Source organism: Spirillospora sp. NPDC046719 (assembly GCF_040645715.1).
Lineage (GTDB): Bacteria > Actinomycetota > Actinomycetes > Streptosporangiales > Streptosporangiaceae > Spirillospora.
Genome location: NZ_JBEYYT010000036.1, coordinates 1 through 41,841, shown reverse-complemented (window position 1 = coordinate 41,841; position 41,841 = coordinate 1). Strand labels below are relative to the sequence as shown.

The 41,841-nt window shown below is 74.1% G+C and carries 45 protein-coding genes and 1 riboswitch; of the genes, 24 read left to right on the top strand and 21 right to left on the bottom strand.

What is annotated here, in order from left to right; translation table 11 throughout:
- The coding region (locus tag ABZ914_RS09580; protein ID WP_500192591.1) for an MFS transporter at positions 1-511 on the bottom strand (511 nt) is incomplete at its 3' end.
- An 85-nt stretch (positions 512-596) separates the two neighbouring features.
- Here ABZ914_RS09580 and ABZ914_RS09575 point away from each other — a divergent pair.
- A complete protein-coding gene (locus tag ABZ914_RS09575; RefSeq protein ID WP_500192590.1) occupies positions 597-1,046 on the top strand; it encodes a MarR family winged helix-turn-helix transcriptional regulator in 450 nt (149 codons plus the stop codon).
- 4 nt (positions 1,047-1,050) lie between these two features.
- On the opposite strand, the gene ABZ914_RS09570 is transcribed toward ABZ914_RS09575, so the two are convergent.
- Positions 1,051-2,727: a multicopper oxidase family protein gene (locus ABZ914_RS09570; protein WP_500192589.1), complete on the bottom strand. Its 1,677-nt coding sequence runs from the start codon at positions 2,725-2,727 to the stop codon at positions 1,051-1,053.
- Complete coding sequence (locus ABZ914_RS09565; RefSeq protein ID WP_500192588.1) at positions 2,720-3,232, bottom strand: hypothetical protein; 513 nt, start codon at positions 3,230-3,232, stop codon at positions 2,720-2,722. The genes ABZ914_RS09570 and ABZ914_RS09565 overlap by 8 nt, the downstream gene beginning before the upstream one ends.
- A gap of 129 nt (positions 3,233-3,361) precedes the next feature.
- Here ABZ914_RS09565 and ABZ914_RS09560 point away from each other — a divergent pair, with 129 nt between their 5' ends.
- Positions 3,362-4,264 (top strand): LysR family transcriptional regulator, encoded by a 903-nt coding sequence (locus ABZ914_RS09560; protein ID WP_500192587.1) that lies wholly within the window; start codon positions 3,362-3,364, stop codon positions 4,262-4,264.
- 6 nt (positions 4,265-4,270) lie between these two features.
- Here ABZ914_RS09560 and ABZ914_RS09555 read toward each other — a convergent pair whose 3' ends face one another.
- On the bottom strand, positions 4,271-4,525 hold the full coding sequence (locus ABZ914_RS09555) for a hypothetical protein (protein ID WP_500192586.1): 255 nt from the start codon (positions 4,523-4,525) through the stop codon (positions 4,271-4,273).
- Positions 4,526-4,631: 106 nt separating this feature from the next.
- Between ABZ914_RS09555 and ABZ914_RS09550 the strand changes: the two genes are divergently transcribed.
- From ABZ914_RS09550 to ABZ914_RS09540, 3 genes are read left to right on the top strand one after another with little or no spacing between them, the layout of a single operon-like run.
- On the top strand, positions 4,632-5,225 hold the full coding sequence (locus ABZ914_RS09550) for a TetR/AcrR family transcriptional regulator (RefSeq protein WP_500192585.1): 594 nt from the start codon (positions 4,632-4,634) through the stop codon (positions 5,223-5,225).
- Positions 5,222-5,626, top strand: a complete 405-nt coding sequence (locus tag ABZ914_RS09545; RefSeq protein WP_500192584.1) for a GNAT family N-acetyltransferase — start codon at positions 5,222-5,224, stop codon at positions 5,624-5,626. The genes ABZ914_RS09550 and ABZ914_RS09545 overlap by 4 nt, the downstream gene beginning before the upstream one ends.
- Positions 5,627-5,677: 51 nt before the next feature.
- Positions 5,678-6,784, top strand: a complete 1,107-nt coding sequence (locus tag ABZ914_RS09540) for an epoxide hydrolase family protein (RefSeq protein ID WP_500192592.1) — start codon at positions 5,678-5,680, stop codon at positions 6,782-6,784.
- On the opposite strand, the gene ABZ914_RS09535 is transcribed toward ABZ914_RS09540, so the two are convergent.
- Positions 6,775-7,641, bottom strand: a complete 867-nt coding sequence (locus ABZ914_RS09535; protein ID WP_500192583.1) for a phosphotriesterase family protein — start codon at positions 7,639-7,641, stop codon at positions 6,775-6,777. The two genes, ABZ914_RS09540 and ABZ914_RS09535, sit on opposite strands and share 10 nt — an antisense overlap.
- Complete coding sequence (locus ABZ914_RS09530) at positions 7,638-8,027, bottom strand: carboxymuconolactone decarboxylase family protein (RefSeq protein ID WP_500192582.1); 390 nt, start codon at positions 8,025-8,027, stop codon at positions 7,638-7,640. Before ABZ914_RS09530 ends, ABZ914_RS09535 begins: the two co-directional genes overlap by 4 nt.
- A 66-nt stretch (positions 8,028-8,093) precedes the next feature.
- Here ABZ914_RS09530 and ABZ914_RS09525 point away from each other — a divergent pair, with 66 nt between their 5' ends.
- From ABZ914_RS09525 to ABZ914_RS09515, 3 genes are all read left to right on the top strand, one after another.
- On the top strand, positions 8,094-8,660 hold the full coding sequence (locus tag ABZ914_RS09525) for a CGNR zinc finger domain-containing protein (protein ID WP_500192581.1): 567 nt from the start codon (positions 8,094-8,096) through the stop codon (positions 8,658-8,660).
- Positions 8,661-8,747: 87 nt separating this feature from the next.
- The gene (locus ABZ914_RS09520) at positions 8,748-9,554 is read left to right on the top strand and encodes an SDR family NAD(P)-dependent oxidoreductase (protein ID WP_500192580.1); all 807 of its coding nucleotides are present in this window, start codon (positions 8,748-8,750) and stop codon (positions 9,552-9,554) included.
- Between the two features lie 108 nt (positions 9,555-9,662).
- Entirely contained in the window at positions 9,663-11,012 is a 1,350-nt protein-coding gene (locus tag ABZ914_RS09515; RefSeq protein ID WP_500192579.1) for an FAD-binding oxidoreductase, read from the top strand.
- Positions 11,013-11,102: 90 nt separating this feature from the next.
- On the opposite strand, the gene ABZ914_RS09510 is transcribed toward ABZ914_RS09515, so the two are convergent.
- From ABZ914_RS09510 to ABZ914_RS09495, 4 genes are all read right to left on the bottom strand, one after another.
- A complete protein-coding gene (locus ABZ914_RS09510; protein WP_500192578.1) occupies positions 11,103-12,584 on the bottom strand; it encodes a DHA2 family efflux MFS transporter permease subunit in 1,482 nt (493 codons plus the stop codon).
- 1 nt (position 12,585) lies between these two features.
- Positions 12,586-13,158, bottom strand: coding sequence for an NADPH-dependent FMN reductase (locus tag ABZ914_RS09505; protein WP_500192577.1), 573 nt, complete (start codon positions 13,156-13,158; stop codon positions 12,586-12,588).
- A 96-nt stretch (positions 13,159-13,254) separates the two neighbouring features.
- A complete protein-coding gene (locus tag ABZ914_RS09500) occupies positions 13,255-14,031 on the bottom strand; it encodes an ATP-grasp domain-containing protein (RefSeq protein WP_500192576.1) in 777 nt (258 codons plus the stop codon).
- A gap of 60 nt (positions 14,032-14,091) precedes the next feature.
- Positions 14,092-14,544: an ATP-binding protein gene (locus tag ABZ914_RS09495; protein WP_500192575.1), complete on the bottom strand. Its 453-nt coding sequence runs from the start codon at positions 14,542-14,544 to the stop codon at positions 14,092-14,094.
- 202 nt (positions 14,545-14,746) lie between these two features.
- Between ABZ914_RS09495 and ABZ914_RS09490 the strand changes: the two genes are divergently transcribed.
- On the top strand, positions 14,747-15,151 hold the full coding sequence (locus ABZ914_RS09490) for a phosphoribosyl-AMP cyclohydrolase (RefSeq protein ID WP_206700012.1): 405 nt from the start codon (positions 14,747-14,749) through the stop codon (positions 15,149-15,151).
- On the opposite strand, the gene ABZ914_RS09485 is transcribed toward ABZ914_RS09490, so the two are convergent.
- From ABZ914_RS09485 to ABZ914_RS09475, 3 genes are read right to left on the bottom strand one after another with little or no spacing between them, the layout of a single operon-like run.
- Positions 15,116-15,508, bottom strand: a complete 393-nt coding sequence (locus ABZ914_RS09485; protein ID WP_500192574.1) for an OsmC family protein — start codon at positions 15,506-15,508, stop codon at positions 15,116-15,118. The two genes, ABZ914_RS09490 and ABZ914_RS09485, sit on opposite strands and share 36 nt — an antisense overlap.
- 56 nt (positions 15,509-15,564) lie before the next feature.
- The gene (locus tag ABZ914_RS09480; RefSeq protein WP_500192573.1) at positions 15,565-16,302 is read right to left on the bottom strand and encodes a hypothetical protein; all 738 of its coding nucleotides are present in this window, start codon (positions 16,300-16,302) and stop codon (positions 15,565-15,567) included.
- Positions 16,299-16,967, bottom strand: coding sequence for an RNA polymerase sigma factor (locus ABZ914_RS09475; RefSeq protein ID WP_500192572.1), 669 nt, complete (start codon positions 16,965-16,967; stop codon positions 16,299-16,301). The genes ABZ914_RS09480 and ABZ914_RS09475 overlap by 4 nt, the downstream gene beginning before the upstream one ends.
- A 223-nt stretch (positions 16,968-17,190) precedes the next feature.
- Here ABZ914_RS09475 and ABZ914_RS09470 point away from each other — a divergent pair, with 223 nt between their 5' ends.
- The 3 genes from ABZ914_RS09470 (at position 17,191) to ABZ914_RS09460 (ending at position 20,767) form a co-directional block, all read left to right on the top strand.
- On the top strand, positions 17,191-17,727 hold the full coding sequence (locus ABZ914_RS09470) for a hypothetical protein (RefSeq protein WP_500192571.1): 537 nt from the start codon (positions 17,191-17,193) through the stop codon (positions 17,725-17,727).
- A gap of 2 nt (positions 17,728-17,729) precedes the next feature.
- The gene (locus ABZ914_RS09465) at positions 17,730-19,886 is read left to right on the top strand and encodes a bifunctional polysaccharide deacetylase/glycosyltransferase family 2 protein (RefSeq protein ID WP_500192570.1); all 2,157 of its coding nucleotides are present in this window, start codon (positions 17,730-17,732) and stop codon (positions 19,884-19,886) included.
- Positions 19,887-20,158: 272 nt separating this feature from the next.
- The gene (locus tag ABZ914_RS09460; protein ID WP_500192569.1) at positions 20,159-20,767 is read left to right on the top strand and encodes a TenA family protein; all 609 of its coding nucleotides are present in this window, start codon (positions 20,159-20,161) and stop codon (positions 20,765-20,767) included.
- A gap of 96 nt (positions 20,768-20,863) precedes the next feature.
- Here ABZ914_RS09460 and ABZ914_RS09455 read toward each other — a convergent pair whose 3' ends face one another.
- Genes ABZ914_RS09455 through ABZ914_RS09445 form a run of 3 tightly spaced genes read right to left on the bottom strand, consistent with a single transcriptional unit; the run spans position 20,864 to position 24,416 of the window.
- Complete coding sequence (locus tag ABZ914_RS09455) at positions 20,864-23,185, bottom strand: heavy metal translocating P-type ATPase (RefSeq protein ID WP_500192568.1); 2,322 nt, start codon at positions 23,183-23,185, stop codon at positions 20,864-20,866.
- Positions 23,186-23,216: 31 nt separating this feature from the next.
- Positions 23,217-24,161, bottom strand: a complete 945-nt coding sequence (locus ABZ914_RS09450) for a DUF8832 domain-containing protein (protein ID WP_500192567.1) — start codon at positions 24,159-24,161, stop codon at positions 23,217-23,219.
- Between the two features lie 48 nt (positions 24,162-24,209).
- Positions 24,210-24,416 (bottom strand): heavy-metal-associated domain-containing protein, encoded by a 207-nt coding sequence (locus ABZ914_RS09445; RefSeq protein WP_190851256.1) that lies wholly within the window; start codon positions 24,414-24,416, stop codon positions 24,210-24,212.
- Between the two features lie 428 nt (positions 24,417-24,844).
- Here ABZ914_RS09445 and ABZ914_RS09440 point away from each other — a divergent pair, with 428 nt between their 5' ends.
- Positions 24,845-25,708 (top strand): Fpg/Nei family DNA glycosylase, encoded by an 864-nt coding sequence (locus tag ABZ914_RS09440; protein WP_500192566.1) that lies wholly within the window; start codon positions 24,845-24,847, stop codon positions 25,706-25,708.
- A 79-nt stretch (positions 25,709-25,787) separates the two neighbouring features.
- On the opposite strand, the gene ABZ914_RS09435 is transcribed toward ABZ914_RS09440, so the two are convergent.
- Positions 25,788-26,249 carry an SSI family serine proteinase inhibitor gene (locus ABZ914_RS09435; RefSeq protein WP_500192565.1) on the bottom strand — a complete coding sequence of 154 codons (462 nt, stop codon included), beginning with the start codon at positions 26,247-26,249 and terminating at the stop codon, positions 25,788-25,790.
- A gap of 49 nt (positions 26,250-26,298) precedes the next feature.
- Here ABZ914_RS09435 and ABZ914_RS09430 point away from each other — a divergent pair, with 49 nt between their 5' ends.
- The 4 genes from ABZ914_RS09430 (at position 26,299) to ABZ914_RS09415 (ending at position 31,177) form a co-directional block, all read left to right on the top strand.
- Positions 26,299-26,631, top strand: a complete 333-nt coding sequence (locus tag ABZ914_RS09430) for a rhodanese-like domain-containing protein (RefSeq protein ID WP_387026173.1) — start codon at positions 26,299-26,301, stop codon at positions 26,629-26,631.
- Positions 26,632-26,692: 61 nt separating this feature from the next.
- Positions 26,693-26,810, top strand: a riboswitch (TPP riboswitch).
- Complete coding sequence (locus tag ABZ914_RS09425) at positions 26,803-28,173, top strand: purine-cytosine permease family protein (RefSeq protein WP_500192564.1); 1,371 nt, start codon at positions 26,803-26,805, stop codon at positions 28,171-28,173. It overlaps the preceding riboswitch by 8 nt.
- 176 nt (positions 28,174-28,349) lie before the next feature.
- Entirely contained in the window at positions 28,350-30,233 is a 1,884-nt protein-coding gene (locus tag ABZ914_RS09420) for a sensor histidine kinase (RefSeq protein ID WP_500192563.1), read from the top strand.
- Between the two features lie 398 nt (positions 30,234-30,631).
- Positions 30,632-31,177, top strand: a complete 546-nt coding sequence (locus ABZ914_RS09415) for an ATP-binding protein (RefSeq protein ID WP_500192562.1) — start codon at positions 30,632-30,634, stop codon at positions 31,175-31,177.
- A gap of 152 nt (positions 31,178-31,329) precedes the next feature.
- Here ABZ914_RS09415 and ABZ914_RS09410 read toward each other — a convergent pair whose 3' ends face one another.
- Positions 31,330-32,553: an arginine deiminase gene (locus ABZ914_RS09410; RefSeq protein ID WP_347256490.1), complete on the bottom strand. Its 1,224-nt coding sequence runs from the start codon at positions 32,551-32,553 to the stop codon at positions 31,330-31,332.
- 113 nt (positions 32,554-32,666) lie between these two features.
- Between ABZ914_RS09410 and ABZ914_RS09405 the strand changes: the two genes are divergently transcribed.
- Genes ABZ914_RS09405 through ABZ914_RS09395 form a run of 3 tightly spaced genes read left to right on the top strand, consistent with a single transcriptional unit; the run spans position 32,667 to position 34,927 of the window.
- Positions 32,667-34,001, top strand: a complete 1,335-nt coding sequence (locus tag ABZ914_RS09405) for an MFS transporter (RefSeq protein WP_500192561.1) — start codon at positions 32,667-32,669, stop codon at positions 33,999-34,001.
- Positions 34,002-34,034: 33 nt separating this feature from the next.
- Positions 34,035-34,415 (top strand): ArsR/SmtB family transcription factor, encoded by a 381-nt coding sequence (locus ABZ914_RS09400; RefSeq protein ID WP_190851232.1) that lies wholly within the window; start codon positions 34,035-34,037, stop codon positions 34,413-34,415.
- On the top strand, positions 34,412-34,927 hold the full coding sequence (locus tag ABZ914_RS09395) for an SRPBCC family protein (protein ID WP_500192560.1): 516 nt from the start codon (positions 34,412-34,414) through the stop codon (positions 34,925-34,927). The genes ABZ914_RS09400 and ABZ914_RS09395 overlap by 4 nt, the downstream gene beginning before the upstream one ends.
- A gap of 36 nt (positions 34,928-34,963) precedes the next feature.
- Here ABZ914_RS09395 and ABZ914_RS09390 read toward each other — a convergent pair whose 3' ends face one another.
- The gene (locus tag ABZ914_RS09390; RefSeq protein ID WP_500192559.1) at positions 34,964-35,548 is read right to left on the bottom strand and encodes a dihydrofolate reductase family protein; all 585 of its coding nucleotides are present in this window, start codon (positions 35,546-35,548) and stop codon (positions 34,964-34,966) included.
- Positions 35,549-35,715: 167 nt separating this feature from the next.
- On the opposite strand from ABZ914_RS09390, the gene ABZ914_RS09385 reads away from it, so the two are divergent.
- Positions 35,716-36,708, top strand: coding sequence for a sigma-70 family RNA polymerase sigma factor (locus ABZ914_RS09385; protein ID WP_500192558.1), 993 nt, complete (start codon positions 35,716-35,718; stop codon positions 36,706-36,708).
- An 84-nt stretch (positions 36,709-36,792) separates the two neighbouring features.
- Here the strand turns inward: ABZ914_RS09385 and ABZ914_RS09380 are convergent, their stop codons facing one another.
- On the bottom strand, positions 36,793-37,371 hold the full coding sequence (locus ABZ914_RS09380; protein ID WP_500192557.1) for a TetR/AcrR family transcriptional regulator: 579 nt from the start codon (positions 37,369-37,371) through the stop codon (positions 36,793-36,795).
- Between the two features lie 192 nt (positions 37,372-37,563).
- Between ABZ914_RS09380 and ABZ914_RS09375 the strand changes: the two genes are divergently transcribed.
- Complete coding sequence (locus ABZ914_RS09375; RefSeq protein WP_500192556.1) at positions 37,564-38,457, top strand: alpha/beta hydrolase family protein; 894 nt, start codon at positions 37,564-37,566, stop codon at positions 38,455-38,457.
- Positions 38,458-38,490: 33 nt separating this feature from the next.
- A complete protein-coding gene (locus tag ABZ914_RS09370) occupies positions 38,491-39,360 on the top strand; it encodes an LLM class flavin-dependent oxidoreductase (protein ID WP_500192555.1) in 870 nt (289 codons plus the stop codon).
- Positions 39,361-39,367: 7 nt separating this feature from the next.
- Here ABZ914_RS09370 and ABZ914_RS09365 read toward each other — a convergent pair whose 3' ends face one another.
- Entirely contained in the window at positions 39,368-40,270 is a 903-nt protein-coding gene (locus tag ABZ914_RS09365; protein ID WP_500192553.1) for a haloalkane dehalogenase, read from the bottom strand.
- A 350-nt stretch (positions 40,271-40,620) separates the two neighbouring features.
- Here ABZ914_RS09365 and tuf point away from each other — a divergent pair, with 350 nt between their 5' ends.
- The gene (gene tuf / locus ABZ914_RS09360; RefSeq protein WP_433243287.1) at positions 40,621-41,805 is read left to right on the top strand and encodes an elongation factor Tu; all 1,185 of its coding nucleotides are present in this window, start codon (positions 40,621-40,623) and stop codon (positions 41,803-41,805) included.
- The last annotated feature ends 36 nt before the right edge of the window (positions 41,806-41,841 follow it).

Here is a 41,841-nt window from a genome sequence, read left to right as displayed (position 1 = left end):
GCGGGACGGCCGGCGCCGTGGCGCCCACGCCGGCGGCGGCGGACCAGGGGCCGACCGCGCGGGCGCGCACGCGGCCCCCGGCGAAGCCGGTGTTGTTCACGGCCAGCGTCGCGGGGGCCAGCAGGGCGGCTCCCAAGCCCTGCGCGACGCGGGCCGCCACGAGGACTGCGGGGACCGTCGCCAGCCCGCCGGCCAGGCTCGACGCCGAGAACAGCAGCAGTCCGGCGGCGAGCGTGCGGCGGTGGCCGAACACGTCGGCGGCGCGCCCGCCGAGCAGCATGAACCCGGCGAAGGCGAGCAGGTAGCCGTTGACCACCCAGGCCAGTCCGGCGGGCGAGAAGCCGAGGTCGCGGTCGACCGACGGCAGGGCGACGTTCACGATGGACGAGTCCAGGATCACCATGAACTGGCAGGCGCACGCCAGCGCCAGGACGAGCCAGGCGGGTCTCGTGCCGCTGCCGGGCGGGGTCTCGCTCGTGCTGCCGCGGGTGACGGCGCTCTTCGCGGTCATGACGGCTCCTTGGCTAGAATTGGTTATGCGGATAACGTTATCTGCATAATAGTTATCCGCATAACCAACCTGTCAAGGAGCGCCCGTGGAGTTCGACCGAGCCGACGCCCTCAACCAGGCGATCCGCCTGCTGAGCCTGCGCCACCGGGCCAGGACCGCCGAGCTGCTGGCCCCGCTCGGCCTGCATCCCGGCCAGGAGGCGCTGCTGCTCGAACTCGCCCGGACCGGCCCGGTGATCCAGGCGAAGCTCAGCGAGGCGCTCGGCGTCGAGCGGCCCAGCGTCACGCTCATGGCCCGCAAGCTCGAAGCCGCCGGCCACATCCGCCGCGCCCCCGCGCCCGGCGACCAGCGCGCCACCGTCGTCGAGCTCACCGACGCCGGCCGCGCCGTGACCGAGCGGGTCAAGCGGCTCTGGTGCGACCTCGCGGAGGAGACCGTGGCCGGGCTGCCCGCCGCGACCGTGGCGGAGCTGCCCGCCCTCCTCGCCGCCCTGACCGGCAACGTCGACGCCAAGCGCCGCCGCCGCGACGGGTGAGGCGTCAGACGACGTCGAGGTTGGCCATCATCCCCATGTCCTCGTGCTCGGCGTTGTGGCAGTGGAAGAGGTAGCGGCCGCGGTAGCCGTCGAAACGCGCGATGATCTCGACGGCCTCGCCGGGCCTCAGCGCCACGGTGTCCTTGAGCCCGGCGTCGCGGGGCAGCGGCCGCCGGCCCCCGCGCGACAGCACCTGGAAGCCGGCCAGGTGCAGGTGGACGGGGTGGTGGACGTCGGCGACCAGCCGCCACACCTCGATGTCGCCGAGCCGGACGGTGACGTCGGTGCGCGCCGGGTCGAACGCCTTCCCGCCGATCAGCCAGCCGTGGCCGCCGTCCATGCGCCCGGCGCGGAACGAGAAGTCCCGGACCCGGACGGCGTCGGACCGGCGCCAGGACGGCAGGTCGGTGGACAGCACGCGCGGGACGCGGCCGCCGTCCCGGGCCTTGCGCGCGACCCGGAACGCCATGACGTCGCGCGTCCGGCCGGAGCCCAGCCGGTTGGCGATCCGGACGCGGGCGCCGACCGGGACGTCCGAGAAGTCGATGACCAGGTCGTAGCGCTCGGCGGGCGCGATCGGCAGCGTCCGGTGGGCGACCGGCGCCGCGAGCAGGCCCTGGTCGGCGCCGACCTGGACGAGGTCGAGGCGGCGCCCGTCGTCGGTGACCGCCTCCAGCTCGTAGTGCCGGGCGTTCGAGGCGTTCAGGACGCGCAGCCGGTACCGGGCGGCGTCGACCTCGTGCACGGGCCACGGTGCGCCGTTGACCAGGATCACGTCGCCGAGGACGCCCGCGAGGTAGGGCTCCTGGACGCCCGGCCGATCGCGCAGCGAGGGGTCGAGCGCGGGGTAGGCGAGGGCGCCGTCCGCGTCGAACGCCCGGTCGGCGATCATGAGCGGCAGCTCGCGGTGCCCTGAGGGGAGGCCGAGCGCCTCCTCGGCGTCGTCGCGGACGATGTGCAGCCCGGCGAGGCCCCGCCAGATCGCGGGGGCGGTGAAGTCCATGCGGTGGTCGTGGTACCAGAGCAGCGTCGGCCGCTGGTCCAGCGGGAACGTGTAGTCGCGCGTGAGCCGGGTCTCCACCGCCTGGGGGTCGCGCATCCCGCTCATACCGTGCATCCCGCTCATACCGTGCATCCCGCCCATGCCGTGGTGGCCGCCCCGCATGCCCTGCGCGGTGTTCGGCCAGCCGTCCGGCAGGACGAGGTCGGTCGGATAGCCGTCGGACGCCGCCGGTGTCCGCCCGCCGTGCAGGTGGACGACGGTCGGCACGGGCAGCTCATTGCGGTGCCGGACGGTGACGGGACGGCCGCGCCGCGACTCGATCGTCGGCCCGGGGAAGACGCCCTCGTACGTCCAGAGCGGCGTCCGCACCCCGGGCAGGATCTCCGCCTTCGCCTCCTGCTGGGTGATCTCGTACCGGTCGATGCCGCCCGCCGTGCCGACCGGCTTCAGGACGGGCGGGATCGGCAGCGGCGCCTGGAACGGCGGCGGCAGCGGCACCTCGCTGCGCAGTTCGGCGCCGGTGCGCGGCGGGCGGCGGGCCAGCGCGTGCGCGGTGGTCAGGCCGGTGAAGGCCACGAGCCCGAGCGCGCCGCCGATGCTCAGGACATGCCGCCTGGCCAGGCCGCGGGCGCGGTCGCCCCAGTCGGTGTCCGGTCGGTCGGTCTCGTGCTCACTCATCGCCGGTCTCCTGCCGCTCGGCCGCCGCCGTGATCCGCGGCCGCTCGCGCCGGTCCTCCGGCCGCCGTCCGAGCGGCCGCCGTTCGAGCGGCCGGCGCCACACGTCGACGAACTGCACGACGAGCGCGGCGATGGTCGCGACGCCCAGCGGGAGGTGCAGCCACAGCGCGCCGCCCATGCCGGCGAAGTACTGGACGGTCTCGGCCGCGACCAGGGCCAGCGTCGCGAGGAACGGCCCCGCCCGCCGCAGCCTGACCCACACGGCGACCGCCGCGATCAGCTGGACGTAGCCGAGGGACGTGGTGACGTTGGCGCCCGCCTCGTGCAGGCGCAGGCCGTCGTAGTCGCCGCTCAGGAACACCCCGGCGAACACCGGCTGCCCGAAGATCGCGACCACGTGCGCGCTGACGACGGCCCGGAAGGCCCATGCGGACGGTCTCGTCCGTTGTGCGGTCCCGGACCGGGCCGGGACGGCCGGGGGAAACTCGTCGGCCGCGGTGACCATGGCGCGCCTCCTCGCTCTCTCGATGCGCGATCAGCACGACGCTATGACCGACGAGTTATCCTGTCTAAGATCAATATCGCTATGACGCTATGATCCGTGAGGCATGACGGGAGGGCCGTGGATCTCCACATGCTCAGGCAGTTCCTCGTGGTGGCGCGCCTGGAGCACCTCAGCCGCGCGGCGGACGAGCTCCGCGTCGCGCAGCCGTCGCTGAGCCGCACCATCGCGCGGCTGGAGGGCGAACTCGGCACCCCGCTGTTCGACCGGGCCGGGCGGCTCCGGCTGAACGACGCCGGCAAGCTGTTCCGCGGTCACGTCGAACGGGCCCTAGGTGAGCTCGACGCGGGCCGGCGGGCCGTCGCCGAGGCCGCCGGCGCGGGCTTCGGCACCGTCCGGCTGGCGTCGGAGACGTTCCTCACCTTCACCGGGCCGCTCGCCGCGTACAAGCGCGCGCATCCCCACGTCGAGGTCGAGCTCCACCAGATGCCGGCGGCGGACATGGCGCGCGCCCTGCTGGCCCAGGACGTCGACCTCTGCGTGGCCTCGCAGCCGCTCCGCGCCGACGGCCTGGAATCGCTCAAGCTGCTCGACGAGGCGGTGTGGCTGGCCACGCCGCCGGACCACCCGCTCGCGGGCCGCGCCTCCGTGACCGTCGACGAGCTCGCCGGCCAGCCCTTCATCGCCGCCCACAAGGGGCACTGGCAGCGGCGGCTCCTGGACCGGCTGTTCGCGGCCCGCGACCTCACCCCGAAGATCGTGTGCGAGGGGGACGAGGCGAGCGCCATCGCCCAGCTGATCATCGCGGGGCTCGGCATCGGCCTCGTCCCGGACCTCGCCCGGCGCTCGGCCGCGACGGCGCCCGTCGCGTGGATCGCGGTCGAAGGTGCCGACTGCCGCCGCACGGTCACCCTGTACTGGGGCGCGGGCAGCCACCTGTCGGCCGCAGCCCGCCTGATGCGCACCACGCTCGGCGACTGGGACTGGACGTCCCGCGGGAGCGTGATGGCCGCCGACGCCCTGACCGGCGCGTAGCTCCCGTCACCGGGTGCGGCGGCGCAGCGCGGCGTACGCCCGCAGGATCGCCGGGACGAGCACGTACACGACGGTCGGCACGACCACGCCGGTCACCACGAGCGTGCGGACCGGCAGCGACAGCGCGCCCAGCAGTGGCCCTAGCAGGATCTGCGTGGCCATGATCATGAAGTAGACGGCCAGCCAGGTGAAGGCGGCGCGCACGTGGACCGAGGGGGCGGGGGCCGCGGGGCGGATCGGTGCGGTGCTGAGGGGGGACATGCCGTCTCCTTGCGTTCCGGGAAACTCCAACTCGTGAGTTGGAGTTTGCCACGGCCGCGTCCAAATTCCAACCCACGGGTTGGAATTTGGGCGTAGGCTCGTCGCCATGGCATGGGACACCGAGAAGACCAGGCGGCTCATCCTCGACGCCGCGGTCGGCGAGTTCGCCGCCCACGGGCCCGAGGCGGCGCGGATGGACCGGATCGCCGCCACCGCCGGGGTGAACAAGGAGCGGATCTACTCCCACTTCGGCAACAAGCGGGAGATGTTCGCGATCGTGCTGACCACGGAGCTGGAGCGCCTGGCCGAGGCCGTCCCGCTGGACGAGCGGGTCGCCGCCGACCTGGGCGAGTACGCCGGCCGGGTCTTCGACTACCACCGCGAGCACCCGCACTTCGTCCGGCTGCTGCACTGGGAGGGCCTCCACACCGCCGAGGGCGAGCCCGTCGCGGCCGAGGCCGAGCGGACCGCGCACTACGCCGAGAAGATCGCCGCCCTCGCCAAGGCGCAGGCCGCGGGGAACCTGGACACCCGGCTCGCCCCCCAGGAGCTGCTGTACGCGGTGATCGTCCTGGCCGGCTGGTGGTTCGCCACCCCGCAGCTGCGCCGCATGCTGATGCCCGGCCTCGACGACGACCCGGCCGGGCAGCGCGCCGCGCTCGTCCGCCTCGTCCGGATCCTGGGGGACACCGAGCGATGACCACCGCCGAGGAGATCACCTACGCCTGGCGCGCTCCGATCACCGATGACGAGATGGTCGGCCTCGTCCGGTCGCACGGCGGCCGCGCCGTCGCCGGCTGGTGGGACCGGATCCAGCGGTACAGCCTCGGCTGGGTGAGCGCGCGGGACGCCGCCGGGACCCTCGTCGGCTTCGTCAACGTGGCGTGGGACGGCGGCGACCACGCCTTCCTGATCGACACGAAGACGCGCGGCTCATACCAGCACCGCGGCATCGGCACGGCGGTCGTGCGGCTCGCGGTGGAGCACGCGCGAGCCGCGGGCTGCGAATGGCTCCATGTCGACTTCGATCCCGAGCTGCGACGCTTCTACTTCGACGCCTGCGGCTTCCGCCCGACCGACGCGGGCCTGATCCACCTGTGACATCGGCGCGCCGGCGGGACCGGCGCGAGGAGAGGGGTTCCCTTGAGCGGCGTGATCGAGATCTCCGACACCGACCTGGACGAGCTGCGCGCGCGGCTGGAGCGGACGCGGTGGCCGGCCGCCTGGCCCGCCGCCGCGTGGGAGGCCGGTACCGACGCCGGTGAGCTGCGGCGCCTCGTCGCCTACTGGGCGCGCGGCTACGACTGGCGGGCGCACGAGGCCGCCATCAACGCCCTGCCCTCGCACTTCGCGGACATCGACGGGACCCCCGTCCATTACCTGCGGTACGACGGCGAGCGTCCCGGCGCGCTGCCGATCGTGCTGACGAACGGATGGCCCAGCTCGTTCCTCGAAATGACCGGCCTCGCGGAGCGGCTCGCGGCGCCGTCGCGGTTCGGCGGGGACGCCGCCGACGCGTTCACGGTGATCGTCCCGTCGCTGCCGGGGTTCGGGTTCTCGCCGCAGCGGCCGACGCTGGACCGGGAGCAGACGCACGAGCTGTGGCACCGGCTGATGCGCGGCGAGCTAGGCTTCGAGCGGTACGCGGCGCACGGCGGCGACCTCGGCGCCGGCATCACCTCGCGGCTGGCGGAGGCGCACCCGGAGGCGCTGGCGGGCATCCACCTGATGGCGGTCGCGAGCCCCGCCGCCTACGGCGACGTCACGCCCGAGGAGCAGGCGTACCTGGACTCCGTCGCCGCGTGGAGCGCGCAGGAGGGCGGGTACCAGCACGAGCAGAGCACCCGCCCGCTGACGTTGAGCTACGGGCTCGCCGATTCGCCCGTGGGTCTGCTCGCCTGGATCGTGGAGAAGTACCGCGCGTGGAGCGACTCGGGCGGCGACCTGTCGTCGCGGTTCAGCGACGACTTCCTGCTGACCCAGGCGTCGCTCTACTGGTTCACCGGGACGATCTCGACGTCGTTCCGGCCCTACTACGAGTACGCCTCGGGCCTGACGCGGCGGGTGGAGCGCGTGGACGTCCCGACGGCCGTCGCCCTGTTCCCCGCCGACCTCACCCATCCGCCCCGCAGCTGGGCCGAGCGGATCTACAACGTGACCAGGTACACGGCCATGCCGCGCGGCGGGCATTTCGCCGCCCACGAGGAGCCGGAGCTGCTCGCGGACGACATCACCGCCTTCTTCCGCGCCTACCGCTGAACAGCGAACGCCCGGGCCGGGTTCGTCTCGAAAATGGCGGTGGCGGCGTCCTGGCCGAGCTGGGCCTCGACCCGGGGGCGGAGGACGCGGAGCAGGTGCGGCATGCCGGGGGCGTCGGGCGTCGTGGTGTCGCCGCCCATGAGCACGCGGTCGGTGTGACCGGCCTCGACGAGGGCCGCCAGGGAGTCGAACAGCCGCCAGTCGGTCGCGTGGTGCGCGCGGGACGGGCCCTCGAAGCACAGGTAGGCGCCCGCCTCGGCGGCCCGGCGGTGGATCCAGGGGTCGGGCGAGCGGTCGAGATGGCTGAGGATCACCCGGTCCGGCGGGACGCCGAGGGATCCGCAGAGCAGGTCGAGGACGTCGAGGGCCGCGGTCCCCTCCTCCAGGTGGACGCCGATGGGGGCGCCCGTGGCACCGGACGCCTCGGCGGCGGCGGTCATGGTGTGCCGGGCGTGCTCGTCGAGGCCGTGGAAGCCGCCCGCCACCTTGATCATCCCGGCGGGGCCGTCGGTGAGCTCGCGGTGGAAGAGCGCGGCGAGGCCAGGACGGATCCGGGCGAGGAGGTCCGGGTCGTAGTGGACGGCCTGGTGGAGGCCGGTCGCGGCGATGATGTGGACGCCGGTGGCGGCGGACAGATCGGCCAGGTCCCGCTCGCGGCGGCCGAGGCCGTAGGGGGTCCAATGGGCGATCGTCCGGCCGCCGAGGCCCGCGAAGGTCCGGAGACGGGCGGCGGCGCGGGCCGGGTCGTCGAGCTCCTGGCCGGGCAGCCGCGGCGTGCGGAGGAACAGGTGGTCATGGGAGTCGCAGACGCCCAGGTCGGCGGGGTCGACGTCGCCGAGGACGGTCCGGACCCTCATCGGGCGTCGGCCAGGGCCGCGGCGGCGACGCGCAGGCCGGCGAGCGCCTTCGGCACGCCGACGTAGGGCGCGAGGTGGACGAACGTCTCGATGATCTCCTCGCGGGTCATGCCGAGCCGCCGGCACGTCCGGACGTGCCCGGTGAGCTGCGGGTCGACGCCGCCGAGCGCGGTCAGCGCGGCGAGGTTGAGCAGCTGGCGGTCGCGCAGCGACAGGCCGGGGCGCTGGTAGGTGCCGCCGAACAGGCTGGTGACGACCCAGTCGGCGAAGCCCGGCGCGAGGTCCTCCAGCGCGGGGAACGTGGCCTGCCGGGTGGTCTCGTCCTGCAGGACGTCCAGCAGGCGGTGGCCTTCGGCGCGGTCGAGGGTGGCTTCGGTGAGGTCCACGGGCGCTCCTTGTAACGGGTTGGGCGTTACACGTTAGCGTAACGGTCAGGGCGTTACAATCGGGCCATGGCAACGAACGATCCGGCGGCGTTCCGGCTCGACTGCGGCGCGACCTGGCTGAACCTGCTGGCCACGAGGGGCAGGGCGTTCGGCGCGCGGCCGGTCGAGCGCATCCCCGACGTGCCGCGGTTCGCGCACTGGCTCGAAGCCTGCGAGCTGGCCCCGGTCCGTCCTGTAGGGGCGGCCGAGCTCGAACGGGCCCGCCGGCTGCGCGAGGTGCTGCGCCCGATCGCGCTGGCGGCCGTCGACGGCGAGGCCCCGGCGGACGGCGACGTCCAGGAGCTCGCCGGCTTCCTGGACACGGTCGCGGATCCCGTCGTGCTCGCCGTGGACGGGCGGCTCGTCCGGGCCGCGCCGGCCGACGGCGACGCCGCGCTCGCCCGGATCGCCCGCCAGGCCGTCGACCAGCTGACCGGACCGGAGCGGGCGTTCCTGAAGGTCTGCCCCGAGGACGACTGCCGCGGCGTGTTCGCCGATCCCGCGGACCGGCGCCGCTGGTGCCCGTCGCCGTCGTGCGCCAGCCGCGGACGTGTCCGTGCCCTGCGCGCGCGCCGCAGCGCCGAAGGCGGGTAGCCGCGGCTGCAACCGTGATCGGCGAGGCGGGGTTCATGGGGTGCCGCACGCCCGGACGGGGCGTGCGCACCGACGAAGGGAAACCTCATGGACCTGCGCCTCACCGGACGGGTCGCGGTCGTCACCGGCGCCTCGAAGGGCATCGGGCTGGCGATCGTGCGGACGCTGCTGGACGAGGGCGCCCGCGTGGTCGCCGTCTCCCGCAAGCCCGGCCCGGAGCTCGACGCGCTCGCCGGGCCGGACCTGGTGCACGTGGCCGCCGACCTGATGGACCCGGCCGCGCCCGGCCTCGCCGTCGAGCGGGCCGTGGAGGCGTTCGGCCGGCTGGACGTCCTGGTCAACAACGCGGGCGGCCCGCCGCCCGGCGCGGTCATGCCCCGGTTCGGGTTCGGCACGCTGACCGACGACGACTGGCGCGAGGTGTTCGAGTTCAACGTGCTCGCCGTGGTCCGGGCGGTCCGGGCGGCGCTGCCGCACCTGCTGGAGAGCGACGCGGCGGCGATCGTCAACGTGTCGTCGGTGAACGGGCGGCGCCCGGGGCCGATGAACTTCGACTACAACGCGGCGAAGGCGGCGCTGAACAACCTGGCGAAGGGCCTCTCGGAGGAGTTCGGGCCGCAGGGCGTCCGGGTCAACACCGTGTCCCCGGGCCCGGTCCGGACGGCCTGGTGGACCGAGGAGGGCGGCGCGGCCGACGTGATCGCGCAGGCCACCGGCTCGGACCGGGACGCGGTGCTGAACGGCGGCGCGGCGGAGATGATGAGCCTCACGACCGGCCGGATGGCCGAGCCGCAGGAGGTCGCGGACGCGGTGGCGCTGCTGGCCTCGCCGCGCTCGGCGAGCACGACGGGCGCGGACGTGGTGGTCGACTCGGGCTTCCTCAAGGAACTCTGAGTTATAAGCAATCCTGCTTGATGTCAGAAGATCCATCTCTTTGACGTATGGAAACCCGATGACCAGGATGGACGGTGAGCGGCGGGGAGCGACCTGAGAGGGGCCACGATGAGCGCGTACGGGACGGTGCGGGGCGCGGTGCTCGCGCCGGGCGACGACGGCTACGACGCGGAGCGGACCGGCTTCCAGACCGCCGACCCGCACCGTCCCGAGGCGATCGTGGTGGCCGAGGACGCCGGCGACGTGCGCGCCGCCGTCGAGCACGCCGCCGAACGGGGCATGCCGGTCGCCGTGCAGAACACCGGGCACGGCCTCCCGCTCCCCGCCGGCGGCGGCCTGCTGATCGCCACCCGGACGATGACCGGCGTGGAGATCGACCCGGCGGCCCGGACGGCGCGGATCGAGGCCGGCGTCCCGTGGGCTCAGGTCGTCGCGGCGGCCGCCCCGCACGGGCTGGCGCCGCTGAGCGGGTCGTCGCCCGGCGTCGGCGCCGTGTCCTACACGCTCGGCGGCGGGATCGGCCTGATGTCGCGGCGGTACGGCTTCGCGGCCGACCATGTCCGGTCGATCGACGCGGTCACCGCGGACGCGCGGCTCCGGCACGTCACGCCGGAGAGCGATCCGGACCTGTTCTGGGCGCTGCTCGGCGGCCGCGCCAACTTCGGCGTGGTCACGAGCCTGGAGATCGGGCTGCTGCCGGTCGCGCGGCTGTACGGCGGCGGCCTGTACTTCGACGACGGCCTGATCCCCGAGGTGATGGACACCTGGCGGCGGTGGACGGAGACCGTCCCGGACGAGATGACCTCGTCGGTCGCGCTGATGCCGGTGCCCGGCGTCCCGGCGTTCCCCGAACCGCTGCGCGGACGCCACGTCGCCCACGTCCGGATCGCGTACACGGGGGACGCGGCGGAGGGCGAGCGGCTCATCGCGCCGCTGCGGGCGATCGGGCCGCGGCTGGTCGACACGGCCGGCGAGATGCCGTACACCGACTCGGGTCTCATCCACAACGAGCCGCCCGTGCCCATGGCGTACAGGGCGACGAACGCCGCGGTCGGCGCGCTGGACGGCGATCTCGTCCGCGACCTGCTCGACCTGACCGGGCCGGGCGCGCCCGACCGGGCGATCGTGGAGGTCCGGCACCTCGGCGGGGCGATGGCGAAGCCGCCGGCCGTGCCGAACGCGGTCGGCAACCGGGACGCCGGGTACCTGGTCGGCCTGCTGTCCAGGCTCGGCCCGGACGCCAATGGTGTCGACGCCCTGCACGGCCGGTTCGGCGGGCTGCTCGCCGCACGGTCGCGCGGGCAGGTGCTGAACTTCCTGTTCGGCGCGAACGCGACGCCCGAGCAGGTGCGGGCCGCGTACGAGCCGGAGACGTACCGGCGGCTCGCCGAGCTGAAGGCGCACTACGACCCGGCGAACCTGTTCCGCCTGAACCACAACATCCCGCCCGCGAAATAGGGACGCGAGGCCCCGCAAGGCCCCCGCGCCCTCCGGGCCCTCACGCCCAGGACCCCCGTTCCGGACACCGGAGTGGGGGTCCTCGGCGCGTCACTTCCGCAGGGCGCGGCGCGGCAGGAGGAGCGCCGGGACCAGCGCCAGGGCCAGGAGGACGAGCGCGAACGCGTACGTGTGCCGGAACGCGTCCGCCAGCGGCCCGGCGACGGCCTCGTGCGCCCGTGGGCTCAGCCGGTGCACGGCCTGGAGCGCGCCGCCGCCGTCCGGGTCGTCCGGGACGAGGCCGCTCATCAGCGTGGACAGCACCACCGACGCCAGCGCCGTCCCGATCGCGCCGGACGCGGTGTTGACGAGGTTCACCGTGGTGCTCGCGGCGGGCGCCTGCTCGTGCGCCATCCCGCGGGTCGCCGCGGTCATCGCCGGCATCATCGTCGCGCCGCCGCCCGCGCCCATCATCAGCATCGCCGCGCACAGCCCCCAGTACGGGGCGTCCGCGCTCAGCTGGGCGGTGAACAGCCCGAACCCGGCCAGCGCGGTCGTGATCGACACGGGCACGAGCCGGCCCGGCGGGACCCGGTCCACGACCCGCCCGGCGACCTGCATCGCCGTCCCGGAGCCGAGCGCGAACGGGATGCCGAGCAGTCCCGCCACCGTCGCGCTCTCGCCGCGCACCACCTGGAGGTACAGGGGGAGCAGCAGCATCGTCCCGAAGTAGCCGGTCGCGAACAGCGCGAGGGTCCCGGTCGCGGCGGCGAACGTCCGGTCGCGGAACGGCCGCAGGTCGATCAGCGGATGCCGGACGGTCAGCGCCCGCAGCACGAACCCGGCGACCAGCAGCGCCCCGGCGGCCAGCGGGACCAGCACGCGGGCCGAGCCGAAGTCGCCGCGGTCGCCGCCGGTCGTCACCCCGTACAGCAGGGCGGCGAGGCCGGGCGACAGCATCAGCAGGCCGAGGACGTCCAGCGGGGTGCGCGCCCCGGCGGCGTCGCGGGGGAAGACCCGCGCGGCGAGCGCCACGACCGCCGCCGCGACCGGCAGGTTGACGAAGAACATCCACCGCCACGACACCGCGTCGATCAGCCAGCCGCCGAGGACGGGCCCGGCGAGCGGGCCGACCAGCACGGCCAGCCCGAGTGTGCTCATCAGCCGGCCGAGCCGGTCCGGTCCGGCGGCGCGCAGCAGGATCGTCATGCCGACCGGCATCACCAGGCCGCCGCTGAGCCCCTGCACCGCGCGGAACGCGATCAGCGACTCGATGTTCCAGGCCAGCCCGGCGAGCGCCGACCCGGCCGCGAACGCGGCGATCGCCGCCAGGTACAGCCGCCGCGCGCCGAACCGCCCGACCGCCCACGCGGCGGACGGGATCACCGCGGCCAGCGCCAGCGCGTACGCGGTCGCCACCCACTGGACGGTGCCGAGCGGCGCGCCGAAGTCCGCCGACAGCCGGTTCAGCGCGACGTTCACCACGGTCTGGTCCAGCGTGATCATGATCGAGCCGAGGACCAGCACCAGCGCGACCGCCATCGGCCGCGTACCGCGCCCCGCCACCGGCGGCGCCTGCGTCGTCGCCGCCACGTCAGCCGCCGTAGGGCCGGGCCGCGCGGGCGTCGCGCAGCGCGTGGCCCCACCAGGCGAGCTGGTCGAGCATGCCCTTCGCCGCCGCCTCGGCGCCCTCGGCGTCGACGGGGCGCCCGTCCTCGCCGAACCAGTTCCACGGCGCGTGGAAGCTGACCGTGTCGCGCATCGTGACGGCGTGCAGCTCGGCGAAGACGCCGCGCAGATGCTCGACGGACCGCAGCCCGCCGGACACCCCGCCGTACGACACGAACGCGACCGGCTTGGCGCGCCATTCGTAGTAGTGGGTGTCGATCAGGTTCTTCAGCGTCCCGGGGAAGCTGTGGTTGTACTCGCAGGTGATGACGGTGAAGGCGTCGGCCGCCTGCAGGGTGCGGGTGATCTCGTCGAAGCCGTCGGGGGCGGGCGTGCCGAGGCGGCTGGGGGGCGGCGCGTCCGCGACGTCCACCAGGTCCAGGACGAGGTCGTCCCGCTGGGCCGCCTGCTCGGCGAACCAGCGGGCGACGGTCGGGCCGAAGCGTCCCTCGCGGGTGCTGGCGGTGATGACGGCGACGCGTAGAGGTGTGCTTTCCATGGCCCCGACGCTAAGAACGGGCCTACGGGCCGGGCATCTGTCACCCGACTGGTCGACGAGCCGGCCGCATCCGCCTCGGATCCGCGCCCTTCCCTGTCAGTCGGCCAGCCGGACGGGAGCGGTCGTCCATGCGCCGTCGGACGGCGCGGGCGCGCACGCCCGGGCCAGCACGCGCAGGACGGCCTGCGGGTCGCACCCGTACAGGCCCGCGCCCCAGGCCGCGTTCGTCTCCACGACCGCCCACCCGCGTCCCTTGATCAGGCCGACGTCGACGACGATCGCGGGCGGCAGCGGAACCTCGCCCAGGAGCACTTCGGCGTAGGCGCGGGCCTCCGCGTCCCAGGGCGCCTCCCAGCGGCCGTCGCCGGTGAGCGCCAGCTCGCCGTCCCGCAGGTACGGCGACATCGCGACGATCTCGCCGTCCAGCACCTGGCAGCGGTACTCGACCTCCCACTCGACCGGTTCGCCGACGAGGACGGGGGTGTCGCCGGGCGCCGCGTCCGGGAGGTCGGCGGGCGAGCCGTAGACCCGGCCCTCGAAGCCCTTGCGGCCGTCCGCCGGCTTCACGAAGACCGGCCGGACGAGCGACTCACGAACCTCCGCCAATGTCGACATATCTACATTTCGGCGGAGATGTCGTTCCGGCAGGCCGGGCAGCCACGAGGGCGGCGCGTCGATCAGCGCGACGCCGAGCTGCGCCGCGATGACCTCCACGAACGTCGGCTCCCCGTAGAGCGCCACGTCCTGGCCGCGCAGCCGCGCCGGCGCCCGCCACCCGCCCAGGCGTTCCGCCTTCCATCCGGCCCGTCCGGCGGCGAGCCGCAGCACCTTCGAGTCCTCGGAGTAGCGGGGCGACAGGACGAGCGTCGGCATGACGGACCTCCACGGCTGGCGGCAAGGCCGTCAAAGGATGCCGTCATCCACGAGCCCGTGTCATCCGACTTGATCGCAGCGGATGCGCGGGGCGGCGGGGGCGTGGAACTCGGCCCATACCGCCGTGCCGCCGAGGGCGCGGTGCGAGCCCCACGCGGTGGACAGGGCGTCGACGAGCCACAGCCCGCGGCCGTCCTCGCCGCACGGGGCCTCGCGCACGCACGGCGCGCCGCCCGTCCCGCCGTCGTCCAGGACGGTGACGCGCAGCGTTCCGTCGGCGGCGCTGACGATGACGGTCACCCGGCCGCCCAGGCCCGACGCGGTGTGCTCGCACGCGTTCGCGACCAGCTCGTCCACGCACAGCACGATGTCGGCGAGGGCCTCGGCGTCGATGTGCGGCGCGACGCGGCGGACGAACGCGCGCGCCTCCGGGGCGGACCGGGCGACCCCGGGCAGGGTGGTGGTGCCGAGGAGTCGCATGGGACCGCGCGTCCGGACAGTGCCCCGTGTCATCGAATCGCTCCCTCAGGTGAGTGCTCCGGCCAGCATGGGTCCGCCGATGCGGCCGCACAATCGCCTGTGGTGACAAGCCGGGCGCCGCGCATTCGCCGTTTACGCAGATGCACGGCCCGGACGTGCGACGATACGTGCCGGCGCCGACGCGCACGGTGACGGTCGGTTGCCGTCGCACCGGGGGCCCAGGGAGGATCGCGTGGTGAACGAACTCGAAGAGGGAACGCGGCTCGCGCTCGACTTCGGCAAGCTGCGCGCCGTCGCGGCGACCGGCTCGGAGGTCGTGCCGGTCGTGCTGCAGGACGCCGCGAGCAAGGACGTCCTGTTCATCGGCTACGCCAACGAGCAGGCGCTGAAGGCGACGCTGGACGAGCGGATCGCGGTGCTGTGGTCGACGTCGCGCAACGAGCTGTGGCGCAAGGGCGCGTCGTCCGGCGACGTGCTGGAGCTGGTCGAGGTCCGCGTCAACTGCGAGCAGAACTCGCTGCTCTACCTGGTCAACCGGACGACCGGCGGCGCCTGCCACACCAAGTCGGCGTCGGGCGACGCGCGCCCGACCTGCTACTACCGGTCAATCACCGGCGAGGGCGCCCTCCGCCACGAATGACAGGGGCCTGCTCAGCGTCCGCCGGACCGGCGAGCGCTCCACGCGGCGCAGGACCGTCTCGCGGACGCCGGCGGGCGGGGCCGGGTCGAACGCCAGCCGGTAGCGGAAGCGGGTGGCCGTCTCCTGCCGGTCGAGGTCGACGCGCGCCGTGACGGAGACGCCGGGGAGGCCCAGCTCGTCCAGCGCCATGCGGGCGGTCATCGTGATGCAGGCGGCCAGGGCCGCTTCGAGCAGCTCGTGCGGGCGCGGCGCGGTGCCGCCGCCGCGGCCGTCCTTGACCGTGTCCGCGCGGCCGGTGTGCGGGCCCGCCTGGTACTCGACCTGGTAGGGGGACGGGAGCGTCCTTGCGGTGACCATGGCGCGAGACTAGGGCGTGCTGTCCACATTCTGGTAATTGATTCTCATCATGTGGACTACGGGGCGTGCGGGCGGGGCTGGCGGGGACCGTTCCCGCCGCTCCGGCTCTGGCTCTGGTCCTTCCTGCCGCTGTGCGCCGTGTTCGCGCCGTTCCCGTCGCTCTTGCCGCTGTTGCTGCTGCTGTTGTTGCCGTTGCTTCCGCTGTTCCCGTTGCTCGGGTGCGTCTTCTTGGCCTTCGGGGACCTGGTGTTGGCCTGGCCGGGAGGCGTCGTCCGGGCGTGCTGGGGCGTGCCCTTCGGGGACGGGCTCGGCTTCGGATGCCGCGGCGGGGACGTGCGCGGGACGACGGACGAGGACGGCGACGGCGACTGCGGCAGCCGGTCGCCGCGGTGCCACGGCTGCTTCGGCGCGTGGTGGTGGGACGGCGCGGGCGCCGGGGACTGCCCCGGAAGGTGCCCGGTGCTCGCCGCGACCGCCACGCCCCCGCCGAACGCCGCGAGCGTGGCGGCGACCACGGCGACCTTGACCGTCGCGTAGCGGGGCACGGCGGCCCGGCGCGAGCGGCGCGCCGCGGGACGCGCCCGGGCGGCGCGGAAGGCGGCGGCCGCGGCGTCCTCGCCGGCCAGCTCTCCCGGACGCGGCGGACCGGCGGCGGCCGACAGCACCGCGCGCAGAGCGTCATGCCCGTCGGCGGAGCCGCCCGCGGAGCCGTTCGCGGGGCGCGCCGGAGCCCCGCCGAGCAGCCGCTCGGCGGTGCGCTGATCGAGCCGTCGGGCTCGCTGATGGTCGCTCATCTCACCCCTTCAGCGCCCGTACCGCCGCTTTTGTCACCTCGGGCGGCGGGCAGCGAGCCCGCCTGCGGCGCCGGAACGGTCCCGGAGACCGCGGCGGCGGACCCCGCGAGCCGCTCGGACAGGCGGCGCAGGCCCCGGTGGGCGGCGGTGCGGACCGCGCCCGGCCGCTTCCCGAGCACCTTCCCCGCGGACTTGGCGTCCAGTCCCACCACCACGCGCAGCAGCACCGCCTCGGCCTGGTCGCGCGGCAGCCCGGCGATCAGCCGCAGCGCGTCCTCGGTGGCGATGCCGTCGAGGGCCAGCGCCTCGGTGTCGGCGGGCGCCGCGAGCGTGAGCAACTCCTCGGCGGGCGCGTCGGTGGCCGGGCGGCGGGACCGGCGGCGCAGGTGGTCCAGCGCGCGGTGCCGGGTGATCGTGGCGGTCCAGCCGCGGAACCCGTCGATGTCGCCGCGGAAGGTGGGCAGGTCGCGGGCGATCTGCAGCCACGCCTCGGACGTCACGTCCTCGGCGTCCGCGCCGACGAGCGCGCCGGCGAAGCGGATCAGCCGGGGCTGGACGTCGCGGTAGAGCACCCGGAAGGACTCCTCGTCCCCTTCCTGGGCCGCGCGAAGAGCGCGGTCGAGGTCGTCCTCGCCGCCCGCACCCTCCTGCCGCGCTCGCGTCACGTGCGTCATTGTGCAGGCAATTCAGGTGTGGTGTGACATGTACGAGGTGCTCGGCGCTGACCGTTCTGAACGGCCGCTCGCCGGAGCGCGTGCGGCGGTCGTCCCCTGATGCGAAGTGATGGACGCCATGATCCGCGATTTGCCTGCACACCGGCACGGCCCGGACGAGGGATCCGGCGCTGCGCCGGGCGGCGCCGGGTTCCCGGACCATGCCGCGACCCCCTTGCGCACCGTGCCCCTGACGCGGGCCGTGTCCACGACGGCCGCCCTGCCTCCGGACGGCGTGTTCCCGGACGGTCCCAGGGCCACCGCGCCCGATGGGGCGCCGGTGTTCATGGACGCGACCGGGCGGCGGCACCGGCTGGCCCGGCGGATCGGGCTGCTGGCAGGAGCGCTGCTCGTGGTCTTCCTCGGCGCGCTGGGCATCGGGGCGGCGACGGGCGCCGCCGTGCCGGGGACGCCGTGGAACGCGCCGTCCACGCATCCCGGTGTGGGCGGGCACCAGCCGGCCAGCGCGCGCGCCGGCAAGTCGAGCACGGTGGCTGAGCCTGGCGGGGCGTCGCCGAGCCGGCGACCGCGCACCGTCCCGTCGGGGGCGTCGCCCAAGGCGCCCTCCGCGACGTCGAAACCGGTGACGACGGCCGCGCCGTCCGCGTCGTCCGCGCCCAGCGCCAAGCCCTCGGCCACCACGTCCACGAGCCGGCCGGGCAACTCCCACGCGAGCCCGCCCGCGTGGGGGCACACCAAGAAGCCGGCCTGAGCATGCGGCGAGGCGAACCGCGGGGCCACTGGGTCCTGCTGCTCCTCGGCGGCCTGGCGCTGACCGTCCTGCTGCTGCTGGACGGCTACGCGCACGGCGCGGTCGGCGAGGCACCGCGCAAGGACCCCGCGCACCCCGTCCCCGCGCCGTCCGCGATCACCTCCGGCGGACCGGTGCTCAACATGGCGGGCGGGACGCCGCACTCGCTGCGGACGCCGGCCAAGACGATCGCGCTGACCTTCGACGACGGCCCCGACCCGACCTGGACGCCGCGGATCCTCGACGTCCTGCGCCGCCACGGCGCGCACGGCACCTTCTTCGCCGTCGGCGCGCACATCGCCGAGAACCCGGGGCTGACGCGCCGCATCCTGCGCGAGGGCAACGAGATCGGCTCGCACACCTACACGCACGTCGACCTCGCCACCGCCCCCGCCTGGCGCGCGCGCCTGGAACTCGACCTCACCCAGCGGGCGCTCGCGGGAGCGGCCGGGGTCCACACGCGGCTGATGCGGATGCCGTACTCCTCCGTCCCGGACGGCCTGACCGCGCCGGAGTGGCGGGCGGCCCACCGCGCGGGCGCCGACGGCTACGTCGTCGTGCTCACCGACCGCGACACCGAGGACTGGCGGCGGCCCGGCACCGCCGAGATCGTCAAGGCCGCGCTCGCGGCCGAGCGGCGCGGCCAGGGCGCCGTCGTCATGCTGCACGACGCGGGCGGCGACCGGGCGCAGACCGTCGCCGCCGTCGAGCAGATCATCGACCGGCTCCAGCCGCAGGGCTACCGCTTCACCACGCTGTCGCAGGCGATGCGGATGCCCGCCGCCGACATCGCCGTCCCGGGCCGGGAGAAGGCGATCGGCTGGACGCTGGTCGCCGCGCAGCGGACCGCGTCCGCGCTCACCGGCTGGCTGGGCGCGCTGTTCGGCGTGGCCGGAGCCCTGTACGTGCTGAGGCTCGTGCTGCTGCTGGTGTTCGCGCACGTGCACGTCCGGCGCGTCCGGCGGCCGTCCGGCCGGGGGGCGTCCCGCCGGGCGCCGCCGGCGGGACCAGTGCCGCCCGGGCCGTACCCGGACATCTCCGTCATCGTGCCCGCCTACAACGAGGAGGCCGGGATCGCGGCGACGGTCCGCTCGCTGCTCGACACCGACTATCCGGGCGCGTTCGAGGTGATCGTGGTGGACGACGGGTCGTCCGACCGCACCGCCGCGATCGTCGAGGGGCTCGCGCTGCCGGGCGTCCGGCTCGTCCGCAAGCCCAACGGCGGCAAGCCCAGCGCCCTGAACGCGGGCGCGGCCGTGGCGCGCGCGGAGATCCTCGTGCTGGTCGACGGCGACACCGTGTTCCAGCGCGACACCCTCCGGCACATCGTCGGGCCGCTCGCCGATCCGCGGGTCGGCGCGGTGAGCGGCAACACCAAGGTCGCCAACCGGGGCGGGCTCCTCGGCCGCTGGCAGCACATCGAGTACGTGATCGGCTTCAACCTCGACCGCCGGATGTTCGACGTGCTGCAGTGCATGCCGACCGTCCCGGGCGCGATCGGCGCGTTCCGCCGCTCGGTGCTGGCCCGCGTCGGTGGCGTCCCCGCCGACACCCTCGCCGAGGACACCGACCTCACCATGGCGATCTGCCGGTCCGGGTACCGCGTCGTCTACGAGGAGAAGGCGATCGCCTGGACGGAGGCGCCGTCGTCGCTGCGGCAGCTGTGGCGGCAGCGGTACCGCTGGTGCTACGGGACGATGCAGGCGATGTGGAAGCACCGCCGGTCGCTGGTGGAGCGCGGCCCGTCCGGCCGGTTCGGCCGCCGCTGCCTCACCTACCTGGCGGTGTTCCAGGTGCTGCTGCCGCTGTTCGCGCCCGCCGTCGACCTGTTCGCGCTGTTCGGGCTGGTCTTCCTGAACCCGGTGGAGCCCATCCTGCTCTGGGCCGGGTTCGTCGCGGCGCAGACGGCCGCGGGCGCGTACGCGCTCTGGCTGGACGGGGAGCGCGTCCGCCCGCTGTGGGCGCTGCCCCTCCAGCAGTTCGTGTACCGGCAGCTCATGTACCTGGTCGTCGTCCAGTCGGTGGTCACGGCGCTGCTGGGGTCCCGGCTCGGCTGGCACACGATCCGCCGCACCGGCACGTTCTCCGACGTCCCTCCGCAGCCCGTGTCCGCCCGCTGACGGAATCCGATCCGGCGGGCGGGAACAATCCCGGGGGCCCCAGGGGTTACACATGACAGCCGGTGTGCCTGGTGTCCCCGGGCCTCACCTATCGCCTTCACGGAATACCGTCCGGCTGGAGCCGTGTTGAGCCTTTCGCCGAGAGGCGACCCGCACACCGGTGCTTGACCAGGGCCCCGCCGGGCCGCAAGACCCGGCGGGGCCTGGTCGTGTCCAGGACGGGGACCGACGCCGGATCCGCCCGCGTCCGGGGGGATGCCAGACTGGCCCGCATGAGTCTCGCGGCGCATCTGGAGGAGCTCGGCCGTCCGCTGGTCGAGGAGCAGCTGAAGCACCCGACCGTCGCCGGCATCGCGAACGGCGACCTGGACGAGACGGTCTTCCGCTCCTGGCTCGAACAGGACTACCTGTTCCTGCACGACTACGTCCGCGTGTTCTCCCGGCTCGCCTGGCAGGCGCCGTCCGCGCACCTCGGCGATCTCGTCGACCTGGCGCACGCGACCTACCACGACGAGCTGGACCTGCACCGGTCGCTGTCCGCGGAGTTCGGCGCCGACCTGGACGGCGCCCGCAAGGGGCCGGCCTGCGCCGCCTACACCGCGTTCCTGCTGGACAGCGCCGCCGCCTACGGCGACGGGCTCGCCGCCCTCTACCCCTGCATGTGGGGCTACTCGACGCTGGGCGCCCGCCTCGCCGAGGACCCGCCGGCGGAGCCGCGCTACCGCCGCTGGGTCGACACCTACGCCGACCCCGGCTTCGCGGAGCTGACCCGCCGCATCGCCCAGATGATCGACGAGTCCGGCGCCGACCCCGCCCGCGCGGAGCGCCTGTTCCTGGAGGGCATGCGCCACGAACTCGCCTTCTGGGACGTCCCGCTCTAGCCCGCGAGGCCCGCGGATCCCCTGCGACCGTGCGGGTTTCACATGAAACAGCGAGCGCGCGGCCCCCGGCCGGGGACCGCGCGCTCATCGGCGGTGTCAGTGGGCCGCCCGGACCTCCCGGCGGGCCGGGACGGCGGCCGCCGGGGACGCCGCCGGGTCGCCGTTCAGCGCCTTGAACCGGCGGAGCCGCAGGCTGTTGCTGACCACGAAGACCGAGGAGAACGCCATCGCGCCGCCCGCGATCATCGGGTTGAGCAGCCCGGTCGCCGCCAGCGGCAGCGCCGCCACGTTGTAGGCGAACGCCCAGAACAGGTTGCCCTTGATCGTGCGGAGCGTGCGCCGGGACAGCCGGATCGCGTCCGCCGCGGCCCGCAGGTCGCCGCGGACCAGGGTGAGGTCGGACGCCTCGATCGCCACGTCCGTGCCGGTGCCCATCGCCAGGCCGAGGTCGGCCTGGGCGAGCGCGGCGGCGTCGTTGACGCCGTCGCCGACCATCGCGACCGTCCGCCCCTCGCCCTGCAGGCGCTTGACGACGTCGACCTTGTCCTGCGGCAGGACCTCGGCGATGACCTCCTCGATCCCGACCGCGTCGGCCACCGTGCGGGCGACGGTCTCGCTGTCGCCGGTGAGCAGGACGGGCCGCAGCCCGAGCGCCCGCAGCTGCGCGATCGCCTCCGCCGAAGTCGGCTTGACCTGGTCCGCGACGGTGATCACCGCGCGGGCCTCGCCGTCCCAGCCGACCGCGACGGCGGTCCGGCCGAGGGCCTGCGCCTCCGCCATGGCCCGCTCCAGGGCGGGGGTCAGGTGCTGCGACCACTCGGCGAGCAGCTGCGGCCGGCCGACGAGGACCCCGTGCCCGTCGACGACCCCCTGCACGCCCAGGCCCTCGACGTTGGCGAAGTCCTCGACGGTGCCCAGCGTTCCCACGCGCTCCGTCGCGCCCTTGGCGATGGCCTGCGCGATCGGGTGCTCGGACGCGTTCTCCAGCGCCCCCGCCAGCCGCAGCACCTCCGCCTCGTCCGCGCCGCCGGCGGTGTGGACGTCCACCAGCGCCATCCGGCCGGTGGTGACGGTGCCGGTCTTGTCCAGCACGACCGTGTCGATCCGGCGGGTCGACTCCAGCACCTCCGGGCCCTTGATCAGGATGCCGAGCTGCGCGCCGCGCCCCGTCCCGACCATGAGGGCGGTCGGGGTGGCCAGGCCGAGCGCGCACGGGCAGGCGATGATCAGCACCGCGACCGCCGCGGTGAACGCCCCGGCGAGGCCGGAGCCGGTGCCGATCCAGAAGCCCAGCGTCGCGACGGCCAGCGCGATCACCACCGGGACGAAGATCCCGGAGATCCGGTCGGCGAGCCGCTGCACCTGCGCCTTGCCGGTCTGCGCGTCCTCCACCAGCCGCGCCATCTGCGCGAGCTGGGTGTCGGCGCCGACCCGGGTCGCGCGGACCAGCAGCCGCCCGCCCGCGTTCACCGTCGCGCCGACCACCGCGTCGCCCGGCGCGACCTCCACCGGGACGGACTCGCCGGTCAGCAGCGACGCGTCCACCGCCGACGACCCCTCGGTCACCACGCCGTCCGTCGCGATCTTCTCGCCCGGACGGACCACGAACACGTCGTCCACCGCGAGCTGCTCGACCGGGATGCGCTCCTCGCGCCCGTCGCGGACGACCGAGACCTCCTTGGCGCCCAGCTCCAGCAGCGCCTTGAGGGCGGCGCCCGCGCGGCGCTTGGACCGCGCCTCGAAGTAGCGGCCCGCGAGGATGAACGCGATGACGCCGGACGCGGCCTCCAGGTAGATGTTCATCGACCCGTCCGAGCGGGTCATGGAGAACTCGAACCCGTGCTTGAGGCCGGTCTCGCCCGCGGTGCCGAAGAACAGCGCCCACAGCGACCAGCCGAACGCGGCGAGCGTGCCGACCGACACCAGCGTGTCCATCGTCGCGGCGCCGTGCCGCAGGTTCGTCCACGCGGCCTTGTGGAACGGCCAGCCCGCGTAGACGACGACCGGCGACGCCAGCGTCAGCGACAGCCACTGCCAGTTGTCGAACTGCAGCGCCGGGACCATCGCCATCGCGATCACGGGGACCGCGAGCACGACCGACATGATCAGCCGCTGCCGCAGCGTGGTGAGCCCGTCGTCGGGCTCGTCCTGCTCGCCCCGCGCGTCCTCGCCCTTGGGCGGGGCCGGCAGCTCGGCGGTGTAGCCCGCCGCCTCGACGGTGGCGACCAGGTCCTCCGGGGACACCCCGGCGGGGTACTCGACCCGGGCCTTCTCGGTGGCGTAGTTGACCGTGGCGGTGACGCCCTCGAGCTTGTTCAGCTTGCGTTCGATGCGGTTGGCGCACGACGCGCACGTCATCCCGCCGATCGCCAGCTCGATCCGCCCGGATTCCGCTTCTGGCACGGCGCCGGTGGTCATCGCTCCTCCTTCGCTTCGACCGTACGGGATGTCAGTGGGTGTGCTCGCCGTGGCCCTCGCCCTGGCCCTCGTCCGGCTGGACGGGCGCGGGCGACGGCCCCGCCGTCGCGGTGAACTCCGCCGTGCGGACCTTGCCGCCGTGCTGGAAGTCCAGGTAGAGCCGGTACGTGCCCGCGCTGGGCGCCTCGGCGTAGAAGGTGATGTCGGGTCCCGGCTTCGTCCTGCCGTCGCCCGGCTCGCCGTCCGGGTGGACGTGCAGGTAGGCGAGGTCGCCCTGGCGCAGCGCGACCAGGTGCCCGTAGGCCTCCAGGTACGGCTCCAGGTCGGTGACCGGCTTGCCGTCCTTGCTCACCGACAGGGTCAGCTTGCTCGACCTGCCCGGGGCCAGCGCGCCGGCGAGCCGCACCTCGTAGCCGTCCACCTTCGCGACCTGCTCGGGCCCCGGCAGCGGGACGGGCTGGAAGTCGCCCGCGGCGGCGACGTCGACGCCGAGCGTCAGCGCCTCCTTGGCGCCCTCCGGCTGGACGTCGGTGAAGAACCGGTACGCGCCGGCCTTGGGCAGGACGACCGCGACCTCCCACACGCCGCCGCCGACCTCGGTCGGGTGCAGGTGCTGGAAGCCGGACAGGTCGCGGCGCGCGATGATCAGGTGCAGCCGCTTGCCGTGCAGCGGCGTGAACCTGGTCACGGGCCGGCCGTCCGGGCCGTCGATGGTGAACCGGAAGTCGGTCCGCACGCCGGGCCGCACGTCGGTCGTCCGCGGGTGCAGGGTGTAGCCGCCCTGGCTGACCTGCAGCCCGCCGGGGACGGCCGCGGCCGCCGCCGTCCCGCCGTGGGACCCGTGCGAGCCGTGCCCGCCGTGCTCGCCCTCGTCGGCCTTGCCGACCGGGCCGGCCGCGGTGCCGATCGCGGCGGCCCCGCCGAAGACGACGGCCAGCGCCGCCACGTAGGCGCCCAGCTTGGTCGCGGTGTTCATCGTCCTTCACTCCACTCGTCTCGGCCCTGGTTCGCAGGGCGGCAGGCGTCAGGCCTGCAGGGCGTATCCCGCCTCCTCGACGGCGCTCTTGATCAGGGCGTCGTCGACGGGGGCCTCGCTGGTGACGGTCACCTGGCCGGTCTTGAGGTCGACGTCGACGGCGGTGACGCCGGCGACCTGCTCGACCTCCTCGGTCACGGAGGCGACGCAGTGGCCGCAGGTCATCCCGGTGACGGTGTAGGTGGCGGTGCTCATCTCTCGTCCTCCCTCATCGTGTACCCCCTGGGGGTATCTCGGTGGCCTCATGGTGCCACAACGCCGATGCCCCGCACAACCCGTACCCCCTAGGGGTTATTTCGAGATCCGGGTCACAGCGCGCCGCGCGGAGTTATCCACACCCTGTCCCGAGGGCCTCGCGGGGCGGGGCGCGGCGATTTGTCGATATTCGTCGAGGTATTCACCGCGGATCGCCCCGCCGGCGCGCCGAACCGCGCGCCATGCACAAGGTTTTCCACAACCTTCCCCAGCCCTGTGGGCAACTCCGCCGCGTCGCCGGGCGCGGGGCGCCGCTCCCGTCGATGGTCTCGCGTTCCGCGCCCCCGGAGGGCCCGCTTGCGCAGGTCCGCCGCACGGCTGCCGGAGCGTTTACCTTGGAGGGGTCACGGTCGGCGAGTGGAGGTCCGATGCCCGAGTTGCCCGAGGTGGAGGCGCTGGCGGCGTTCCTGCGGGAGCGCGTCGTCGGCCATGCCGTCGCGCGCGTCGACGTCCTCGCGATCTCCGCGCTGAAGACCTATGACCCGCCGGTCACCGCGCTGGGCGGGCTGACCGTCACCGGCGCCGCCCGGCACGGCAAGTTCCTCGACCTGGACGTCGACGGCATCCACCTGGTGATCCACCTGGCCCGCGCCGGCTGGCTGCGGTGGCGCGACGAGGTGCCGACGAGACCCGCCCGCCCCGGCGGCAAGAACCCGCTCGCGCTCCGCGTCCACCTCGACGACGGCTCCGGCTTCGACCTCACCGAGGCCGGGACGAAGAAGGGCCTCGCGGTCTACGTCGTCCGCGACCCCGCCGACGTGCCCGGCGTGGCGGGCCTCGGCCCCGACCCGCTGGACGAGTCGTTCACCGCCGGCCGGCTGCGCGAGATCGTCGCGGGCAAGCGCACGCAGATCAAGGGGCTGCTCCGCGACCAGAGCGTCATCGCCGGCATCGGCAACGCCTACTCCGACGAGGTGCTGCACGTGGCGAAGATGTCCCCGTTCAAGATCGCCGCGACGCTGACGGACGACGACGTCGCGACCCTGCACGAGGCGATCGTCACGACCCTCCGCGACGCGGTGGAGCGCTCGCGCGGCCTCGAAGCGCAGGACCTCAAGGGCGAGAAGAAGACCGGCCTGCGCGTGCACGGCCGCAAGGGCGAGAAATGCCCGGTGTGCGGCGACACGATCCGCGAGGTGTCGTTCGCCGACTCGGCCCTCCAGTACTGCCCCACCTGCCAGACCGGCGGCAAGCCCCTGGCCGACCGCCGTCTCTCCCGCCTCCTCAAGTAGCCCGCGGCGGGCGGGCCGGCGGACCTCGGACTCGGCCGACCTCGGAAACCCGGCCGTCCTCGGGGACTTACTCGGGGACTCAGCGGACCTTGGGGACGGGGCCGAAGACGGGGGCGATCTCGCTCCAGCGGTGCAGCTGGCAGCCGTCGTTGCGCTTGAAGGTCGTGTCGATGGGCTTGCCCTGCCAGGTGCCCTTCACCGTGGCGACCTCCGGGCCGCCGTAGATGTCGGTGCACATCCGGTCCTTGGGGACGGGCGCGAACGGGTCCTTGACCTTGGTGAGGGCGGCGCAGGCGTCGGCGGCCTTCGGGTGGTCGCCGCCGGCCGGGTCGCAGGTCAGCGTGTAGGTCGTGGCGGGGGCCTGGGCCGACGCCTTGACCTGGATGGTGAGGCTGTCGGCCGAGGGGCCCGAGGGCCGTACCGTGGTGGTGCCCGAGGGCCGCTCGGCGGGAAGGGTCTTGACGTGTTCGTCGCCGCAGGCGGCCAGTGAGAAGATCATGGCGAGCCCGGACGAGGCGAGGATGAGCGTCCGATACCGCATGCGTGATTCGACGCGGGGGGGCTTCGCGCGGTTCCATGGGGGTGTGATGATTTTCGGGGACGAGGTTCCGGCGGTGGTCGCCGCCGACGTTCCGCAGGGCGGTTACCTGCTCGACGTGCGCGAACAGAGCGAGTGGGACGCGGGGCACGCGCCCGACGCCGTCCACATTCCGATGGGGCAGCTGGGCGACCGGGCCGGGGAGATCCCGCGGGACCGCGAGATCTTCGTGATCTGCCGGTCGGGGGCGCGGTCGGCGCAGGTGACGGTGGCGCTGAACCAGGCGGGCTGGCTGGCGAAGAACGTGGACGGCGGGATGAAGGGCTGGGCCGAGGCGGGCCGCCCGATGGAGAACGGCGGGGACGGCGAGCCCTACGTGGCCTGACCGCCCTCCGGGAAATATGCCCCCTTTGTAGGGGTTGCGGGCGGTTGTACGATCGGTGCCGACCGATAACCGCGGGAGCTCGGGCCATGAGCCGGGCTGAGAGGGCGGCCTTCCTGGCGTCGCCGACCGCATGAACCTGTCCGGGTAATGCCGGCGTAGGGAGCGTGTCCCGTGACGTCCGACGTCGAGAAGACCCTCGCGCACGAGAGCCCGCGCAACGAGGTCCCGTACACCCTCGACGAGCCCGCCCCGAAGGTGCTCGGCTTCTGGGACCAGAGCGCGTTCTGGGCGAACCTCGGGGTCAGCCTGCTGGCCTTCTCCGGCGCCTACACCGTCCTCGCGCCCGACGCCGCCGGGACGCCGACGCTGGCGATCGCGGCGGGCATCGTCGCGATGATCGTCGGCACCGTGCTGGGCGGGCTGATGCTCGGCCTGGCCGCCGCGCCGGGCGCGCGGACGGGCCAGCCGGCGATGGTGCTGCTGCGCGGCCTGTTCGGCGCGCGGCTGTCGTACGTGCCGACGGTGCTCAACATCGCGCAGCTGATCGGCTGGGGCACGTTCGAGCTGATCGTGATCGCGGACGCGGCGCGCGAGCTGTGGGACGGGGTGCCGCGCTGGGGGTACGTGGTCGCGGCCGGGGTGCTCACGACCGTGCTGACGATCTGGCCGCTCGGGTCGGTGCGGCTGCTGCGCCGGTACGTGACGGTCGCGGTGATCGTCGCGCTCGCCTACTTCTACGTGCAGCTCGTCCGGCAGCCGTTGCCGGACCTGAACCACGGGTCGTGGCACGGGTTCTGGATCGGCGCGGACGCGGCGCTGGCGGTGTCGATCTCGTGGGTACCGGTCGCCGCCGACTACACCCGGCACGCCAAGAGCGCGCGCGGGGCCTTCGGCGCGGCGTCGGTCGGGTACTCGGTCACCCAGATCGTCGCGTACGTGCTGGGGCTGCTGGCCCTGGCGCTCGTGGGCGGCGACACGGGCAAGGTGTTCGACCCGTTCCTGCACGTCGCGCTGGGCGCGGTGTTCTTCGCGGTGTTCGTCCTGCGGGAGGCCGACCAGTCGTTCGCGAACGTGTACTCCACCGCCGTGTCGATCCAGAACCTGGTGCCGCGCGCCGACCGCCGCGTCCTGTCGGTCGCGCTCGGCGCGGGGATCACCGTGCTGGCGCTGGTGCTGGACATCAACGACTACGCGGGCTTCCTGTCGCTGATCGGGTCGGTGTTCGTGCCGATGCTGGGCGTGCTCGCGGCGGACTTCTTCCTGGGCCGGGGCCGCGCCGGCGGCTGGGACGCGAGCCGCGCCGCGCCGTCCCGGTGGAGCATGATCGCGGCCTGGCTGGTCGGCATCGTCGCCTACCAGCTGATCAACCCCGGGACGATCGGCTGGTGGACGGACCTGTGGCAGCACGTGCGGGACGCGCTGCACTTCACCCCGCAGAGCTGGATGAGCGCGTCGCTGCTCTCCTTCCTCGTCGCGGGCGCCGCGACGCTGCTGATCGGCCGGACGGGCGCCGCCCGCCGGCCCGGTATTACCCGGCGGTAGGGTTGCCGGAGCCGCGCGCCGACGGATGCGCCGCGCCCCGCCGGAAAGGCACGACGGAGATGGCCGATCCCGAGGTCCCCGGGCCCCTGAAGTGGCGTTCCTCCCTTCGCGGGGGCCGCCTGGTGGGAACTTTTCGGCGCCGGTTGCCCGGCGCCGCACCGGGCTCCGGTGGCACGATGACAGGCGTGCAGCATGTCCACGACCCGATCGCGCGCGCCGTCATCGAGAGCGCCGCCGACGCGATCGTGGCCGTCGACCAGAAGCACCGCGTCACCGTGTGGAACCCGGCCGCCGAGCGGATGTTCGGCTGGAGCGCCGAGGAGATGGTCGGGCGCGTGCCGCCGATCGTCCCGGACGAGCTGAAGGCCGAGCACAACGCCGTCCAGGAGCGGCTGCTCACGCGGCGCGCCGGCGAGGGCGAGTCCGAGAAGGAGGGCGGGCAGATCTCGATCGCGACCCGCCGGTTCCACCGGGACGGCCGGCTGATCGACGTGCGGATCGACACCAGCCTGCTGAAGGACCCGGCCGGCACCCCGCTCGGCTGGGTCGGGGTGTACCACCCGGCGGAGGACGACGAGATCGTCCAGCACCACATGACGGAGCGGGCCCGGCTCGTCCGGCGGCTGAACGACATCGTCGCCGACCTGAACGCCGAGCTGGACCTCGCCGTCGTGCTCGACCGGATCACGACCGCGCTGATCGAGCTGACCGGCGCGGACGCGGGCGGGTTCGTCCGGATCGAGGGGCAGCGGCTGCGGCTGGTCAGCACGTCGGGCCTGCCCGAGCACATGCGCGGGACGACCGCCGAGCTGCGCCCGAGCCTGGTCGGGGAGCTGCTGCGGTCCGGCAAGACGGTCAAGCTCGCGACCGGCGAGCAGCGGCTCGGCGACCTGGTCTGGTCCGAGCTGCCCGGCCTGCACACCGTCGCGCTCGGCCTGTCCTACCTGCAGAACCGCCCGTACGGGGCGCTGTACGCGCTGTTCTCCGGGCGCAAGATCGGGCACACCGAGCTGGAGCTGCTGGAGCTGCTCGCGGGGCACGCCGGCGTGGCGGTCGGCAACGCCGTCGCGTACGCGGAGGTCGTCCGGCAGCGGGCGCACGAGCGCGCGGTGATCGACTCCAGCGCGGACGGCATCGCGGTGCTCGACCACGACCTCGTCGTCCGGCAGTGGAACCCGGCCGCGCACGCCCTCACCGGCGTCCCGCCGGAGGACGCGATCGGCCGGCCGCTGCCGTTCGACATGCCCGCGCTCGGCGAGATGCTGACGTTCCCGCTGGAGTCCGGGGTCTGGCTGAACGTGCTGGCCGCGGAGATCGAGGAGACCGGCGAGCTGGTCGTCGACTTCCGCGACGTGACGGAGGCCAAGGCCCTGGAGGAGGCGAAGGACCTGTTCCTCGCCACCACCAGCCACGAGCTGCGCACCCCGATCACGGTCGTGCAGGGGTTCGCGTCGACGCTGGTCAACCGGTGGGACGAGCTGACCGACGTCGACCGCCGCGCCGCCGTCGCCACGATCGCCGAGCGCGCCCAGTCGCTCGGCCGGCTGGTGGAGCACCTGCTGCTCGGCTCCCGCGCGGGCGCCGACGAGCTGGCCGTGACGGTCGAGCCGTTCGACCTGACCCGGGTCCTGGAGGGCGTCGTCGCGGGGTTCCGGTCGCTGTCGCCGCTGCACCGGGTGGAGCTGGAGATCGAGCCGGGCCTGCCGCGCTGCCGGGGCGACGCGATGGCGACCGACATCGTGCTCGGGCAGCTGCTGGAGAACGCGTTCAAGTACAGCCCGGACGGCGGGACGGTCCGGGTCCGCGCGGAGGCCGGCCCGGCGGGGATCGCGGTGGCGGTCGAGGACGAGGGGATCGGCATCCGGCCGGGCGACCACGAGCGGATCTTCGAGCGGTTCGTGCAGGGCGAGGCGGGGGACCGGCGCCGGTTCGGCGGCATCGGGCTCGGGCTCTACATCGTGAAGCGGCTGACCGAGGCGCAGGGCGGGACGATCTCGGCGCACCCCGGCACGGGCGACAAGCCGGGCACCTGCATGCGGCTGGTCCTGCCGGCCGAATGACCGCCCGGTCGGTCACTTACCGTGAGGACAGCGCTCCGGCTGCGGCCGGGTGAGTCCGATGTGGCCCGCGGTTTGAGCGATCTTGGCCGGTGGCAGTGTTGCCCCGTGCGGGAAAGTACGGTGGCCACCGGGTGTGACGGACGAAACGCGCGCGCGAGGAGTAACCCGTCCTCCGGCTGGATAGATCCATGGATGGTCGCCGTAGGTGACGGGATCGCCGTCCCGCACCGGGCTCCGACGCCGCGTACGGGGGTGATCACCGTGACCGAACGGCCGGTGACTCGTTGTGCAGGTGGCAAACTGAATCGCTCAGGTTTCCGGCCCAGGCCATCAGGGCATTTCGGTCGTACCGGAAGAGCGGCGACGGGACTGGTCCGAGACAGCGGAACCACGGGGAGGTGAGGGCGTCGAGCGTCGTACTGCTGCCACACGCGCCGTCCAGCGTCGCGGTCGCCCGCAAGCGCCTCAGCTCCGAGCTGGCCGCCTCGGGGGTCTACGAGTCGGTCGTCGACGATGCCAGCGTCATCGTCAGCGAGCTGATCAGCAACGCCCTGCGGCACGCCAGGCCGCTGCCCTCCGGGCAGGTCCGGGTCTGCTGGCTGTGCCGGGGCGACGTCCTGGAACTGGAGGTCAGCGACGGGGGCGCGATGACCGAGCCGCGCCGCGGCCCGGGCACGCTGTCCTCGCTCGGCGGCCGCGGGCTCGGCATCGTCGAGGCCCTGTCGGAGGGCTGGGGCGTCCGGCACGAGGACGGCGCCACCACCGTGTGGGCCGTGCTGCGCACGCCGCGCTCGAACGGCGGCGAGGACGCGGTCTCGCCCGCGCACTCCGACACCGTCGTGCCCGACCTCTCCGACTTTCCGGACCTCATGGACGAACCGGACGAAGGCTTCTACAACGGAACGAGGAATGAGGTGGCCCCAAGTAGGGCATACCCCGCCTAGAAGGACCACTGCCGCACCTTGTATGGTCCTCAACAAGCTCGGGCGCTGTCGTGCCCCCGTCGACACCGCCCGAGCGTCCAACGTGGGAAAGGCCCCGGCATCGCCGGGGCCTTTCGTCGTCAGAGGGAGCCCCCGTCACGGGGACTCCGTCGTCAGGGGGCGTCGCGGAGGATCGGGCAGGACATGCAGCGCGGGCCGCCCCGCCCGGTGCCGAGCTCGCTGCCGCTGATCCGGATGACCTCGATCCCCGACGCCTCCAGCTGCGCGTTCGTCTCGATGTTGCGCTCGTACGCCACGCACAGCCGGGGCGCGACCGCGAGCGTGTTGTTCCCGTCGTCCCACTGCTCCCGCTCGGCGGTCACCGGGTCCAGACCGGTGTCGATCACCTTCAGCCGGTCCAGGCCCATCGCGTCCGCCGCCGCCTCCAGGAACGGGCGCGGCTCCGCCACCCGCAGGTCGCCGTCGTCCAGCGTCACCGTGTACGCGGTCAGCGAGTGCGCGACCGGCGGGTACATGACCACGGTGTCGACGTCGACCATGGTGCACACCGTGTCCAGGTGCATGGTCGCCCGCTCCTGCGCGATCGGCACCGCCAGCACCGTGTGCGCCAGCCCCGCCCCGATCACCTGCCGGGCCAGCCGCTCCACGCCCGCGGGGGTCGTCCGCTCGCCCGTCCCGACCGCGATCACCCCCGGGCACAGCAGCAGGACGTCGCCGCCCTCCAGATGCTCCAGCGCCGGCGAGTACACCGGCTCCACCCCGTCGAACCGCGGGTGGTGCGCGTAGATCAGCCCGGTGAGCTGCGCCTCCCGGCGCCGCGCCTCCATCGCCAGGCTCGTCACCGCCACCCGGTCGCCGATCCACGCGCTGTTGTCGCGGGTGAACAGCAGGCCGGGCAGCGGGTCCACGATGAAGTCGAGCCGGTCCATCAGCCGGTACACCAGGCCGTGCCCGGACTTCAGCTCCTCGTGCGCCAGCCCCGCGACCAGCGTCTGCGACAGGTCCTCCGGGTCGAGGTCGCGCAGGTACCCCTCCACGACGCGGCGCAGCTGGTCGCCGAGCCGCAGGTCGACGATCGCGTCCGCGATCGCCTGCTCCCGCGCCGCCTCGTACTCCAGCGCGTCCTGCAGCAGCTCGGTGACGTACAGCACCTCGACGCCGCGCTCCCGCAGCGCCTCCGCGAACGCGTCGTGCTCCTCCTGCGCCCGGCTCGCCCAAGGGATCGCGTCGAACAGCAGCTTGTCGCTGTTGCGCGGCGTCAGCCGCTTCAGCTCCGCGCCCGGACGGTGCAGCAGGACCGTCCGAAGCCGCCCGACCTCACTGGTCACCCGGTGCTCGTGCACGTCCGGTGCCGTCGTCCCCGTTGTCTGCGTCACACCAGAAGTCTAAGTCGGCCCGTTCCGCCGGAGCCGTCGGCCCGTTCCTGTGCCACGATCCGAGGGTGATCCGGGGGCTTTCACTGCATTTGACCGCCGCGACGCTGCTACGGGTGTCCGCCGAGGGCGTCGCGACCGCGCTCGTCCTGACCGTCCAGGCCCGGACGGGGCACGCCGCCACCGCCGGCTACCTGCAGACCGCGATGACGCTGCCGTACGTGGTCAGCGGGCCGGTGATCGGGAACGCGCTGGACCGGATGGCGCGCCCGCGCCGCGCCGTCGTCCCGCTGGCCCTCGCCTACGTCGCCGCGACCGGCCTGCTGCTGGCGATGGCGGGCGGCTCGCCGCTGGTCGCCGCGCTGTGCGTCGCCGCCGTGATCGGCTGCGCCGAGCCGATCGTCGTGGCGCTGACCAGCCTGCTGCCGCGCTTCGTGCCGGCCGACCGGCTGTCACGCGCGTACGGGCTGGAGGCGTCGAGCTACAACGTCGCCGCGATCGTCGGCCCCGGTCTCGCGGCGGGCGTCGCCTCGTTCGCGGGCGGCCAGTACGCGGGGGCGGGCATCGTGGCGAGCGCCGTCCTCGGGCTCTGCGTCCTCCCCCTGCTGCCCTTCGCCGGACCGGCCCCCGCGTCCGCCGAGCCCGGTAGCCCCGCCGAGCCCGGTAGCCCCGCCGAGCCTGGCAGTCCCGCCGAGCCGGGGCGGCCTGCGGAGCAGGGGCGGCCTGCGGAATCCGGCGGTCCCGCGGAGCCCGGAAGGCCCGCCGAGGCGGGACGTGTCGCGGAAGTAGGCAAGGGCGCGGTCGCCGAACGGGACATCGGCGAGGTCGCCGAGGACGCCCGGTCCGGGCTCGGCGACGTGCTCGTGGGCGGGCTGCTCGTGCTGGTCCGGGGCCGGGTGCTGCGCGCGCTGACCGTCGCGACGACGCTCGCGTGGCTCGGGTTCGGCGGCGTCGCGGTGACGGCGGTGCTGCTCGCCGGGCACATCGGCGCCGCGCCCAGCGCGGGCGGGCGGCTGCTGGTGGCGATGGCCGTCGGGTCGCTGCTCGGCTCGCTGGCGTCGAGCCGCTGGCTGACGCCCCGGCACGCCGAGCCGGTCCTGGTCGGCGGGCTCGTCGCGTTCGGCGCCGCGCTGGCGGCGCTCGCGGTGGCCCCGTCGGTGCCGTGGGCGATGGCCGCGTTCTGCGCGGCGGGGCTCGCCGAGGGGCCGGTGTTCGCCGCGACGCTGATGCTCCGCCAGCGCGAGTCGCCGCCGGACCGGCTCGGCCAGGTCAACACCACCGGCGGCAGCCTGAAGATCGGTGCGTCCGCGCTCGGCGCGGCGCTCACCGCCGCGTGCGCGGACGCGGTCGGCCCGGTCGGGCTGGTGCTGGCGATCGCGTCGCTCCAGTTCGCCGGCGCGCTGTCCGGATGGATCCTGCTGCGACCGCGCCGACCTCGCTCTATTCCTTGACGGTTATATTCCAGGTGAGGCATATTGAACGACATGGCAACCGCGGTCTGGCACGCGCTCGCCGACCCCGGCCGGCGCGCCATCCTCGACCGGCTGCTGCAGGGGCCGCGCCCGGTCGGCGACCTGGCCCGCGCCTGCGGCCTGAGCCAGCCCGGCACGTCCAAGCACCTGCGCGTGCTGCGCGAGGCCGGGCTGGTCGACGTCGAGCGGGACGCGCAGCGCAGGCTGTACGCGATCCGGCCCGCCCCGATGGCGGAGCTGGACGCCTGGCTGGCGCCCTACCGGCGGTTGTGGAACGCGAGCCTGGACGCGCTGGGCGACCGGCTGGACGCGCCGGACGACCCGCCCGGCGCCCCGGGCGATCCGTCCGGCGACCGGCCCGGCACCGGCGCCACCGAGAGAGGCGAACCATGATCATCACGAATCCCGGCGGCTACCTCGAGATCGGCGGCCGCCCGGCCGTCCGCTTCGAGCGGATCTACGACCACCCGGTGGAGCGGGTCTGGCGCATGGTCGGCGACCCCGCCGAGCTGGCGCACTGGTTCCCGGCCCCGAAGATCACCATCGATCCGGTCCCGGGCGGCGAGATCACCTTCTCCGGCGACCCGAACATGCCCGACGCGACGTCGAGCGGCCGGATCATCGACTTCGACCCGCCGCGCCGGCTCGCGTTCAGCTGGGGCGGCGACGAACTGCACTTCGACCTCGAACCGCTCGACGGCGGCCGGACCCGGTTCGTCCTCACCAACATCCTCGAAGCCCGCGACACGGCGGCACGCAACGCGGCCGGCTGGGACGTGTGCCTGGCCGCGCTCGACGCCCTCGCCGGGGGCCGCGCCGCCGAGCAGCCCGCCTGGCAGCCGAAATACGACGCGTACGTGGCGGCGGGCCTGCCGTCCGGCGCCCCGATCCCCGGCCAGGGCTGAACCCGGGGCCGGGGACCGGGGCGCGAAGGGCGGCGGCTAGGGCTCCCGGACGGTCCGGTAGGTGAGCAGGGGCATCCCGTCGCCGACCACGCGGGTGCCCACCAGCCGCATCGGCTTCTTGCCGCTCGTCGCGCCGAAGAGCCGCTCGCCGGCCCCGAGCACGAACGGGAAGACCAGCAGCCGCAGCTCGTCGGCGAGGTCGTGCTCGATCAGCGCGTGCACGAGCCGGCCGCTGGCGTAGACGACGATGTCCCCGTCCACCTTCTGCTTCAGCGTCGAGATCTCGTGGACGGGGTCGCCGCCGAGGACGGTGGTGTTCGCCCAGCCGAGGTCCTCCAGGGTCGAGGACACGACGTGCTTGGGCAGGCTCCGCAGCCGGTCCGCCCACGCGCCGCTCCGGGTCGGCCAGCCGCGCGCGATGAAGTACTCGTAGCTGCGCCGGCCCATGAGCAGGGCCTCGGCGCCCATCGCCTCCGCGGCCTCGGTCTCGGCCCACGCGGCGCGGTCCTCGTCCCGCATCCAGTCGAACCAGCCGCCGAACCTGGTGCCGTCCGCGTCGTCGTCCGCGATCTGGATGACCCCGTCGAGCGAGACGTTCTCGCTGATGACGATCCTTCCCATGGTGCTTCTCCCATCGGGTGTCGTTGCCGTCACCGATGCAGATGCCGCGTGTCGCGGAAAGGGGGCGGCTGCGGGCCGCCCCTTTCGGGCCCCGGCCGGCGTCCGTACAGGATGGAAGGCGAACGGCCGCGGACGAGGGGTGGCGAGGACCGATGGGAGCCGACCTGATGACAAGGGCGCGGGCCGGGGACGGCGAGGCGTTCCGTGCACTGACCGAGCCGCACCGCCGGGAGCTGCAGGTGCACTGCTACCGGATGCTCGGCTCGTTCCAGGACGCGGAGGACGCCCTCCAGGACACGCTGCTGGACGCCTGGCGGGGCCTCGGCGGGTTCGACGGCCGCTCCTCGATCCGCACCTGGCTCTACCGGATCGCCACGAACCGGTGCCTCAGCACGCTGCGCGCGGCGGCGCGGCGCCCGGCCAAGGCGTGGGACATCCCCGGCGTCGAGCCGCCCGAACCGACCCGGCTCGGCGAGGTCGTGTGGCTGGAGCCGTTCCCCGACGCCCTCCTCGAAGGCGCGCCGCCGGTGCCGCTCGGCCCCGAGGCGCGCTACGAGCGGACCGAGTCGGTCTCGCTGGCGTTCGTGACCGCGCTCCAGGCCCTGCCGCCCCGCCAGATCGCCGTCCTCATCCTCCGCGACGTGCTCGGATTCCACGCGGACGAGGTCGCCGGGATGCTGGACACGACCGTCGATTCGGTGAAGAGCGCCTTGAAGCGGGCGCGTACCGGCCTGCGGCGGCGGCAGGCGGCGCAGGCCGGCGCGGAACCGCCGCCCGCCGCCGGGTCGCCCGCCGAGAACGCGGTCGTGGCGGGCTTCGTCCGCGCCTGGGAGGCCGCCGACGTCGACGCGCTGGTGGCGCTGCTGACCGACGACGCTTTCGTGTCCATGCCGCCGCTGCCCTTCGAGTACGAGGGGCGGGACGTCGTGGCGGGTTTCTGCGCCGGCCTGTTCGGCGCTGGCCGGCGGTTCGACCTCGTGCCGACGCGCGCCAACGGCCAGCCGGCGTTCGGGAGCTACCTGCGCGCCCCCACCGGCGTCGGCCACGGGACCGGCCTGTACGTCCTCACCCTCGCGGGCGGCCGGATCAGCGCCATGACCCGCTTCGAGAACAGCGTGCTGCCGTCGTTCGGCCTGCCGCGCTCGCTTCCGGCCCGGTAGCCGCCGCACCGCGCCCGGCGGTCACCGGGCGGGCGGCCACCGGAGCGGGCGGTGATCGAGGCGGGCGGTCACCGGGGCGGGTGATCACCGGGGCGGGCGCAGGCCGGCGATCAGCAGGCCGACGAGGCGGCGCGCGTCGTAGCGGTCGTCGCTCTCGGCGCCGATGCAGAGGTTGCCGATGCCCCGCATGAGCTCGTACGCGCCGATGCCGGAGCGGATCTCACCGGCGTCGGCCGCGGCGTCGAGCAGCCGCGCGCACACGGGGACGAGGCGTTCGAGGAAGTAGGCGTGCAGCGTCTCGAACCCGGCGGTGTCGGACCGCAGCACGGCCGCGAGCCCGTGCTTGGTGACCAGGAAGTCCACGAACAGGTCGATCCATCGCCCCAGCGCCGCGTACGGCGTCGCGCTCTCCTCCAGCAGGGCGGGTCCGGCCTCGGCGCAGGACTCGACCTGGTGCCGGTAGACGGCCACGATGAGGTCCGCCCGCGTCGGGAAGTGGCGGTAGATCGTGGCCGTGCCGACGCCCGCCTTCGCCGCGATGTCGCGCACGGGCGCCTCCACGCCCGACGTCACGAAGATCTCGGCGGCCGCGTCGAGCAGGGCCTCCTCGTTGCGCCGGGCGTCCGCCCGCCTGGGCCGGGCCGCGCGCTGGCCGTCCTTCACCGTGCCTCCGACGGGTGGGTTGCTAAACGGGACATCGTTCCGTATCGTCTAAGTGGGACATCGTCCCGCTTAACCATGATGCCAGAGCGCGAGCCGGGCCACCAATTCCCCCTGCGCCGCGATCCCCTCCGCGCGCCGCAGGCCCACCGCGATCTCCCTGACGAAAGCCGTGCCATGTCGAACGCTCCAACCATGACCATCACCGCGAGGCCCGTGGTGCTGCCCGCCCCGGACCGCGGCGAGGACCTCCAGGTCAGCGTGTCCGCTCCCGCGACCGGCGGCGCCCTGCCCGTCATCGTCTTCTCGCACGGTTTCGGCTGGTCGATGGACGGCTACGCGCCGCTCGCCGACCACTGGGCCGCGCACGGCTTCGCGGTCGTCCGGCCCACCCACCTCGACTCCCGGCGGCTCGGCCTCCCGGCCGACGACCCCCGCACGCCGCGGATCTGGCGCCTGCGCGTCGACGACCTGAAGCGCGTGATCGACGGGCTCGACGCCCTGGAGGCCGCCGTTCCCGGCCTGGCCGGACGGCTCGACCGCGACCGCGTCGCGGTGGCCGGGCACTCCTGGGGAGCCCAGACGGCCAGCATGCTGCTGGGCGCGCGTGTCCTGGGCTCCGGCGGCGTCCCCGGCGAGGACCTGTCCGACCCCCGCGTGAAGGCGGGCGTGCTGCTCGCCCTGACCGGCCGGGGCGGAACGGACCTGTCGGCGTTCGCCGCCGAGCACTTCCCCTTCATGAACCCGTCGTTCGACGGCATGACCGCGCCCGCGCTCATCGTCGCCGGCGACCATGACCGGTCGCCCCTGACCACCCGGGGGCCGGACTGGTTCACCGACCCCTACGTCCTCAGCCCGAAGGACAAGACCCTGCTCACGCTGTTCGGGGCGGAGCACTCGCTCGGCGGCGTCGCGGGATACGAGGTCGCGGAGACGACGGACGAGAACCCCGAACGCGTCGCCCTCGTCCAGCGGCTCACCACCGCCTACCTGCGCGGCGTCCTCCGCCCGGACGGCGCCGCCTGGCAGGAGGCGCGCTCCGCGCTGGAGAACGACCCCCGCCCGCTCGGACGCCTCGAGAGCAAGTAGGCGAATCCCGTCCACCGAAAGGAGCCACGGTCCATGCCGCGATCACCCGCTTTCGGGATCATGACCGCGCCGATGCAGGTCGGCTACGACGACATCCTGCGGGTCTGGCGCGAGGCCGACGCGATCCCCGAGATCGGCCACGCCTGGCTGTTCGACCACCTCATGCCGATCGGCGGCGACCCGGACGGCCCGGCCTTCGAGGGCTGGACGCTGCTGTCCGCGCTCGCGGCGCGGACCCGGCGGCTGCGCCTCGGCGTGCTGGTGACCAGCAACCGGTTCCGCCCGCCCGCGCTGCTCGCCAAGATCGCCACCACCGTCGACATCGTCTCCGGCGGGCGGCTCGACTTCGGCATCGGCGCGGGCTCGCGCCCCGGCCACCCGCTCGCCCGCCGCGAGTACGAGGCGCACGGCCTGCCCTTCCACGGCTTCGAGCACTCCGTGGAGAGCCTCGCCGAGGCGTGCACGATCATCCGGCGGCTGTGGACGGAGCCGGAGCCGTTCGACTTCGCCGGCGCCCACCACCGGCTGACCGGCGCGTTCGGCAACCCCAAGCCCGTGCAGCGCCCGCACCCGCCGATCCTCATCGGCGGCCGCTCGTCCGCGACGCTGCGCGTGGTCGCCGAACACGCCGACCTGTGGAACATCCCCGGTGGGGACATCGCGGACGTCACCGCCCGCAGCGCCCTGCTCGACCGCTACTGCGCCGATATCGGCCGCGACCCCGCCTCGATCACCCGCTCCATCCACCTGCCCGTCTCCTACGACGAGCCCGGCGCCGCCAGGGCGGCGATCGGTGAGGCGCTCGACGCCGGTTTCCGGCATTTCGTCCTCTCTCTGCCCGCGCCCTACCCGGATGGCGCCGCGCGGTGGCTCGCCGACGAAGTGATCAAGCCGTCCGGCTGACCGGACCTCACCGGGCGGCCTCCGCGGGCCGGGCGGCGAGCAGGCCGTGCCGGTGCCCCCACGCGGTGACCGCGGCGGCGATGGTGTCGGGACGGTCCTCGGCGGCGTGGTGGCCGGACGAGCCGCCGTGCTCGATCTCCAGGTTCGCGATGTGCTCCGCGCACCACGCGGCGATCTCCGGGGTGATCGCCAGGGTGGGCGAACCGTCGAAGGTGATCAGCAGCTTGGGGACGTCGCGGCTGGCGGCCAGCCACGCGTCGTACCGCTCGACCCGCGCGTGCACGTCGGCGGGCTCGCCGTCGATCGGCAGCGAGCGCGCCCACTGCAGGATCGGGCGGCGGCTCTCCGGCGTCGGGTAGGGCTCCAGGTACGGGCGGAGCTCCTCCTCGCCGAGCGGGGTGAGGACGCCGCCGGTGAACGCCGTCTCCACGAAGAAGTTCGTCCCGAGGACCAGCTTCTCGCCCTCGGGGCCGCGGATCTTCTCGGCGCGGGCGCGCGGCGCGTCGCCCAGCTCGTCCCAGGACACGGGCTTGACGATCGTCTCGAAGAACGCGACGCCGCGCGCCCGCCCCGGGTGGCGGGCCGCCCAGTCGAAGGCCAGCGCGCCGCCCCAGTCGTGGCCGACCAGCACGACGTCCTCCAGGCCCTGCGCGTCGAACCAGGCGTCCAGGTAGCGGGCGTGGTCGTCGAAGCGGTAGGGGACGTCCGGCTTGCCCGAGCGGCCCATGCCGATGAGGTCGGGGGCGAGCAGCCGCCCGGTTCCGCCCATCGCGGGCAGCACCCGCCGCCACAGGCGCGACGAGCCGGGGTTCCCGTGCAGGAAGACGACGGGCGCGCCGTCCCCGGTCTCCTCGTAGTACATCGTCGAGTCGAGCACGTCGATCATCGGCATGGCAGCCTCCCGTTTCATTGGCGACACCAACGTTGGTGCCACCAATGAAGTTACATTGTTGGTCGAACCAACGCAACGCCTCCCCGCGGAAAATCGATCGACTTCTTCCGGAGCGCTTCGTAGTGTGCGGAGCATGTTCTTCGCAGCCGGCACCCGGACGCTCGCAGGCGACTGCCTGCTGAGCGCGGTGCCGGCTGCCTTCCTCGTGGCAGCGGCAGCGGCGATCGCCGACGACGGCGTCCGACGCTGACCCCTCTCCGTCCCGCCTCCGGAGAACCAGCGGAGGGGGGTTGGCCAAGCGAACGCGGCGCGCCCGCAGGGGCGCGCGCGGGTTCTCACGTTCGGATCATCGTGAGGACGAAGAGACCATGGCGAAGAAGCTGTACGAGCGGGACAAGCCGCACCTGAACATCGGCACGATGGGCCACGTCGACCACGGCAAGACGACGCTCACCGCGGCGATCACGAAGGTGCTGGCCGAGCGCGGGCTGGCGTCCGCCGTGCCGTTCGAGGGCATCGACCGCGCCCCCGAGGAGCGCGACCGCGGCATCACCATCAACGTCGCGCACGTCCAGTACTCCACCGCGACCCGGCACTACGCCCACGTCGACATGCCCGGTCACGCCGACTACGTGAAGAACATGATCACCGGTGCGGCGCAGGTGGACGGGGCGGTGCTGGTCGTCTCGGCGCAGGACGGCGCGATGCCGCAGACGCGCGAGCACATCGTGCTGGCGCACCAGGTCGGCGTGCGGCACATCGTCGTCGCGCTCAACAAGGCCGACATGGTCGAGGACACCGAGCTGCTCGACCTCGTCGAGCTGGAGGTGCGCGAGCTGCTCACCGAGTACGGGTTCCCCGGCGACGAGGTGCCCGTGGTCCGGGTGTCCGGGCTGAAGGCGCTGGAGGGCGACCCGTACTGGACGGCCCGGATCGGAGACCTGCTCGACGCGATCGACGCGTACGTGCCGGTGCCGGACCGGGTGCTCGACAGGCCGTTCCTCATGCCGGTGGAGAGCGTGCTCACCATCACCGGGCGCGGCACCGTCGTGACCGGCGTGGTGGCGCAGGGCTCGGTCCGGGTCGGGGACGCGGTGGAGGTCGTCGGGCTCGGCGCGTCGTTCGGCTCGGTCGCGACGGGGCTGGAGACGTTCGGCCAGTCGATGGACCACGCCGAGGCGGGCGACAACACCGCGATGCTGCTCCGCGGCGTGCGGCGCGACCAGGTGCGGCGCGGCCAGGTGGTCGCGGCGCCGGGCGCGATCCGGCCGCACACCCGGTTCCGTGCGCGGGTCCGGGTGCTGACGGCGGCGGAGGGCGGCCGGAGCAGGCCGTTCTTCCACGGGTACCGGCCGCAGTTCCACTTCCGGACGACGGACGTGGTCGGCGGCGTGGACCTCGGCGGTGAGGGCGGCATGGCGATGCCGGGCGACTCCGTCGAGATGGCCGTCGAGCTCGGCCGGCCCGTCGCGATGAGCGAAGGGCTCGGGTTCGCGATCCGGGAGGGCGGCCGGACGGTCGGCGCCGGAACGGTGGTCGAGCTGCTCGGCTAGGGCGGCGGAGGAGGGGTCCGGCGGGCCGGTGACGGC

What these genes read in the sequence shown, in the direction of transcription:
- ABZ914_RS09375 (WP_500192556.1), top strand. Translation starts at nt 37,564, where the DNA reads ATGACCATCACCGCGAGGCCCGTGGTGCTGCCCGCCCCGGACCGCGGC.
- ABZ914_RS09500 (WP_500192576.1), bottom strand. Translation starts at nt 14,031, where the DNA reads ATGCCGACGCTCGTCCTGTCGCCCCGCTACTCCGAGGACTCGAAGGTG.
- ABZ914_RS09385 (WP_500192558.1), top strand. Translation starts at nt 35,716, where the DNA reads ATGACAAGGGCGCGGGCCGGGGACGGCGAGGCGTTCCGTGCACTGACC.
- tuf (WP_433243287.1), top strand. Translation starts at nt 40,621, where the DNA reads ATGGCGAAGAAGCTGTACGAGCGGGACAAGCCGCACCTGAACATCGGC.
- ABZ914_RS09455 (WP_500192568.1), bottom strand. Translation starts at nt 23,185, where the DNA reads ATGACCACCGGCGCCGTGCCAGAAGCGGAATCCGGGCGGATCGAGCTG.
- ABZ914_RS09480 (WP_500192573.1), bottom strand. Translation starts at nt 16,302, where the DNA reads ATGAGCGACCATCAGCGAGCCCGACGGCTCGATCAGCGCACCGCCGAG.
- ABZ914_RS09445 (WP_190851256.1), bottom strand. Translation starts at nt 24,416, where the DNA reads ATGAGCACCGCCACCTACACCGTCACCGGGATGACCTGCGGCCACTGC.
- ABZ914_RS09395 (WP_500192560.1), top strand. Translation starts at nt 34,412, where the DNA reads ATGATCATCACGAATCCCGGCGGCTACCTCGAGATCGGCGGCCGCCCG.
- ABZ914_RS09485 (WP_500192574.1), bottom strand. Translation starts at nt 15,508, where the DNA reads ATGGTCACCGCAAGGACGCTCCCGTCCCCCTACCAGGTCGAGTACCAG.
- ABZ914_RS09570 (WP_500192589.1), bottom strand. Translation starts at nt 2,727, where the DNA reads ATGAGTGAGCACGAGACCGACCGACCGGACACCGACTGGGGCGACCGC.
- ABZ914_RS09560 (WP_500192587.1), top strand. Translation starts at nt 3,362, where the DNA reads ATGCTCAGGCAGTTCCTCGTGGTGGCGCGCCTGGAGCACCTCAGCCGC.
- ABZ914_RS09525 (WP_500192581.1), top strand. Translation starts at nt 8,094, where the DNA reads ATGGCAACGAACGATCCGGCGGCGTTCCGGCTCGACTGCGGCGCGACC.
- ABZ914_RS09465 (WP_500192570.1), top strand. Translation starts at nt 17,730, where the DNA reads ATGCGGCGAGGCGAACCGCGGGGCCACTGGGTCCTGCTGCTCCTCGGC.
- ABZ914_RS09565 (WP_500192588.1), bottom strand. Translation starts at nt 3,232, where the DNA reads ATGGTCACCGCGGCCGACGAGTTTCCCCCGGCCGTCCCGGCCCGGTCC.
- ABZ914_RS09420 (WP_500192563.1), top strand. Translation starts at nt 28,350, where the DNA reads ATGACAGGCGTGCAGCATGTCCACGACCCGATCGCGCGCGCCGTCATC.
- ABZ914_RS09520 (WP_500192580.1), top strand. Translation starts at nt 8,748, where the DNA reads ATGGACCTGCGCCTCACCGGACGGGTCGCGGTCGTCACCGGCGCCTCG.
- ABZ914_RS09535 (WP_500192583.1), bottom strand. Translation starts at nt 7,641, where the DNA reads ATGAGGGTCCGGACCGTCCTCGGCGACGTCGACCCCGCCGACCTGGGC.
- ABZ914_RS09370 (WP_500192555.1), top strand. Translation starts at nt 38,491, where the DNA reads ATGCCGCGATCACCCGCTTTCGGGATCATGACCGCGCCGATGCAGGTC.
- ABZ914_RS09550 (WP_500192585.1), top strand. Translation starts at nt 4,632, where the DNA reads ATGGCATGGGACACCGAGAAGACCAGGCGGCTCATCCTCGACGCCGCG.
- ABZ914_RS09435 (WP_500192565.1), bottom strand. Translation starts at nt 26,249, where the DNA reads ATGCGGTATCGGACGCTCATCCTCGCCTCGTCCGGGCTCGCCATGATC.
- ABZ914_RS09505 (WP_500192577.1), bottom strand. Translation starts at nt 13,158, where the DNA reads ATGGAAAGCACACCTCTACGCGTCGCCGTCATCACCGCCAGCACCCGC.
- ABZ914_RS09555 (WP_500192586.1), bottom strand. Translation starts at nt 4,525, where the DNA reads ATGTCCCCCCTCAGCACCGCACCGATCCGCCCCGCGGCCCCCGCCCCC.
- ABZ914_RS09400 (WP_190851232.1), top strand. Translation starts at nt 34,035, where the DNA reads ATGGCAACCGCGGTCTGGCACGCGCTCGCCGACCCCGGCCGGCGCGCC.
- ABZ914_RS09495 (WP_500192575.1), bottom strand. Translation starts at nt 14,544, where the DNA reads ATGACACGGGGCACTGTCCGGACGCGCGGTCCCATGCGACTCCTCGGC.
- ABZ914_RS09450 (WP_500192567.1), bottom strand. Translation starts at nt 24,161, where the DNA reads ATGAACACCGCGACCAAGCTGGGCGCCTACGTGGCGGCGCTGGCCGTC.
- ABZ914_RS09390 (WP_500192559.1), bottom strand. Translation starts at nt 35,548, where the DNA reads ATGGGAAGGATCGTCATCAGCGAGAACGTCTCGCTCGACGGGGTCATC.
- ABZ914_RS09515 (WP_500192579.1), top strand. Translation starts at nt 9,663, where the DNA reads ATGAGCGCGTACGGGACGGTGCGGGGCGCGGTGCTCGCGCCGGGCGAC.
- ABZ914_RS09545 (WP_500192584.1), top strand. Translation starts at nt 5,222, where the DNA reads ATGACCACCGCCGAGGAGATCACCTACGCCTGGCGCGCTCCGATCACC.
- ABZ914_RS09365 (WP_500192553.1), bottom strand. Translation starts at nt 40,270, where the DNA reads ATGAAACGGGAGGCTGCCATGCCGATGATCGACGTGCTCGACTCGACG.
- ABZ914_RS09440 (WP_500192566.1), top strand. Translation starts at nt 24,845, where the DNA reads ATGCCCGAGTTGCCCGAGGTGGAGGCGCTGGCGGCGTTCCTGCGGGAG.
- ABZ914_RS09460 (WP_500192569.1), top strand. Translation starts at nt 20,159, where the DNA reads ATGAGTCTCGCGGCGCATCTGGAGGAGCTCGGCCGTCCGCTGGTCGAG.